Annotated in this window: 49 protein-coding genes and 1 pseudogene (1 of these 50 running past the window's edge); 24 read left to right on the top strand and 26 right to left on the bottom strand. The window is 42.4% G+C overall.

What is annotated here, in order from left to right:
* Nucleotides 1-1,520: the final stretch of a transcription-repair coupling factor gene (gene mfd, locus VEZ01S_RS05360; protein ID WP_021712994.1), read on the top strand. It extends 1,936 nt beyond the left edge of the window; 1,520 of the gene's 3,456 nt are visible here — the last part of the coding sequence; the start codon falls outside the window, past its left edge; it ends in the stop codon at nucleotides 1,518-1,520.
* Nucleotides 1,521-1,671: 151 nt separating this feature from the next.
* Nucleotides 1,672-2,454: a peptidoglycan binding protein CsiV gene (locus tag VEZ01S_RS05355; protein WP_021712993.1), complete on the top strand. Its 783-nt coding sequence runs from the start codon at nucleotides 1,672-1,674 to the stop codon at nucleotides 2,452-2,454.
* 145 nt (nucleotides 2,455-2,599) lie between these two features.
* Here VEZ01S_RS05355 and VEZ01S_RS05350 read toward each other — a convergent pair whose 3' ends face one another.
* The 7 genes from VEZ01S_RS05350 to VEZ01S_RS05320 all read right to left on the bottom strand — a co-directional run bounded on the left by VEZ01S_RS05350 (nucleotide 2,600) and on the right by VEZ01S_RS05320 (nucleotide 8,860).
* Nucleotides 2,600-3,484: an amidohydrolase family protein gene (locus VEZ01S_RS05350; RefSeq protein ID WP_021712992.1), complete on the bottom strand. Its 885-nt coding sequence runs from the start codon at nucleotides 3,482-3,484 to the stop codon at nucleotides 2,600-2,602.
* A 239-nt stretch (nucleotides 3,485-3,723) separates the two neighbouring features.
* Nucleotides 3,724-5,013: an NAD(P)/FAD-dependent oxidoreductase gene (locus VEZ01S_RS05345; protein ID WP_021712991.1), complete on the bottom strand. Its 1,290-nt coding sequence runs from the start codon at nucleotides 5,011-5,013 to the stop codon at nucleotides 3,724-3,726.
* Between the two features lie 317 nt (nucleotides 5,014-5,330).
* On the bottom strand, nucleotides 5,331-5,876 hold the full coding sequence (gene ycfP, locus VEZ01S_RS05340; protein WP_021712990.1) for an alpha/beta hydrolase YcfP: 546 nt from the start codon (nucleotides 5,874-5,876) through the stop codon (nucleotides 5,331-5,333).
* 241 nt (nucleotides 5,877-6,117) lie between these two features.
* On the bottom strand, nucleotides 6,118-6,708 hold the full coding sequence (gene lpoB / locus VEZ01S_RS05335; protein ID WP_021712989.1) for a penicillin-binding protein activator LpoB: 591 nt from the start codon (nucleotides 6,706-6,708) through the stop codon (nucleotides 6,118-6,120).
* A gap of 9 nt (nucleotides 6,709-6,717) precedes the next feature.
* A complete protein-coding gene (locus VEZ01S_RS05330; RefSeq protein WP_021712988.1) occupies nucleotides 6,718-7,107 on the bottom strand; it encodes a YcfL family putative periplasmic lipoprotein in 390 nt (129 codons plus the stop codon).
* Nucleotides 7,107-8,435 (bottom strand): COG3014 family protein, encoded by a 1,329-nt coding sequence (locus VEZ01S_RS05325; protein ID WP_235868500.1) that lies wholly within the window; start codon nucleotides 8,433-8,435, stop codon nucleotides 7,107-7,109. The genes VEZ01S_RS05330 and VEZ01S_RS05325 overlap by 1 nt, the downstream gene beginning before the upstream one ends.
* Before the next feature lie 74 nt (nucleotides 8,436-8,509).
* Nucleotides 8,510-8,860: an HIT domain-containing protein gene (locus VEZ01S_RS05320; RefSeq protein ID WP_021712986.1), complete on the bottom strand. Its 351-nt coding sequence runs from the start codon at nucleotides 8,858-8,860 to the stop codon at nucleotides 8,510-8,512.
* A gap of 220 nt (nucleotides 8,861-9,080) precedes the next feature.
* Here VEZ01S_RS05320 and VEZ01S_RS05315 point away from each other — a divergent pair, with 220 nt between their 5' ends.
* A complete protein-coding gene (locus VEZ01S_RS05315; protein ID WP_021712985.1) occupies nucleotides 9,081-10,241 on the top strand; it encodes a Card1-like endonuclease domain-containing protein in 1,161 nt (386 codons plus the stop codon).
* Nucleotides 10,242-10,332: 91 nt separating this feature from the next.
* Here VEZ01S_RS05315 and udp read toward each other — a convergent pair whose 3' ends face one another.
* Both udp and VEZ01S_RS05305 read right to left on the bottom strand, forming a co-directional pair.
* The gene (udp, locus tag VEZ01S_RS05310; protein ID WP_021712984.1) at nucleotides 10,333-11,103 is read right to left on the bottom strand and encodes a uridine phosphorylase; all 771 of its coding nucleotides are present in this window, start codon (nucleotides 11,101-11,103) and stop codon (nucleotides 10,333-10,335) included.
* 305 nt (nucleotides 11,104-11,408) lie between these two features.
* Nucleotides 11,409-11,825 carry a CBS domain-containing protein gene (locus tag VEZ01S_RS05305; protein ID WP_021712983.1) on the bottom strand — a complete coding sequence of 139 codons (417 nt, stop codon included), beginning with the start codon at nucleotides 11,823-11,825 and terminating at the stop codon, nucleotides 11,409-11,411.
* 288 nt (nucleotides 11,826-12,113) lie between these two features.
* Here VEZ01S_RS05305 and VEZ01S_RS05300 point away from each other — a divergent pair, with 288 nt between their 5' ends.
* The 3 genes from VEZ01S_RS05300 (at nucleotide 12,114) to VEZ01S_RS05290 (ending at nucleotide 15,618) form a co-directional block, all read left to right on the top strand.
* Nucleotides 12,114-13,343 carry a DUF481 domain-containing protein gene (locus VEZ01S_RS05300; protein WP_235868497.1) on the top strand — a complete coding sequence of 410 codons (1,230 nt, stop codon included), beginning with the start codon at nucleotides 12,114-12,116 and terminating at the stop codon, nucleotides 13,341-13,343.
* Nucleotides 13,344-13,421: 78 nt separating this feature from the next.
* Nucleotides 13,422-14,600, top strand: a complete 1,179-nt coding sequence (locus tag VEZ01S_RS05295; protein ID WP_021712981.1) for an HlyD family secretion protein — start codon at nucleotides 13,422-13,424, stop codon at nucleotides 14,598-14,600.
* Nucleotides 14,590-15,618 carry a DUF2955 domain-containing protein gene (locus VEZ01S_RS05290; RefSeq protein WP_021712980.1) on the top strand — a complete coding sequence of 343 codons (1,029 nt, stop codon included), beginning with the start codon at nucleotides 14,590-14,592 and terminating at the stop codon, nucleotides 15,616-15,618. The genes VEZ01S_RS05295 and VEZ01S_RS05290 overlap by 11 nt, the downstream gene beginning before the upstream one ends.
* Before the next feature lie 90 nt (nucleotides 15,619-15,708).
* On the opposite strand, the gene VEZ01S_RS05285 is transcribed toward VEZ01S_RS05290, so the two are convergent.
* Nucleotides 15,709-17,142: a M48 family metalloprotease gene (locus tag VEZ01S_RS05285; protein ID WP_021712979.1), complete on the bottom strand. Its 1,434-nt coding sequence runs from the start codon at nucleotides 17,140-17,142 to the stop codon at nucleotides 15,709-15,711.
* Nucleotides 17,143-17,349: 207 nt separating this feature from the next.
* Between VEZ01S_RS05285 and VEZ01S_RS05280 the strand changes: the two genes are divergently transcribed.
* The 5 genes from VEZ01S_RS05280 to VEZ01S_RS05260 all read left to right on the top strand — a co-directional run bounded on the left by VEZ01S_RS05280 (nucleotide 17,350) and on the right by VEZ01S_RS05260 (nucleotide 22,478).
* The gene (locus VEZ01S_RS05280) at nucleotides 17,350-18,264 is read left to right on the top strand and encodes a 1,4-dihydroxy-2-naphthoyl-CoA synthase (RefSeq protein WP_205528898.1); all 915 of its coding nucleotides are present in this window, start codon (nucleotides 17,350-17,352) and stop codon (nucleotides 18,262-18,264) included.
* Nucleotides 18,265-18,380: 116 nt separating this feature from the next.
* Nucleotides 18,381-18,959: a hypothetical protein gene (locus tag VEZ01S_RS05275; protein ID WP_021712977.1), complete on the top strand. Its 579-nt coding sequence runs from the start codon at nucleotides 18,381-18,383 to the stop codon at nucleotides 18,957-18,959.
* 16 nt (nucleotides 18,960-18,975) lie between these two features.
* Nucleotides 18,976-19,662 (top strand): response regulator transcription factor, encoded by a 687-nt coding sequence (locus VEZ01S_RS05270; protein WP_021712976.1) that lies wholly within the window; start codon nucleotides 18,976-18,978, stop codon nucleotides 19,660-19,662.
* Complete coding sequence (locus tag VEZ01S_RS05265) at nucleotides 19,659-21,047, top strand: sensor histidine kinase (protein ID WP_021712975.1); 1,389 nt, start codon at nucleotides 19,659-19,661, stop codon at nucleotides 21,045-21,047. Before VEZ01S_RS05270 ends, VEZ01S_RS05265 begins: the two co-directional genes overlap by 4 nt.
* Before the next feature lie 249 nt (nucleotides 21,048-21,296).
* Complete coding sequence (locus tag VEZ01S_RS05260; RefSeq protein ID WP_021712974.1) at nucleotides 21,297-22,478, top strand: multidrug effflux MFS transporter; 1,182 nt, start codon at nucleotides 21,297-21,299, stop codon at nucleotides 22,476-22,478.
* A gap of 22 nt (nucleotides 22,479-22,500) precedes the next feature.
* Here the strand turns inward: VEZ01S_RS05260 and VEZ01S_RS05255 are convergent, their stop codons facing one another.
* The 3 genes from VEZ01S_RS05255 to VEZ01S_RS05245 form a co-directional block, all read right to left on the bottom strand.
* Complete coding sequence (locus VEZ01S_RS05255) at nucleotides 22,501-23,100, bottom strand: LysE family translocator (RefSeq protein WP_021712973.1); 600 nt, start codon at nucleotides 23,098-23,100, stop codon at nucleotides 22,501-22,503.
* 25 nt (nucleotides 23,101-23,125) lie between these two features.
* A complete protein-coding gene (gene yihG, locus VEZ01S_RS05250) occupies nucleotides 23,126-24,025 on the bottom strand; it encodes a 1-acylglycerol-3-phosphate O-acyltransferase, YihG family (protein ID WP_021712972.1) in 900 nt (299 codons plus the stop codon).
* A 171-nt stretch (nucleotides 24,026-24,196) separates the two neighbouring features.
* Nucleotides 24,197-25,081 carry a LysR substrate-binding domain-containing protein gene (locus VEZ01S_RS05245; protein ID WP_021712971.1) on the bottom strand — a complete coding sequence of 295 codons (885 nt, stop codon included), beginning with the start codon at nucleotides 25,079-25,081 and terminating at the stop codon, nucleotides 24,197-24,199.
* Nucleotides 25,082-26,003: 922 nt separating this feature from the next.
* On the opposite strand from VEZ01S_RS05245, the gene VEZ01S_RS05240 reads away from it, so the two are divergent.
* From VEZ01S_RS05240 to VEZ01S_RS05225, 4 genes are all read left to right on the top strand, one after another.
* Nucleotides 26,004-26,489 (top strand): TadE/TadG family type IV pilus assembly protein, encoded by a 486-nt coding sequence (locus VEZ01S_RS05240; RefSeq protein WP_021712969.1) that lies wholly within the window; start codon nucleotides 26,004-26,006, stop codon nucleotides 26,487-26,489.
* Entirely contained in the window at nucleotides 26,489-27,070 is a 582-nt protein-coding gene (locus VEZ01S_RS05235; protein ID WP_021712968.1) for a TadE/TadG family type IV pilus assembly protein, read from the top strand. Before VEZ01S_RS05240 ends, VEZ01S_RS05235 begins: the two co-directional genes overlap by 1 nt.
* A 9-nt stretch (nucleotides 27,071-27,079) precedes the next feature.
* Complete coding sequence (locus VEZ01S_RS05230) at nucleotides 27,080-28,477, top strand: vWA domain-containing protein (protein ID WP_021712967.1); 1,398 nt, start codon at nucleotides 27,080-27,082, stop codon at nucleotides 28,475-28,477.
* Between the two features lie 238 nt (nucleotides 28,478-28,715).
* Entirely contained in the window at nucleotides 28,716-29,555 is an 840-nt protein-coding gene (locus VEZ01S_RS05225; RefSeq protein ID WP_021712966.1) for an FTR1 family protein, read from the top strand.
* A 167-nt stretch (nucleotides 29,556-29,722) separates the two neighbouring features.
* Here the strand turns inward: VEZ01S_RS05225 and VEZ01S_RS05220 are convergent, their stop codons facing one another.
* From VEZ01S_RS05220 to VEZ01S_RS05200, 5 genes are all read right to left on the bottom strand, one after another.
* Entirely contained in the window at nucleotides 29,723-31,288 is a 1,566-nt protein-coding gene (locus tag VEZ01S_RS05220) for a polysaccharide lyase 6 family protein (RefSeq protein WP_021712965.1), read from the bottom strand.
* Nucleotides 31,289-31,588: 300 nt separating this feature from the next.
* Nucleotides 31,589-33,109, bottom strand: coding sequence for a PTS transporter subunit EIIC (locus VEZ01S_RS05215; RefSeq protein ID WP_021712964.1), 1,521 nt, complete (start codon nucleotides 33,107-33,109; stop codon nucleotides 31,589-31,591).
* A gap of 148 nt (nucleotides 33,110-33,257) precedes the next feature.
* Nucleotides 33,258-34,493 carry an ABC transporter substrate-binding protein gene (locus VEZ01S_RS05210; RefSeq protein WP_021712963.1) on the bottom strand — a complete coding sequence of 412 codons (1,236 nt, stop codon included), beginning with the start codon at nucleotides 34,491-34,493 and terminating at the stop codon, nucleotides 33,258-33,260.
* A gap of 2 nt (nucleotides 34,494-34,495) precedes the next feature.
* A complete protein-coding gene (locus VEZ01S_RS05205) occupies nucleotides 34,496-35,788 on the bottom strand; it encodes an ATP-binding protein (RefSeq protein WP_255209329.1) in 1,293 nt (430 codons plus the stop codon).
* Nucleotides 35,789-35,939: 151 nt separating this feature from the next.
* Entirely contained in the window at nucleotides 35,940-36,638 is a 699-nt protein-coding gene (locus VEZ01S_RS05200) for a response regulator transcription factor (protein WP_021712961.1), read from the bottom strand.
* 291 nt (nucleotides 36,639-36,929) lie between these two features.
* Here VEZ01S_RS05200 and VEZ01S_RS05195 point away from each other — a divergent pair, with 291 nt between their 5' ends.
* Complete coding sequence (locus VEZ01S_RS05195; RefSeq protein WP_021712960.1) at nucleotides 36,930-37,832, top strand: PIG-L family deacetylase; 903 nt, start codon at nucleotides 36,930-36,932, stop codon at nucleotides 37,830-37,832.
* Between the two features lie 1,099 nt (nucleotides 37,833-38,931).
* Here VEZ01S_RS05195 and VEZ01S_RS05190 read toward each other — a convergent pair.
* Nucleotides 38,932-39,621 (bottom strand): DUF3047 domain-containing protein, encoded by a 690-nt coding sequence (locus VEZ01S_RS05190; protein WP_021712959.1) that lies wholly within the window; start codon nucleotides 39,619-39,621, stop codon nucleotides 38,932-38,934.
* Nucleotides 39,622-39,877: 256 nt separating this feature from the next.
* Here VEZ01S_RS05190 and kdgR point away from each other — a divergent pair, with 256 nt between their 5' ends.
* Nucleotides 39,878-40,672: a DNA-binding transcriptional regulator KdgR gene (gene kdgR / locus VEZ01S_RS05185; RefSeq protein WP_021712958.1), complete on the top strand. Its 795-nt coding sequence runs from the start codon at nucleotides 39,878-39,880 to the stop codon at nucleotides 40,670-40,672.
* A gap of 81 nt (nucleotides 40,673-40,753) precedes the next feature.
* Here kdgR and fdhF read toward each other — a convergent pair whose 3' ends face one another.
* Nucleotides 40,754-44,956 carry a formate dehydrogenase subunit alpha gene (fdhF, locus tag VEZ01S_RS05180; protein WP_021712957.1) on the bottom strand — a complete coding sequence of 1,401 codons (4,203 nt, stop codon included), beginning with the start codon at nucleotides 44,954-44,956 and terminating at the stop codon, nucleotides 40,754-40,756.
* 227 nt (nucleotides 44,957-45,183) lie between these two features.
* Complete coding sequence (gene metE, locus VEZ01S_RS05175; RefSeq protein WP_040890235.1) at nucleotides 45,184-47,466, bottom strand: 5-methyltetrahydropteroyltriglutamate--homocysteine S-methyltransferase; 2,283 nt, start codon at nucleotides 47,464-47,466, stop codon at nucleotides 45,184-45,186.
* 334 nt (nucleotides 47,467-47,800) lie between these two features.
* Here metE and VEZ01S_RS05170 point away from each other — a divergent pair, with 334 nt between their 5' ends.
* From VEZ01S_RS05170 to VEZ01S_RS16820, 3 genes are all read left to right on the top strand, one after another.
* Nucleotides 47,801-48,151, top strand: coding sequence for a winged helix-turn-helix transcriptional regulator (locus VEZ01S_RS05170; RefSeq protein WP_021712955.1), 351 nt, complete (start codon nucleotides 47,801-47,803; stop codon nucleotides 48,149-48,151).
* Between the two features lie 82 nt (nucleotides 48,152-48,233).
* Nucleotides 48,234-48,521, top strand: coding sequence for a YciI family protein (locus VEZ01S_RS05165; protein ID WP_021712954.1), 288 nt, complete (start codon nucleotides 48,234-48,236; stop codon nucleotides 48,519-48,521).
* A gap of 129 nt (nucleotides 48,522-48,650) precedes the next feature.
* Nucleotides 48,651-48,812: a hypothetical protein gene (locus VEZ01S_RS16820; protein ID WP_021712953.1), complete on the top strand. Its 162-nt coding sequence runs from the start codon at nucleotides 48,651-48,653 to the stop codon at nucleotides 48,810-48,812.
* A 130-nt stretch (nucleotides 48,813-48,942) separates the two neighbouring features.
* On the opposite strand, the gene VEZ01S_RS05160 is transcribed toward VEZ01S_RS16820, so the two are convergent.
* Both VEZ01S_RS05160 and manD read right to left on the bottom strand, forming a co-directional pair.
* Nucleotides 48,943-50,076, bottom strand: coding sequence for a Gfo/Idh/MocA family protein (locus VEZ01S_RS05160; protein WP_021712952.1), 1,134 nt, complete (start codon nucleotides 50,074-50,076; stop codon nucleotides 48,943-48,945).
* 83 nt (nucleotides 50,077-50,159) lie between these two features.
* On the bottom strand, nucleotides 50,160-51,377 hold the full coding sequence (gene manD, locus VEZ01S_RS05155; RefSeq protein WP_021712951.1) for a D-mannonate dehydratase ManD: 1,218 nt from the start codon (nucleotides 51,375-51,377) through the stop codon (nucleotides 50,160-50,162).
* Nucleotides 51,378-51,546: 169 nt separating this feature from the next.
* Between manD and VEZ01S_RS05150 the strand changes: the two genes are divergently transcribed.
* From VEZ01S_RS05150 to yjeH, 3 genes are all read left to right on the top strand, one after another.
* The gene (locus tag VEZ01S_RS05150) at nucleotides 51,547-52,560 is read left to right on the top strand and encodes a LacI family DNA-binding transcriptional regulator (RefSeq protein WP_021712950.1); all 1,014 of its coding nucleotides are present in this window, start codon (nucleotides 51,547-51,549) and stop codon (nucleotides 52,558-52,560) included.
* Nucleotides 52,561-52,819: 259 nt separating this feature from the next.
* Nucleotides 52,820-53,071 (top strand): hypothetical protein, encoded by a 252-nt coding sequence (locus VEZ01S_RS05145; RefSeq protein ID WP_021712949.1) that lies wholly within the window; start codon nucleotides 52,820-52,822, stop codon nucleotides 53,069-53,071.
* 59 nt (nucleotides 53,072-53,130) lie between these two features.
* Nucleotides 53,131-54,378, top strand: coding sequence for an L-methionine/branched-chain amino acid transporter (gene yjeH, locus VEZ01S_RS05140; protein ID WP_021712948.1), 1,248 nt, complete (start codon nucleotides 53,131-53,133; stop codon nucleotides 54,376-54,378).
* 30 nt (nucleotides 54,379-54,408) lie between these two features.
* On the opposite strand, the gene VEZ01S_RS05135 is transcribed toward yjeH, so the two are convergent.
* Complete coding sequence (locus VEZ01S_RS05135) at nucleotides 54,409-55,473, bottom strand: Shedu anti-phage system protein SduA domain-containing protein (protein WP_021712947.1); 1,065 nt, start codon at nucleotides 55,471-55,473, stop codon at nucleotides 54,409-54,411.
* 103 nt (nucleotides 55,474-55,576) lie between these two features.
* Entirely contained in the window at nucleotides 55,577-56,506 is a 930-nt protein-coding gene (locus VEZ01S_RS05130; protein WP_235868498.1) for a hypothetical protein, read from the bottom strand.
* Between the two features lie 115 nt (nucleotides 56,507-56,621).
* Between VEZ01S_RS05130 and VEZ01S_RS05125 the strand changes: the two are divergent.
* Nucleotides 56,622-56,970 (top strand): annotated as a pseudogene (locus VEZ01S_RS05125) (IS110 family transposase); the annotation flags it as partial.
* A 124-nt stretch (nucleotides 56,971-57,094) separates the two neighbouring features.
* Here the strand turns inward: VEZ01S_RS05125 and VEZ01S_RS05120 are convergent.
* Entirely contained in the window at nucleotides 57,095-57,568 is a 474-nt protein-coding gene (locus VEZ01S_RS05120; RefSeq protein ID WP_021712944.1) for an SHOCT domain-containing protein, read from the bottom strand.
* Nucleotides 57,569-57,671: the final 103 nt, after the last annotated feature.

The following is a 57,671-nucleotide window of genomic DNA, read 5'->3' as shown; positions in this document are numbered from 1 at the left end:
TTGTGTGTACTGATAATGCAAAGCAAGTAGCGGTGTTAGTACCGACTACTCTTCTTGCTCAGCAACACTTTGAAAACTTTAGAGACCGTTTTGCCAACTTGCCTATTCGCGTTGAAGTGCTCTCGCGTTTTAAAAGCGCCAAAGAGCAAAAACAAATTTTGGCGGATGTGGCCGACGGGAAAGTCGATATTATCGTGGGTACACATAAGCTATTACAAGACGACATCAAATTTGCCGATCTTGGGCTATTAATTGTCGATGAAGAACACAGGTTCGGCGTCCGACAAAAAGAGAAAATGAAAGCGATGCGTGCTGATGTTGATATTTTGACGCTCACTGCAACGCCGATACCTCGCACGTTAAATATGGCAATGAGTGGGATGCGAGATTTATCCATCATTGCCACCCCTCCTGCGCGACGCTTAGCGATAAAAACCTTTGTGCGTCAAAGTGATGATGCCATTGTTCGTGAAGCGATCTTACGTGAGATCATGCGTGGTGGTCAGGTGTACTTCCTGCATAATCAGGTGGATACCATACACAAAGTAGCGGAAGATTTAGCCAAGCTGGTCCCTGAAGCACGTGTAACGACCGCACACGGTCAAATGCGTGAACGTGAACTAGAATCAGTAATGAACGATTTCTATCACCAACGCTTTAATCTGTTGGTATGTACGACCATTATCGAAACAGGTATCGATGTCCCAACAGCCAATACCATCATAATGAATCGCGCGGACAACCTAGGCTTAGCTCAGCTACACCAATTGCGAGGACGTGTGGGACGCTCTCACCATCAAGCGTATGCCTATTTGCTCACCCCTCACCCTAAAGCCATCAGTAAAGATGCAGCGAAGCGTTTAGAGGCGATTGCCTCCCTTGAAGATCTTGGCGCTGGCTTTACCCTCGCTACACACGACCTTGAAATTCGTGGCGCGGGTGAGTTGCTCGGTGACGAACAAAGCGGACAAATCCACACTATCGGCTTTACTTTGTATATGGAAATGCTAGAGCAAGCGGTCGAAGCACTTAAAGAGGGGAAAGAACCCTCCCTTGATGACCTGTTGCGTGAGCAAACCGAAGTGGAACTGCGTCTTCCTGCGCTGTTGCCTGATGACTATATTCCCGATATCAGCACTCGTTTATCACTGTATAAACGCATCGCCAGTGTTGCCAACAACAATCAACTGACCGAAATGAAAGTGGAACTCATCGACCGTTTTGGCCCATTACCTGACGCAACAAAAAACCTATTGCAGGTAGCGCAAATTAGACTGGCGGCGGCGGCAATCAAAGTCGATAAAGTGGAAGCGCACGATAAAGGAGGATACATTGAGTTTTATCCTGACGCAGACATTAACCCGATGTATTTGGTTAAACTGCTGCAAAGCCAGCCCAATAAATTTGCGATGGAAGGACCAACTAAAATTAAATTCATGCAGAACTTAGTTGATCGCCGTGAACGAGTCTCTTACGTCAACCAGTTAATTGAAGAGTTTTCGAAAAATAGAGTCTCATAAACAGCATTAAAATGATATCTGCTATACTGCGTAAATCTAAGGAATATTGCTCTTTCATGATAGTTTTACTCATAGTAACCTTGTCATATATACAGCAATAACCTTTATGTATTCATAAAGATAAACGGCCTTTGACAGCCATGGAGCCAGAATGAAAAAAATTATTCCTCTATTGATGATGCTTTTGCTGATTCCTAACTTAGCACAAGCTCAAAAGAGAGAATTTGATGTTGAAGTCTTGATTTTCAAGCGTTCAATTGACCCAGAAACCACGACAGAATCATGGCCAAATGAGCTACCTAAGATTGATCTACAAAGTAGTCAACCTTTTAGTAATGCTACCTACAGACATAAGAAAGGCGTGCAAATGCTCTCTTATTCTCACTACAAATTGCTCAAAGAGCGTGATATTTTGAAAAGTCACGCCGGATTTGAAGTGCTGTTTCATAAAGCATGGCGTCAAGGGGATCACGGAAAAGCAAGTGCTCCAGAGTTTCACGTTCAGGCGGGTAAAAACTACGCCAATACTTTTAATGCCGATGGTTCAAAGATCAGTGCAGATAATCCACGACAAAACAAAACTGCCCCACTCTATGAGTTAGATGGCAAATTACAAGTGTATGTCCAACACTATTTGTTCCTAGAAACTCAATTGGATCTGCATGCACCGAGTGTTCGTAGCGTTACCTTTACAGAAAAAACGCCGGATGAACTCAAAGACAGCGCTAACTTCTCAGTACTCGCAGATACCGAAACGGACGATGCCAATGTTCAAGCTGGAAACCTCGAACAAGTATCACCAAAGAAAGAGGAAGAGACCTTCTTGAAAAGCTACCGCATGGATCAAAAACGTCGTATGCGCAGTGGCGAAACTCATTATCTTGATAACCCACTGATGGGGATGATCATTCAAGTAAGACGCGTCGCGCAATAGCCCTAACAAAGGCGTAGAACTGATAGCAAAATGGCTTCCTCAAGAGGAAGCCATTTTTAATTGTACGCTCAATATCTCAATCACAGAGCTAGGTCAGCCATCGAAGCTATGTGTCAACCCTATCTATCAACGCTACGAATCAATGCTATGTATCAAAGCCATACAACTTAGCGGGGTTAGCCACCAATATTTGCTCAACTAATTCTGTGGTAGGCGCTTGCTCGGCAAGTAAATCAAGCACACTGACATCATTCGGCATTTCTCGCTTATTGATATATTCACTTGGATGTGGCCAATCTGAGCCCCATAATATGCGACTTGCACACGCCTCAACGAAAGCGCGGCCAATAGCAATATTGTCACTATAGTGAGGCGCACCGATGATAGAGTCTTGATAAGCTGAAGAGATTTTTACCCATGCTCTATGTTGCTGCATTAGAGTGCTCATAATGTCAAAAGCAGGGTGTGTTATGCCTTTATCGGCTGGCAGTTGCCCCCGATGATCGAACACAATTTGACACTCTAAGCTCTCAAGTACAGATTGAAACTGCACAATCAGATCGGCTTTAATCCAAAAGCAAATATGCCACCCCAACAAAGACAAAGCTTTTGCGCAGCGACGAATGAAACCTTCATTAAAATCCTCATCAGAGGAAATCGCAAAACGTATTCCACGTACCCCTAATCGGTGCATGAATTGCAACTCTTCGCGACTCGGCAGCTCACAGATTGCAATCACCGCTCTGGCGCTACTTCCCATATGAGTCAATGCATCTAACGTACAGCGATTGTCATAACCATAGGCAGACGGTGTAACAATCACATTTCGATCAAAGCCAAAGCGCTTTTTAAGCATCCTATAACACGCCACTGTCGCCGGAGGAATATTGCTGGTGTCTCCTTTACGATATTCAAACTTTACCGGATCAAAAATATGGTGGTGAGCATCACACGCCCCCGCAGGAATCGTTAACTGCGGAAGATTTCTCCCCGTTGAGAAAGGCACTTGCGCAGGGATAGTATGCGTCATTACGTCGTTCACTCCTTTTGTTTAACAAGCAAAGTTAAAGCTATCAATATACAGTTTAGTGTTAAACGATAAGTTGTAAACCACTGATTATATTAATTATCCACCACCAATACTGTGCACGTTTCTGGTAACAAACCCTTTGATGTAAAGCGACTACTTGGCACTTCAAACACAAAAAAAGAGGAGCATTATAATGCTCCTCTCTGTCAATGATTATAGGTATTAACAATCATGCACACTTAGTGCAGTTTTAAATTTGGACGTAACGCTCGGTTAATACGACCCACCAACATCATCAATGCGGTTTTAAACATGCCGTGTAGCGCCATTTGATGCATGCGGTATAAAGAGATATACACCACACGAGCAATGCGCCCTTCAACCATCATAGAGCCTTTGGTTAAGTTCCCCATCAAACTACCCACTGTGGAGAAGTTACTTAAGGAAACCAAAGAGCCGTGGTCTTTGTATTCATAAGCCGATAAAGATTTGTTGTTCATCATCGCTAAGATGTTCTTGAAAGCATGGCTCGACATTTGATGCGCCGCTTGCGCGCGAGGCGGTACAAACTTACCGTCTTTTTGCGTACATTGCGCTAAATCACCGATCACAAAGATATGATCATCACGTGTTGTTTGCAGCGTATCTTTAACCACCAACTGGTTAATACGGTTCGTTTCTAAACCTGCGATATCTTTAATAAAATCAGGAGCTTTAATACCCGCAGCCCAAACCATGATTTGCGCCGGGATTTTTTCGCCATCTTTCGTTGTTAAGCCCGTTTCGTCCGCTAACGTCACCATAGTCGCGGTACGCACATTCACACCCAGCTTAGTCAGTTCCTGATGCGCTGATTGAGAAATACGTGGCGGTAACGCCGGTAAAATGCGCTCACCTGCTTCAACAAGGCTAACGTTTAATTTACTTGAATCTAAATCACCAAAACCGTAGTTACGCAGCTCTTTAATGGCGTTATGCAGCTCAGCTGAAAGCTCAACCCCTGTCGCCCCTGCGCCAACAATCGCAATATCAACCTGACCTTCACCTGACTGAGCATGCAACTTGAGGAACTGATTGTTCATCTCTTCGCGAAAGCGGTGCGCTTGCTCTGGACTATCAAGGAAAATACAGTTGTCACGAACACCAGGAGTATTAAAGTCGTTTGAAGTAGAACCAATTGCCATAACAAGGTAGTCGTATTCTAACTCACGCTGAGGAATTAATAATTCACCCGACGCATCTCTAAGCTCTTCTAAAATGATGACCTTACGTTCCCGATCAATATCGCTCAAACTGCCCATCTGGAATTCAAAGCCATGGTTTTTAGCATGAGCACGGTAACTTAATGCATCCACACCTGCGTCTAACGAACCCGTTGCGACTTCATGCAACAAGGGTTTCCATAAGTGACTCGCTTTACGATCCACTAAGGTCACGCTTGTCTCTTGGTTGCGTCTAAACTTACGCCCCATTTTAGTTGCTAGCTCTAATCCACCGGCGCCGCCGCCAACAATAATAATTCGTGCCATTTCAACACTCCTTGATTCTAATAATAATTTTTGCTTAAGGCGGCTACGCCACCTTATAAGAATTTGCTGAGTATCGAAAAACTCTTTGTATTCACGTTAAAGATTTGTTGGGGCGATTATGTTTCGCCTCTCATTTATTGATCTAAATCAATTTATTCATCGCATTATATCCAAATCGCCTTGCTGAGCAACCGAGAATGACGAAATAACCTTAATTAAATTGCTGTTATTGCAAAAAGAGCTTAGTACAGATAAAAAAAAACCTGCAAGGTGCAGGTTTTTATGAGACTTATTGCTTAGAGAATTTTGTCAATGCATCACTGTTCAGCGTTTTTAAATGCCTTAATATTTTGTAAATGCTGAGAGATTTTCTTAAATTTATGCGGTTCGTGCTCGTCCCACACCACTTGGTAATAATCCTCAAGTGCTTGTGCGGTAACATTGTTATCGTGAATATCGTCGTTTCTCGACAATATCACCATGCAACGTCCTTTATTTTTAATGCGGTATTGTTCAACGCATTTTGACGCAATATCCACATACTCTTCTGGTCGATCAATACGATTTTGCATGGTCGATTCAGGGTGAAGATTTGGGTTGAATATCACCTGTTTAATGCCACAGAGAAATCCGATGCGCTCTGACCAAAATCCACCAAGACCTACCCCACATATAATAGGATTTGGATCTTCTGAAGACTCAATAGCTTTATGGACTTCCTTTAACAGATGCGCCATATCATGCTTAGGGTGTAAAGTACTGTAGTTAATAAAACGCACGTCATCATCAATGAATTGAAGTTGCATCACCTTCTCGTGGTTACCCGGGCTAGTGGAATCAAAGCCGTGAAGATAGATAATCATGAAGCTTTCCTTGTAAATACTGGCAGCCAGTAGTTGAGACCTTGTATTGCTGCCTAGAATCGTTGCTACTCATTTAAATTTAACACGTATTCGAGTAATAAGAAGTTATCCCGCTATATTTGTTGCGCGCTTTTGTTGAGCCACTTCAAGTAATGAATAAAATGTTGATTCTTATCCAAACCTCTTTGTGCTCAATCAAAAAAGGCCAGTAAATACTGGCCTTTATAGTTATAGACTAAAGTTACAGCCCTAGCAGACTTTTCGACTGTTGCTTACGAATCTCTGTTTCATCAGCCCACTCAAGTAGACCGGTTTTCAGATCCATAAGGCGCATGGTCATTTTGTAGTATACGTCTTTGTCACTACCGTCTTCTTTAACAATGCTAGATAAGTTGCCGTACAACATGTATTGCGCACCAACCATGTTACCAAATTGAATCGCGCTACTTTGGTCAACGAGCTCATCATTGTTTTGGAAGTTAAGTTGTTTACGTACCGATTCAACACGGTCCATATCAACAAAACGGAACTTACCTGAATTTAGCATCTTAGTGCTCACAGAATCAGTAATAGACTCCGTATCAATGTGTTCACTGGTTTTGTTTTTAATACGCTCAACAAAAACAATCGGACGCTGATTTTGAGTGATTGCACCCACAGAGCCAGAGCTAAGCATGCTATCTACCATCTCAGCGGCAATTTTTTGCAGATCCGTCGAACCGAAATCAACCGTTGTTGTTTCTACAGCTTGCGCATCACCGTAGTTCACTTTATTTGAACAGCCACCGAGAATGACAGCTAAGCCCAATAACGCAATTACACTTTTTTTCATTTTATTTCCTTAGTTGTCCGACTCGCGGATTTGAACTCTAAATTGAGTACCTTCTGGATTAATTGAAACTTCTGAGAATGTTCTCGTTTCAAGACCACGAACGACATCTTGTCGCCATGCGGACGGTTTTGCATTCACCTCTAGTCCGCTATCATCGTACCAATAAAATCGATATTGAATACGTAGATCACCTTTGTAATGACTGCTTACTGTCACAACGCCTCGGGTTCGGCCCTCTTTTTCGACCGTTGCAATATCATCAACAATCAAACGGCTTCCCAATACATTGTCACCAAAAAATACCTTTTGGCTTTTTCCGTCTATCCCCAAACCTGCTGTATTTTGAGAACAACCGGCTATCGCCATCAATGCGACTAGGAGTAACACTCGTTTTTTCATTATTCAATCGCTCCCAATTGTTTGTGCCATATTGTTACATTGCTTCCTTGCCTAGAGAGCCATACCAAGGTTGTTTGCCCTTCTCGGACCTCAAATTGATAAGGCTTTCCACTGGCAACCAATTCATGCGTTCCTGCCTCTAGTGTAGCACCTGAGCTGTAAACCTTTTCCGGAAGCGACTGCCAACTGCGCGTATCTGCCTGCTCGGTTAATGTATTAAAGACACTAAATAATATGCTGCCTACATCATTACCGTTGGTGGTTTCTCTACGCACGAGATCTTTTGTTACGACCCGTAAAACTTGTCGCAATAAAATACTGGGCATTTTCTCGGTGAGTTGATTACTTGCCATTAAATTGACATCCACCAGCTCATCACCACTGATACCTCGACCGTCTAGCTGCAATGAGCCAAAGCGCTGTGCCTCGTTATCGTGATAATAAGGAAGTGATACGGAATACAAGGCTAAGTTACCACGGCTGTCATTCACTGGAATGGTTAATTGCCAGTCATCCATCGCTTTTACAACGCCTCGTTCATCAATAATAATCACCCGACCTTCACCTTTCGGCAGAGGCTGATACGGACCATACTGTTTTGTTAGCAACGCCAAATCTTGACGCATGCCAAGTAAGGTCGCCACACGCAATGTACCGTCAATGACTTGCTTATTATCAGGGGCAACGGCTAACGCACGACGATAATCTACATACGCACTATTAGGGTCGCCTTGTGTTTCATAAAGCAACGCGGATAAATACAATAGATAGCCATTTTGTACCGCTTTAAGCTTATCGCCAGCATCAGGATAACGAGATAACACACTGCCTAAGTTTGGGCTTAGACCGCTTTTTTTCATATCGCTCTCTGCTGACCTTAGCTCCGCTTCTCTGGCTTTTCGAGCACGCTCTTGCACTTGATTGGCACGGCGCATTTCAACTAATGCCCCTTCCAAACTATTAATTTTAATGTAGTTCAAGCCAAGATAGAGATGCAAAAAGCCCAGCTCATAATCAGCAGGTTGATAGGAGGTTAGGTTATCATTCACCGCCAGTGCGCCTGCGCTTGTAGCCGTTTCACTGAGGGAAATAAGCGGCTGATCTTGCCACTCTCGCACGGCTTTATCACTGAGTTCAAAAGAAGTTTTACTGGCGGGGTATGCCGAAGCAAGAAAGTTTACTCGCCCTTTTTCCATGTTATCGAGTATATCGCCAGCTCGATAATCCGGTAGCTCTTGCTGAGCATCAACATAATTTCCTTGCTGAACCGCTTGATATACCGGCTTATTTTGCGCGCTGTAATTGCTGAATAAATTACCTGCAGACATCGATGAGCAGGCTGTCACCAGCACGCCACTCATCGCGATCAGCACCACACGGCACATTTTATTAACGAATAACATTAATCGACCAGCATTGGACCTAATGGCTTACCGCCAACAAGGTGCATGTGAATATGGTAAACCTCTTGCCCACCATAAGAATTGCAGTTCACAATCAGTCGATAGCCATCTTCGGCAATACCTTCTGCTTTCGCCAGCTTAGCCGCAACAGTAAACAAACGTCCTAGCGCACGCTCATCCGCTTCGGTGGCGTCATTCACCGTCGCAATAACATGATTAGGAATAATCAGAATGTGCGATGGCGCACGAGGGTTGATATCACGAAATGCCGTCACAAGATCGTCTTGATAAAGAAGGTCCGTTTCTATCTCTTGACGTATGATTTTACTAAAAATTGTTTCTTCAGCCATGGTTTACTCTGGTCTGTTTTATAGATAGTTAAAGATTGCATCATGACCTGCACAAATGCAATGTTCCTATTACCGAAAAATAAAGAATGTAATTTTAAAAATGAAAACTAATATTAGTTCAAACACCCATAATTTTTAGACGCCCACCTCATCTTTAAGAGATAAGATATCTAGCGCATTCGTATCTACGAACTCTAAAAGTGAACAAGAAGGACACTGTATGCCAATTCAACTTGGTATTATCGATAAAGATCCAATCAGACTCGTGACCCCTTTACTCGATGATAGAGCTTCATGTCGCCACAGCATATTTATCGGCGATTCAACACAAAAACCTATGTTTGACAAACTCAGCATAGTACTCGATATGCGAGGCATCAAAAGTGAATTTTTTGAAATCTCAAATGTTTCAGATACCGCGATAATCAAAAGAGAAATCACTCAATTAGCTGAGCGCCTTGTGGTGACCGGCGAAGAAATCAAACTTAACGCCAGCTGTGGACTTCGCCACCGTTTACTCTCAGTTTATGAAGTTGTACGCAGTTACAAATGGCCTATTTTTGTGGTTGAACCAAATAGCGACCGTTTAAGTTGGTTATATCCAAATACGCTGCAAGACGTTCAAGTTCAAGACCGCATTACGATTGCGGACTATCTGACTATTTTTGGTGCTCAGGCGCAATTCCCTGATCCTAACGAAGCAATTAAAATCGACAGCTCGTTACTGAAAATTTGTGAAAAGTGGGCTAGCCACGCACTAGAATTAGGCCCAGGCCTTGCGACATTAAACTTCCTAGCGACTACCTGCCGTAAAGAACAAAAACTCGATGTGGCTCTGTCTGAGAAACAGCAAGGCTATCGCGAGTTAAATATTTTGCTGCAAGACTTAGTCGATGCAGAGCTTGCAGCTTACGCCGATGGCGTATTGGTGTTCCGATCTGAACAAGCACGTCGTTTCTCAAATGGCGAATGGCTAGAGTCGTACGTACACACCCAAATAAAGTCTGTGGAAAAAGAGCTTAGCACCATCCAAGATTGTTCATTAAACGTCCAAGTCACCCGTAAAATCGGTGAGAAAGAAGTGCGCAATGAACTCGATGTTGCTACGGTCGTCAACAATAAGCTTCATATCATTGAGTGTAAAACCAAGGGTATGCGTGACGATGGCGATGATACTCTCTACAAATTAGAGTCTCTTCGTGACTTATTAGGCGGTTTACAGGCCAGAGCCATGTTGGTCAGCTTCCGACCACTGCGTTACAACGACATTACCCGCGCAATGGATTTAGGGCTTGGATTAATAGGTCCAGAAGAGCTTAAAGATTTGAAACGTCACTTGAAAGAATGGTTAATTCAAGCAGGCGGTATCGACGTTATTTAATTGATATCGATATTAATAAAAACCCCAGTTCAACTGTTGAACTGGGGTTTTTTAATCAGTAAAGCGCGATAGCCAATAGGGTCATGCGTGACTAGTCACTTAACACGCGTCGCGCCGCTTCAATAACGGTGCGAATAGACAGAGCTTCAATTTCTTTCATTTTACTTTGATCTGGGATCTCTTGCTGAGTGCGATTAATAATCACCCCTGCAACACAGCCCGCTCGTAAGCCTGAGCAGGCACACATGGTGAGCAGAGTTGCCGATTCCATTTCAAAATTGAGCACACCCATCTCTTGCCACTCTTGCATAGAACCTTGGAATCGTTTCACAACGCGACCACTGAACGTATCGTAACGCTCTTGTCCCGGATAAAATGTGTCGCTGGATGCTGTCACGCCAGTATGCACTGTCGCCTTTTCACTGATGGCTGCGTCTTTCATCGCCAACGCAATATTAAAATCAGAGACCGCAGGAAACTCCATGGGTGCAAAGTGTAGGCTCGCCCCGTCTAAACGTACCGATGCAGTGGTAACAATCATGTCTCCCACATTCACATCCGGCTGAATCGCCCCTGTCGTCCCCACTCGTAAAAAAGTATCGACGCCCAATTGCGCTAATTCTTCCACAGCAATAGAAGTCGAAGGACCACCGATCCCTGTTGAACAAACCACGACTTTTTTCCCTGCTAACTCTGACAAATACACAGTGTATTCACGATGGCTAGCAAGAAATTGAGGATTTTGCATACCTTCAGCAATACGCTTCACGCGATCAGGGTCACCAGGGATAATAGCCAGAGTTGCGCCCTGTAAATCGCTCTTATTTACGCCAAGGTGAAATACGTTTTGTTCAGTTGCCATGAAAATATCCTTCTAATTGCCGTCACAGTATAGGTTCATTTCACTGTAAATAAACTCACTCCTTACTATCGTGAGTCAATTCACAGGTTTTAGTCTGAAATATCAGTTGATTTCAAGGTTAAACGATTGCCATCACATTATATCGTCATCAACTGAGTTTATCCTCATCACGATAATGAAGTCAGTAGAAATGATCTAGGTAACGTGTTTGAGAACAAGACGTTCTTTTCAAGCAGTAAACTCTTTGTAAATAAAAGCCCCGAACACGTCGAGGCTAACAGGCATTACAGGGTCGTCAACACAGGCTAAATGGGATTCTTAAAACACGCATCGATAGAGGCCCCAACGGCCCGCAAAATATCACTTCGTGAAATAATGCCCACCAGCTTCCCATTATCAATAACAGGATATACTTTCGGTTTTCCCACCTTCATCATATCAGCCAGCGCAATGATGGATGTATCTGGACTCACTGACAGCACGTCTTTATACATACAATCACTCACAATATGAGTATCTTGACAGTGATAACTGACCTTAATCAGCTTTTCTAATAAATCCTGCTCCGATAAAAAGCCAACAACTTGCTCATTCTCATCAATAACTGGCCCCCCCAAGTGTGGAGAGTTTAATACTTTTTTCAATGCCACAGACAACGACATATCGGGGGTAAAGGTCACCGATTGATGGTCCATGTAATCTCTAACTTTTAATGGTTGCATACTGTACTCCTTAACAGTGAAATGCCACGCTATGCTCTAAGTGTCGACCATATTTATAAAATTACTAAATTGTTTTTCTCTATTTCATTAATCGGCAACTCCAATCGCCATACCAATCACTTTGCATAACTGACCTTTTTCGTTCAGTTGTCTCCCCTAATGCACATTCGTCTAACGCCGGCCCCATATCTGAGTTATGTCGTCATTATTTTTACAAATTTATCTCAAAGCCACTGTTTTTTAACGAAAAACAGACTACTTTTTAATGGAGCAAAAGGATTTGTTTGGATGATGATAAAAACTTCACATTGGATATTGGTTTTCATGATGAGTGCTGTTTTGGCTTTACCTGGTCAAGCTGAGACGCGACGGGCTATGCCATCGTTACCCGCACACGAATTGCCTGTGACCCTTTCAGTAGCGCCCCACTCAGAGGTCGATATAAGCCCGACAAATCTAGACACTGCTTCTAACTCGAACACAAGTCGCGCTCGGTGGTCAGTCGAGATCCCCATCGATTCGACAAATTTTGATTGGATTATCGTGCACAAAGGTGAAGTCCTTGGCGGTGACATCATTGCCATGTATGACGAACGCGTGGAATTTGATAGCGATGAAGTTGGCATTCATAAAATCAAGATGTCGGATATAAAAGAATTACGCACTAAAGACATTATGCAAGTGCGCTTTCTCAACGGCTCTATTATCGAAGGGCATATCATTATTGATGAAAAATACGTTTATGTTAGAGAACAAACCGCCATCACTTACCCTAGAGAGCACATTCTCTCTATTACGCCTTCACTAAAAAGTGGCCGCAGCCTTTGGACAGGTGAAATCAGCGCCGGGCTCAATTTTAAATCGGGAAACACTGAAAGCTTTGATTACTACGCAAGTACTGACCTTCGTTATTTAATCACCACAGGGCGTTTTCATGTGACCTATCGTGGGATCTATGAAGAGGTCCGGGATGGCAATACCGATCAAACTATCACGACCGAAGATAATCATAGGTTTACCGCTAAATACGACTATTTTTATTCGCATAAACTCTACTTTACCTTGCCGAGCTACGATTTGGTGTTAGACGAATTTCGCAACATCAAATATCAAACCTCGCTTGGGGTTGCAGCAGGCTATGAGGTTATCGACATTAAAGGTATGGATCTTAATGTGTACATGGGGCCAAGCATTCAAAGAACACAATTTATCAACGTGGAACCTGGAGAAGAACAAAATGTCCTCTCTCCTGCCTTAGCCTTTGGCTTGGATTTTGAATACGACATCACCTCCGATATCGAATACGTATTTATCTACGATGCAAAAGTGGTCAATAAACAAAGTGGGCAATTTATCCAACGTATTGAATCGGGCTTTGATATTGAACTTATCAACGACTTTGACCTTGCTCTCATCACCGTCATCAACAACACCGCCAACCCCATCGCTAACGAAGATGGCATTCAGCCACAAAGCACCGATGTGTTATTTACCGTTGGCATTGAATATGAATTTTAACTTACGTGATTTGCCTTGTGAATCAACGGCGCAAATTGACATTAATTAATCGACCTAAAATGGATTAATGAGGTAGACATGACTGAGCAAAAAACGGATACAGACAACGCAGACCAAACCGACATCAGTGTTGAGTCAGCAGACAACAACGCTGACGAAAACCAAAAGGATTCGGGGAGGCCCACCAATAGCGAGCCTGCCGATCCTGTCAAAAAACTCACTCGCAATGTTTTTATTGTTGTTGCTGTACTCTTCACTTGGTATTTGTTTGCCGATAGACATACGCCATGGACAGATCAAGCTCGGGTACAAGCGTATGTGGTTCCAATCGCGCCGCAAGTCTCTGGCAGAATATTAGAAGTAAACGTCACTCAAGACCAAATTGTTCAAAGAGGCACTCCATTATTTAAAATCGACCCTTCTGACTTTGAACTCAACGTAGAACTGGCTCAATCTGAGGTAGAAATAGCTGGACAAGAAATTGGCGCAGGTATGGCAAATGTGGTGACCGCTCAAGCCAGTTTAGTCGAAGCTCAGACTAACCTAGAGCATGTGAATGTCCAAAGTGCCCGCGTATTTGAGTTAGAGCAGCGCAAACTCTATTCAAAATCCGATGGCGATAAAGCACGCGCGGCCATCAAACAAGCAAAAGCACAATTACGCATTGCAGAAGCGAATCTTGAAAAAGCCAAGCAATCACTGGGGGCTGAAGGAGAAGCAAACCCAAGAGTGAGAACGGCGATGGCTAAATTAAGGCAAGCTCAGCTTGATCTCAGCCGCACCGAAGTGTTTGCTCCCACAACAGGTGGCATTACCAATTTACAAGTCGATGTTGGGCACTATGCCAATACTGGCTCCCCCATCATGACCTTTGTTGATGCTGACGACATCTGGATTGAAGCGAACTTAAAAGAGAACAACCTCGCCAATTTACGCATTGGCGACCCTGTCGATATCTCGCTCGATATCACCCCAGGAAAGATCTACAAAGGCAGTGTGCGCAGTATCGGATTTGCCGTCGCCAGTGGTTCAAGTGATGCCATCGGTGGATTAGTCTCCGTAAAGTCCACTTCTGGTTGGCTTAGAGATCCACAACGTTTCCCTGTGACTGTCTCCTTTGATGAAGAAATCCCTCAGGGATTACGACGCATCGGTGGGCAAGCCGATGTGCAGTTTTATACCAGTGATAACCTGTTATTAAACGCGATCGCCAAAGGCTATATCAACCTGATCAGTTGGCTGTCTTATGTTTACTAGCCGCGCATTAATGACCTTAAAACAAAACCCAGCGATGGTGCGGCAATTGCGCTTTGCTATAGGGGTTGCCGCTTCAGCGACCATCGCTTATACATTTAACTGGCCGTTGGCATTTTTATTCCCGATATTTACGACTCTATTGCTGTCTATGCCTCTACCGCAAATGACACCGAGCGCGCTTTTCACAGCTTTATTGAATACTTTAAAAGGGTTTTGTTTTGGCTTAATTTTTTCAGTGCTATTAATCAATTTTCCGCTGATTTTCTTACTACTGCTGTTTGTGGCACTGTTTTATATTTATTACTACCTCAATCGTGGTGGCTCATTTTGGCTCACGTTAATGATGATGTTGTCCATGTTGATACTGCCGATGCTTAGCAATATGTCAGAGGGACTCGCCATTGGATTTTCTCTGGGTTTTGTTGCTTCGGCTTGGGCGGCAATTTTATTTACCTTCGCCATGTATTATTTAGTGCCCGACACACAAAAAGCCCCCTTCCCTCCTGCGGCAGTTTTTCATAATACCTATGTGCCCATTGCGGCTACATTGGCATTAAAAAGCACCTTAGTAGCATTTCCCATTGTGGCTTTTTGCATCTCTTTTGCTCGCACGGATCTACTGTTAACTATGGTATTTGCAGCCTTGTTCACCATGAAGCCAGAGCTCAGTGCGGGAAAAGAGGCAGGAAGAAATTCTTTAATTTCAACAGTGTTAGGTGGGCTCGTCGCCTTAGGGTTTTATTGGGCGCTAGTCGGAGTACCGCTGTTTGTCTTTTTCATATTATTGATGTTTGGGATTGCGTTGTTTATGGGAATGAATATTTTCTCATCAAACCCGAATGGTCAATATTATGGCTCAGCGATGACCTGCATTATTGTATTGATCAACGGTAACATGGGCGCCGATTCCGATTTCATGAGTGCATTGGTGTCGAGAATTTTATTCATCTCTCTGGCCATCTTATATATCGTGGTGGCGCTGCGAATGTTAGACAATTTGGGCGTAGGCAAAAAGTAATCAATATCCGCCTGAGCGCCGCCACACACTTCACTGGATTGTGTGGCGGCGCTCTGCATAAGATTTTACTGCAAAGCTAAAAGGTCACGGTTAATAAGGCGCTTCGACCACCACTTTGACTTTTTCATTATTCGTTAAACGCTGATTTTCATCCAGAGCGTTCATTACTGCGAGTAACTCCAAAGATCGCTGGCTGTGATTATCAGCCAGTAATGCAGCTAAAGTTTCACCTTCTGTGGCTTGAACAACTTTGAGCTCCAGTTGCGTGATGGACGAACGTTCTTGCTCAGTCATTGGGCGAAACGAGTGTGCACTGGCGTCAGCCACTGCTTTCTTTTCCTCGCTGGCAATCGTGACTATCTGATAGGTATCAACACCTAAATTGATCCAACCTCTCGTCATATAACTTTTCTGATCTTTCTTTTCATTACTCAACGTAATGCTATAGATGGATTTCCCCCAGCCTAAAGGTTGCTCATCAAGGCTAAGGTCCATTTTATAGCGTCGCTGTAACTCATTTTGAAAACGTATCGCATGTTCTTTCGCGCTAAACTCATTCGAGGCAAGACTTAATACCACCGCAGCATCTTGCGTCTTGTCCACTGCTGCGACAACGGATGCTTGATTTAACGTTACCCACTGCTCTGGAAAATCAATCGCAAACTTGAGTTCTGGTTGTAAGAAAAGTTGCTCGCGGAATATTCCTTTGCTGGGGTTTTGCCCTACCAACAATCCATCAACTTGCGACACAAAATCTTTATGAATCGGCGGAATTTGCGCCACGGTGAGCTTTTTCGCTTCTTTATTCACATCAGCCACTCGATCTGGCGTATATGGATGAGAGTCAAAGTAACTGCGCTCGGATTCCTTCTTAGTTTGTATCTCTACGGTACGATTTAAGCGTTGTAAAATACTGTTCATCGCCAGCGGTTCATAGCCCGCTTTAGCAGCTAAATCGATCCCTAATCGATCGGCGTCACTTTCATGGCTGCGACTATAGCCTGCCATTAATAAATGATTCCCTGCCGAAATAGGCGCATTAATTAAGTTGCCAAGGTCTTCATTGATCACTCCGCCCACGATGTTTCCGGGGATCTCAACAATCCCAGGTAAAATTCCTGAACGCATCTGCTTCACTGAATGACGTTCAGTGACATGGATAATTTCGTGCGCCATTACACACGCCAACTCATCTTCGTTGTTCACCAAGCTAAGCAGACCACGAGACACAAAAATATAGCCTCCGGGTAAAGCAAATGCGTTAGGCGTGGCGTCATCAATAATTTTAAAATGAAACTCAAACTCTGGATTATCGATATGACTCACTAAGCGAGCCCCTACTTGTTGAACATAGGCTTCCATCTTGTGCTTATCATAAATACCGATTTGCGCTTCAACCAAAGCGGCATTTTCAGCGCCTATTTGTTTGTCGTAATCGGTGCTCACACTACAGGCACTCACACCTAATGTGACGGCAGATAAAATACAGATTCTAGGTGGAATATTGGCTAAATAACGGTTCATATCATCCTTGATTAAACTTATTGCATATACAGTGATAGTAACAAAACTATCGGGAACAAAGAGTTAATCAACGCACTTTTTCTTAAAGTTCGCTTTAAATGCCAGCATATCGCACAAATAAACGACCTTATTGATAAAAAGATCGAACAAATCATAGCTGTATATTGACTCGCACTGCGCAAATTCCTAGCCTAAAAGAAACATCTAATGAGAGTTACCATGACCGACACGAATCAAGATATCTTTAATGCTGAATTGTGGGACCTAGTACCGGGCTTTGATTTTGAAGATATTACCTATCACAGAAGCAAAACTCAGGGCACAGTACGTATTGCTTTTGATCGCCCTGACTGCCTAAACGCCTTTCGTCCACGTACTGTTGATGAGCTGTACACTGCTTTAGATCATGCTCGACAATGGTCTGATGTAGGTTGTGTGTTATTGACTGGCAACGGGCCTTCTAAGAAAGGGCAATGGTCATTTTCATCAGGTGGCGACCAACGCATTCGCGGTAAAGATGGCTATAAATACGAAGGCGATGGTGAGCACGTTGCTGATGTGGCTCGTATGGGACGTTTGCATATTCTTGAAGTGCAACGTTTAATCCGCTTTATGCCTAAAGTGGTCATCGCCGTTGTCCCTGGTTGGGCTGTGGGCGGCGGGCACAGCTTGCACGTTGTATGCGACTTAACCCTAGCGTCAAAAGAGCACGCGGTCTTTAAACAAACAGACCCTGATGTGGCCTCTTTTGACTCTGGCTATGGCTCTGCCTACTTAGCCAAGATGATTGGTCAAAAACGCGCTCGCGAAATTTTCTTCTGTGGCTTTGATTACACCGCACAAGAAGCCTTCGAAATGGGGATGGTCAACAAAGTTATCGAACATGCTGATTTAGAAAACGAAGCACTGCGCTGGGCAAAAGAAATCAACAGTAAATCCCCTACCGCAATGCGCATGCTGAAATATGGCTTCAACCTACCTGACGATGGTTTAGTCGGACAGCAACTGTTTGCGGGCGAAGCGACGCGCTTAGCTTATGGCACCGATGAAGCACAAGAAGGTCGAGATGCATTCTTAGAGAAGCGTGCCAAAGATTTTTCTAAGTTCCCTTGGCACTACTGATTCCCTATTCATCATAAGTACTCAGGGAAGATTAACTATATTTAATCTTCCCTCCATCTTGAGTTTACTTCAGCACGTTATAGTGATGACATATTGATAAACATGGAAATCACCTAATGAAACGAACACTGCCTATTATCGGATTATCTAGCCTACTTTTGGCAACAATGCCACTGGCACACGCCAACGATCAACAAGATGCGGCCATTGCGTTAATGGCGCTAAATTCTGCCTCAGCCACACTTTCAACCTTAGCGCCTAAAGTGCGAGCGGTCTCAACTGGAGTCATCACAGAAATAGAGTTGGATGACTACAAAGACACACAAGTGGTGTATAAATTTAAAGTGGTTGATACGAAAGCGGGCAACAAACATAAACTTAGCTACGCCATTGATGACGGTAGCTTACTCAAGCAAAAATCAGAAAGCCTCTCTACTTTTGGCTTTAGTGACTTAGACAAAGAAGAAAGGCTTGCTATCGAGCAAGTTGAAAAATCACAGTTTGATATTGTGACAAAACTACAAGAGCTTGAAGGAAAATATGCAGCGAAAACCTTGGAAGCAGAACTCGAAAGCAAGAAAGGCATTGTCTTTTATGAGGTCGAACTGGCAAGCGCTAAACACGGCATGCAAAAACTGCTGATCAACGTTGCGTCAGGGGAAGAAATTCCAGTCATGCGCTCAAAACATCATTAATAAGGGCATACGCTACGTGAAAGTACTGGTCATTGAAGACGACAAAGATACCCGTGAGTATCTGTGTCAGTCACTAAAACAACAAGGTTGGGAAACCGATAGCGCTGATAATGGTCAAGAAGGGCTGTTTTTAGCGCTAGAGGGAAATTATCAGGTCATTATTTTAGACCGAATGTTACCCACCCTTGATGGACTTACGGTACTTTCAACCCTTCGAGCGGCAAACAACCCCGCTAGAGTGTTAATACTGAGCGCGCTAGATAGCGTTGACGAACGCGTCAAAGGTCTAAAGCACGGTGGTGATGACTACCTCACCAAGCCATTTGCACTTGCCGAGTTAATGGCTCGCGTGGAGATATTGGCCAGTCGCACCTCCTCTAGCAGTACACAAGCACTGCAAAGCCAACTGCGAAATGGACATATTCAACTCGATCTGTTGTCACAAGAAGTACGGGTCGACTCGAAAAAAGTACTGCTGCAAGCCAAAGAGTTTAAACTGCTGCGGTATCTGATTGAGCATGCCGGACAAGTCGTGACTCGGTCGCTGTTATTTGAAGCTGTGTGGGACTATCACTTTGATCCTCAAACCAATGTTATTGATGTGCATATTGCAAGATTAAGAAAGAAACTCGAAGCGGAAGGCCAGCCCAACTTAATTGAAACAGTGCGTGGCGCTGGTTATAAAATGGTCAAGGCACCATGAGTTCACTACTGGCAAGAGGCAAACAACAGCTAATTATCTTATGGCGTCGTCACTCATTGTGGCGTCTTTCTCTTTCCATTGCATTAATGCTTTGGCTTGCCGTCGCTGTCGCTCTGTTTAGCATCTACCAGTTAAGTATCCAGCCTTTAATTCAATCTCGTCAGCAAATTTTATTGCAACACGCGCAGCAATTACAAAGTGCCAGTGAAACAAACTCAATTGATACACTGCCCCATATTCTTGATGACACCTTATACAACCCGCAAGGTATTATTACCGTGTTACGCAGTGACGACGGGCAATTATATGGTTCACTGAATTATTTCCCCCGTACCCTACCGTCGTGCCCGACGCTTAAACCGTTTCCTGTCATTGCAGGTCACGGAGATAATATCGTCCTACTAGAAGGTTGTCAGTTTCATATCAAGGGCTATTCGGTACTCGTTGCCACCGACAGTGAGTACCTATGGCAAGTAAGAGACAATTTTGAAAATGCCGCGATTGTGGTACTGATTTTTACCTTTTTTATTGCATTAATTCCCAGCGGGTTTATTCGTTATAAAATGAAACGACAATTATCTGAAATACACACTGTCGTATCACAAATTGAAAAGGGCCACTTTAATGGGCGTATTCGCACCAATAACTCACATGATGAGTGGGACAACATCGCGCATTACATCAATGCCATGTTGGATAAAATTGAATCATCAATAACACAAATACAAAGTGTGACTGACGCCATCGCTCACGACTTACGAACCCCTTTAACCCGAATTAAAAATCGTATTACTACCTTACAAGCACTCTCACAAACTCAACCAATATCCAATGTACAACATCAGCAGATTCAAGATGACTTTGATGGCTTGCTTCAAACCTTTAATGCCATGCTTGAATTGAGTAAATTGGAATCAAGTAATGATAGGAGTCGCTTCGTTGACGTGGATCTCGCACAAATTATTATCGATGCCGTCGATTTAGTTGAGCCTCAATTTGAAGACAAGCAGCAACAGATCACGACAGACCTTGAAAAAGTACACTATCAAGGTGAACCTTCATTATTATTTCGTATGGTGTATAACTTATTAGACAATGCTCATAAATATTGCCCTAATCAAACATCCGTTCGTATAAAGCTGACACAAAGCACCTTGGTTATTGAAGATGACGGCCCCGGAGTAAATGAAGCTCAGCAACAAAAGATATTTCAACGTCTTTATCGAGTCGATAAATCACGAACGACCCCAGGTTTTGGACTAGGCTTACCCTTAGTCGCAGTGGTCGCACAGTTACACGACATGAACATAGAGGTGCAGTTCACTCACCCTCAACAACAAAGCGGACTGAAAATCGTCTTTCACTTTGCCAACATAAAAGCATGAATGTAACGCCACCCATGCGTGGCATCCTATGTGCCGTGATGCATAATTATCCTAACAAATCCCGGGACTTCTTCTTTCAAAGTAAATAGATGTTCAAAAATAGCGCAAAAAAATGCGCGAGAACAAAACGTGAAGTTAAACAAACTATTATTCTACTCTTCATAAGCATAAGTCTGTCATCATGGCATTTGTACATGCTAGGATAACCCGCGATTTACGTACGTTGCTCTCTCATCACACCGGACATTCATGACTCAAGCATTTCAAAAAAAACCTATCTTACTGGCATGCGCCATTATTAGCATCGGTCAGTTAAGCATGGGGCTGGTCTATCCATCTCTGCCTTGGATTGCCAAAGATTTTTCTATCTCTTTAGATCAAGCTCAGCTGTTAGTCAGCGTATATTTACTCGGATTTGGCCCCTCTCAATTTGTGTACGGCCCACTGTCCGATGCACTAGGAAGAAAAAAGATTCTGCTTTCTGGCTTACTTATTGCCATGCTAGGTCTAATGTCGATCATTTTCTTATCTCACTCCTTTCATGCCATGGTACTAGGGCGCTTTTTGCAAGGCTTAGGGACAGGATGTTGTGCCGTATTGGCCCGCGCTTCTACCAGAGACAGTTACAGCGGAAGCCAACTGCCTACAGCTCTGTCTTACATTGCGATGGTGGCATCATTGACGCCTCTGGTCGCTCCTATTATCGGTGGTTTTATTAACCATTATTTAGGTTGGGGAATGGTGTTTGTCTCCTTGCTTGGCTACGTGGCGCTTGCGTGGCTGATGTTATTAGTTGGCTTTAAAGAGACCATGCACAATAAAAAAGCCATCCCATCCCCTAAATTCATGTTTCATCAGTACAAAGAGCTTCTTAAATCACGCTACTTTGTCAGCTTTGCCAGTGTCTCTTGGCTCAACTTTAGTTTAACGGTCACCACCACCTCTTTAATGCCTTTCATCCTGCAAAATCAAATTGGTATGACGTCCGACCGATACGCATTGTGGGCCATTATTCCAACGATAGGTTTATTAATAGGCTCTACTGTTAGCAACAAACTTCGCCCTGTCATTGGCATTCACAGAACCTTAAAAATGGCACCCTTTATCCAACTCATTGGCGCCACTTGGCTAATTTTGTGCCCAGTAGAACCACTGTGGTTGATGCTAGGGCAATTCTTTATGGTGTTGGGGAATGGGTTTGCTATGCCTTGTGCACAGGCAATGGTAATGCAGCCCTACAGCAAACAAGCCGGGGCGGCGGCGGCAATGCAAGGAGGCGGACAAATGATAGTGTCTTCTCTTATCAGTATGAGCTTAATGAGTATGGGGCTTCGTCACGCATGGCAACTGGGATGTGTCATCGCAGTATTTGCCACGCTCACCTATATCAGCATTTATAGAGGGTTTAAAACAGAAGTGCCAAGTCACTGACTTGGCACAAAAAGAGGGAGGGTTAAAGGTATTCGGCAATGACTGGCACAATAGACAGTACTAATAGTATCGCCATACATACATTGAATAATTTCTGATGCTTAGGTTCGGACAATATCAATCTGACTTTTGTTCCAAAAACTAACCATACCCCCACGCAAGGAAATGCCACTAAGAAAAATAAGCCAGCGATGAGTCCTACCTGGCTGTAGATATTCATCCCATTGCTGGTGTAGGTTGCCACCGCTCCAGTGGCCATGATCCACGCTTTAGGGTTTACCCATTGAAACAATGCCCCTTGGAAAAAAGTAAATGGCTTAGCTTCTTCACAAGACAAGGAATCGGTTTCAGCTGAGGCTATTTTCCAAGAAAGATACAGTAAATAGACAATACCTAGAATTTTTATCACATCGTGTAGGCTCGGTATCCACTGGAAAAGAGATCCCAGCCCTAACCCAATAGCCACCACCATAGTCGGAAAACCAATGCAGATCCCCATAAAGTGAGGCAAGCTACGCTTTACACCATAGTTCATCCCAGAAGTCATCATCATGATGTTGTTTGGGCCCGGTGTGATTGTACTGGAAAACGCGAACAATAAAATTGCGGAAAAAAGTTCCATTTAGATACCTAAGTTAAACAGACTATTACTGTGATTCGTCGGAGGTAGACGAGTAAACACCTTTAAGGAAGTCGTCTTTATCTTGCCACACACCGTTTAACCAACGATGAAAACCTCTTTTAAAGGTTTTGTCATTAAAGTAATCACCACTTAGGTTCTCATCAATTTCATGAAGTTTGATGTTCACAACCACTTTGGTCATGCGCCCTTTCAACAAGTCATCAAACGGATTTTCACGGTTTTCAGGGTAAGCGAGGGTGACGTCCACTACACCATTGAGCAATTCGTTCATGGCATTTAAAGTAAATGCCACCCCACCCGTTTTAGGCTTGAGTAAATGCTGATAAGGCGTCTTGGCTGTGGCCATTTTTTCTTGGCTAGCACGCGTTCCTTCGGCAAAGCTGATCATAGTTGTCGGTACACGTCGAAATTTCTCACAAGCCTTGTTGATGGCATCAAAATCGTCATTGCGACGCTCAGGGTGGCGAACCAAATACTCATGCGAATGGCGACGCATAAAGGGCATATCCAATCCCCAACAGGCTAAACCAACAAAGGGAACATACAATAGGCTGTGCTTTAACAAAAATTTACCCATTGGCATTTTGTCTTTCATTACCGAAGACAAAATCACAATATCAGCCCAACTTAAATGGTTGGAGATCAATAGATACCATTGATCTTTAGACAGATTTTCACCGCCTTCTATCTGCCAATCAATTTTGTTATTCACATTCAGCAACCACAAATTGATCGTGGCCCACAACCACATTTGTTTGTTCGCCAATTTACTCATGGCGACTTTCACTCCTAGAAATGGCAAAACAAATTTGATAATTGCCAAAATACTAACTACAAATGAAGTGAAGGCCGTATTCAACATGACCAGAAAAACATTCATGATCATCTGTATATTTTTAAGCATTTACTAAGTCCCTTGCTTGTGAAGGCGTAATCATATCTCAGAATCGTAAACAGATTAATCGCAAAAGTGTATTTTCTCCAACGAATAGACGCTACTGCACACTTAGCGAACAAAGATTGATCAGAAAACTACATTGATTGACAAAATGAGAGGGATGGGTTCATCGAATCTCTAATGACTGGCATTCATTTCCCTTGTCATATCTACAAAGGCTTGTATGTAGTCATTCTCTTTATCCGCAACACGTACGCAGGCATAAAGATGGCGACGAATTCCATCACCTAAAGGACGGGTTGCGATCAAATCTTGGTTTTCAAAAGTGCGAACCGCCCATTCAGGTAGGGCTGCAACCCCAAAGCTTCCTGATACCATTTGCAATAAGGTGGATGTGTTGTCCACGGTTTTCCATTTTAATGGCTCACAACCACTGGGCTTTAAAAATAAGTTATAAACGTCCATACGGCGCTTATCCACCGGATAAGTTAAAAGAGCATGTGCGGCCAGATCGCTCGCTTGAATGCTTTTTTTGCTCACTAACGGGTGATCATTGCTCATCACCAACTGCAACTCATAACCAAACAATGGGATAAAATATAAATCTCCTCTAGACTCGACATCCGAGGTGATCATGACATCGATTTCTCCGGCTAATAATCGCTCTAATGGGTGCTGATGAAAACCAGACTCAAGATCCACATCCAAGCAAGAAAAAGTGTTTTGAAACTGTTTAATTGTCGGCAATAACCATTGAAAACAACTATGACAATCTATCGCGAGTGTAAAACGAGAATTTAAGTCTGAATGTGTTAGTTGCTTTTCTGCCGCTGCGATTTGAGGGAGCACATTATCGGCTAATGCAATCACCACTTGCCCTTGAGAGGTAAACTTTATGGGCTTGGTTTTACGATAGAACAGCTGTGCACCAATACGTACTTCAAGCTCTTTAAGTTGATGAGAAATAGCAGATTGAGTGATATGTAAATTTTCCGCACAAGCGGCAATAGAGCCAAACTTGGCTAGCCCTTGAATCGTCCTTAAATGCTTTAGCTCTAACATCATCTGTCCTAGTGATCTTTAACGCTACTAACATACAGGGCTGATTTGAACATGTAAACGTCTAGAAGGCTAAAATTAACATTACATAATCGTCAGAATAAAACGAGTGAACGTAACATCGAAAGAATATAAGAGAAGCTATTTCAACAAGTTGCGCCAGAAAGTGCATTGAAATAGACGTTTGAAGAAAGTGACAGTACTAAAAAGAGGCGGTGCCTCTTTTTAGTCTATTGATGATACTCACACACTAAGTGTTAAATACACCACCATCGAACACCACCCAACCAAAGCACCCAAGAACAATAGAAACCTAGGTAGCGTCCTTGCGCTTTCCTTACGCTGCTCTTCTGTGATATTTGCATTTTTACCTGTCATAAAACGCTTTGCCAATTTCATCGTACCACTCCCTATCCGAAATAGACTCTATTCACTCTTAATACCATACCGTCACCACCATGAAACCACACGCATAAAATGGTCATTCAGTGAGTCATATCAGATTCTGTTGCGCTAAAACTCGAGGAATGAACGGCCCTGAGTGGCAGTCCAATATAGGCTCATATGGAAGTAGCGCAAAATAATATTCCTTTGTCATAAAATCTTCATTATTTGTAAGCATTTGTAATGGCAAAGGAAATAAAAAACGACCAACAGCAAGGTTAAACCTACGACTTTTTTCATACTTGAATAAGTATTCTGGTTGAACTATTCATTATATTGAGTGTTTTTTGTACACCATTAAGGTCATCGGTCTCATTTAGGGGATATTGTTAATAGAAATAATGCTAAGACTTAAACGAATCTCGACATTTAATCCTTTTTGTACAGAAGTCAGGTAAGAAGAAAGCAGTGGAAACAGAAAATTGCCTCTCACAGCGAGTAACCTTTAATAATAGTGGGAGCACATCATGGAGAATCAATCGTGTCCCTTTCTCAAGGAGTAAAAACACACCTTAAACAATCTGGTATAGCGCTTATAGAGTTCTCTATCGTTGCTACCCTTCTGTTTGCCTTACTGTTTACTATTGTCGACTTTGCCCTCTATGGATACGTAAAACTCACTATGCAACACGCCGTGCGCGAAGGGGCTAGATATGCAATAACGGGTCGTACTGATTTAGACCCCGACGAAGACGAAGACGGCAATCAAGAACGTGGCAAAGCCATTTTACAAAAAATTGACCTCTCCTCTAACGGCCTTATGTCTAAGGTTGTGACCAATAACGGTATAAAAGTCAGCTCCAACGGCAGCTACATTAATGATGGAACGTTTGGCGCTTCAGGCGAGGCCATTGTTCTAGAAATTGCCTGCGAATGGCCTACCTTCAGCCCTATTATTTATCCCTTGCTAAGTGATGGTAAATACAAGTTTGTGGTTAAAACAGCAATGAAGAATGAGGCATTTTGATGAAGAGGATTCAATTGGATAACGTCTATTCTCGAACAAAAACAGCCGGGCTTGCATCGGTAGAGATGACCTTCATCGTGCCTATCCTACTCATTATTATGATGGGGATTTTCGAATTGACCCAAGTCATACAAGCGAACAACATCATCATCAGTATCAGCCGTGAGGGAGCAAACCTCATCTCTCGCAACAGCTCTCAAACACCTGAACAAGTCATGGACACCATTGCCTCCACATCCGATCCCTTAGATTTAAATCAAGATGGCATTATTTACATTAACCTAGTGGTCGGAAGAGAGGATGACGGGGGTAACCCAATAGATCCGGTATTAAGTCAGCAATATCGCTGGGGTGACTTTGGCTATACCGCCAGCAGTTCCACATGGAGTGGCTGTTCAGAATGGACGGGGGACGATAACGGGATATGCAATATGGATTCAGATCCAGTACTCACGGATTTTCCCTTACAGCTAGACAGTGGTGAGTCTGTTTACGTTGTCGAGGTCATGTACCGCTATTCTCCGATTTCGACACTGATCTTTGATAGTGACTTTACCATCAAAGAAATTACCTACCTTTAAGGAGTCGTTATGGATAAGACTCGAACTACACAACATTCAAAACGTCAATATGGATTAGCAGTATTACTGACGGTTGTCGCCTTACCCTTTCTGTTGATCATGGCAGGATTAGCCATTGATTCCGGCCGAGCCTATAGCATGCAGGCAAAATTGTTCGCCGCCATTGACGCCGCAGGCATTGCGGCTGCAAGAGCCGTCTCGTCAGGCAGCAGTCAAACCTTACGCGAAGCTAATGCTACCGCCGCCGCACAGAAGTATTTCAACGTTAATATTTCTCAAGCACTTCAAAGTAGTCATCCGTCGTTATCCACTCCGGTATTTAACTATGATAGCGAAGGGAATATCTCTATCTCTCTTACCGCAAACGCTAATATGCCGACCTCTTTTATCCGGCTTTTAGGCTTTGATACTTGGGCAATAGGCGTTGAGGCAGAAACCATTCGTCGCCCTGTAGATATATCACTGGTGATTGATAACTCCGGTTCATTAAGAGATGTGTTCGATGTGGTTCAGCAACGATCTAAAGACTTTTTAAGTAACTTTAATCCCGAGTTTGATCGAGTCGCGGTGACCCAATACGGTTATGGTGCAAATGCAGTTGTGCCTTTTAACTTAGTTCAGCGCAGCTATAGTAGCAGCGATGTAGAACAAAAGATTGATACGATGACCTACAGGACGGGAGGTAGCAACCACTACACTAATACTGCTGAGGGCTTCTATCAAGGCTATGCCGAGTTTGACACTAACGATAGCTTATCCGCTAATTTGAAAGTCATTGTCGTGTTTACCGATGGCGCACCAAATACCTTCACCTCTAACTTTGTTGTCGATAACAACAACACTTATCTTGCCTCGATATCCACCACCGACAGTGAAGCTAGGGGGCTATGGGACCCAACTAAAATGCGCGATCGAATGTCCTATGTATTACAAAATGGCAACACGGTCAGTTCAAATAATGACAGTCAAGGCAGTGAAATCTACAAATACGTCAGCATCTCTAATAACGACAGCTATCATGGGTTTTCATTACTCGGAGGTCCTAGAGCGGGCAATACCACTTATTCCTACTCTGGTGGTTCAGGCGATAAAACCGACTTTAAGAATGTAATACGGAGTATTTCTCGAGATCTTCCAGAAAAAATGGCCTACCAAGCCAGAGAAGACGGCGTATACGTATTTACTCTTGGGTTGGGTGATGCTCTATTGGATGACATGGGGCACGGCACGGGAGAAGATATGTTATATCGGATGGCAAATGACCCAAGTATGCAAAGTAGAGCAGCGACCGCTGGCGAGTTTCAAGCGGATCAAAAACAAGGCTTATACTGCTTTGCACAAAACGAAGACGACTTAGGGCCCTGTTTTGACAAGATGCTAGACGTCATTATCAGGCTTACCTTGTAACAATACACAAACAACGCAAGGGCTGATTAAAAGCGAGATTAAGCGCAATGCACTGAATTTTGTTCGTTACAAGTTTGTTCGTTACAGTTCAGTGCAAAAACAGTGGTTTAAGAACCCACCAGCCCTCCCCCTCAAATATGACAACTAAGTTCTACTTTATCTATCTGTAACAAGACGCCCATAGTAGTGACAATGCAAACTGAAAATGGAACTTCGGTTAGTATTATCAAGGATTTTTATGTTTGCTAGTATCGCGATTATATCCAAAGAAGGGGTTGATATCGCACTCATTATCGCTCTACTTTTGATCAGCACTAAGGGCATTTTAGATGCGAAAAAATGGCTATTTTATGGCTGTATAATGGGTATTGTCACGGCTGTCGTATTGGCTATTGTCGCCCTGACTAATGCCTGGCTCGCAACGGCATTTAAAGCGAAACTCACTCAAGCTGCCTTTCTTATTTTGTTGAGCTATCTTATTGCTACAACAACTATTTTTATACAATCAAAACCGTTTACCAAAGACAATAGCGAGGCGAATATAAAAACATGGAAGTGCGCCCTTCCTCTATTTATCTTATTGCTCATCGCTGTGTTCATAGTAGTGCGTGACGGATTCAACGTCGCATTCTTTCTCCTGAACTTAGTTCATCAATCTGATATTACCCACTCTTCTATCATCATAGGCAGTCTGATCGGTGTTCTACAAACCATAGTGGTAGGCGCGGTGGCATACGCCGGCTTAATCCTTATCGAAGTCAATATTACACTGAGTGTTTTTCCTACATTGATGGCGCTATTAAGTGCAGGAATGGCTGGACAAGCGGTGATAAAACTATCAAGCATCGGCCTTTTACCCCCCATCATTCCACAACTTTGGAACACAACTCCCTACTTTGATCACCACAGTAATTGGTTGGCACTGATCATGCGCGTAATGGTAGGCTATACCGAAAAACCTAGCCTAATGCAGTTGATCGTTTATATCGCGACATTTATGGCTATATTCATAATAAGTAAAAATGCGAAGCGGAAAAGAGTTAGGGCTATCCCCTTACCACCCTCAGTGATTGATTAAAAAGAGAAACAGGGAAAACTGGAAGGTCTCCACGAGAACATGAGTCTTCTTCGAGGAGTAAGCATTAAATTAACACCCGCCCATAAAAAATGGGGCTGATCTTTCATTATGCGCTTACCTGCCACAATGACGACCAACCCCACCAATAAAGAGTTTATAGAACTCTATTATTTAAATACGATAGAAGAACCCACCATATCTTCAGTCAATACCGTTAGGTTAGATGCACCAACACCGCCTACCGCTTTCACTAAGCCTTGCTCATCTCGCTCCATTGCTGGCTTTTCTGTTGAGATACCTTTTGGCAGAGGGTCCAATCCTTCAATTTGACCGTAGAAGATGTTGTTCTTGAATTTAGAACCTACCATCTTGAATTTCTCGCCTTCAAACTGTCTAAATGCGTTTGTGCCCGGCTCTACAGCAATTGATAAGTTGTTTTCAAATACCGTATCTACCGCAGGGAAAATAGTCTCTGCACGAGTATTGTCCGTCAAGCTGACGCGGTGAATCGCGTTACTACCAAAAATGCCCTGAGTGTTGTTCACTAAGGTGTTGTTTTTCACTACAACATCTTTTGGTGTCCACTGCTTTTGCAGAGTTTTGCCCACTGAATCTTTGCTCAGTACTTCACCATTAGCAACATCAATGATGCCCGTGTTTAGAACAAGACCACCACGGTAAGTGCCCTTACCTAAAGTCCCTTCAATGTAGTTATTCTCGATACGGTGATTTTCATCATAAATTCGGATACCACCAGAGTTTACAGTGCCATCTGGCAGAATAACGTTATTCGTTACAACGTTATTATGACCGTGTCTTAGTGAAATCATCGAGGTACTGTTGCGAATCGTATTGCTATCAAACGTAACGCCACTGGCTTTAATCGAAATCAGTTCAATTTCACCAGAACCGGTTTTACCAACATAACCACTGATATTGTCAAAGTAGTTATTCTTCACCACACTTTGAGAATCAAACAATGAATTATGGCTATCACCCACACGGATAGCTTGACGGTCATTACGGTTTGTTCTCACCATTTTAGGGTTAGAATTTTCAATCAATTCAATATCTAAAGCGGTTAAATCTTTAAAAATATTGCCTTCAATTAACGTTTTCTCAAGCTTCGCTGAGGTTTGAACAACCAACATTGCGCCACGCTTGTACTTGCCTTCAAAAGTATTGTTAGTGATCTTGTTGTTTTCACCACCCACAGTTACCCAACGGATATTTGGGTACTTACCCTTAGAATCTGGCACATAAGCATAATCGTTGAACTTGTAAATAACCGAGTTATTTAGCGTGTTATTTTTACCAAAGATACCGAATACACCCATGATGTTTGCATCGTGGCTTACCGTGCTCAATGTCGCGCCGCCATCAGTAAAGACCAAGCTTTCAATTAAGTTGTTATCGCCTTTGATGATGAACTGAGTTGAACCATTAAAAATAACGCTTCCCGCAACTTCAGGTTTAATCGTCACATTATTGGCTGTTAGGGTTACGCTGCCTAAATCTCGGTAATGACCGGCTTTGATGCTAATCACATCACCGTCTTTCGCATTCACAATGCTTTCACGAAGCTCAAGAACTTGTTGCATTGAAGCAATGCTAACGCCTTGATCTACCATCACTAAAGTGGGTTTAGTTACTAGCTCGGTTTTACCTTGGTTTGATGCACAACCAGCTAATAGTAAAGAACCTGCGATTAATAAAATGGGTGCCTTTTTCATGACCGTCTCTTTTGTAGGGATTTATTCTGAAACGCACATTAGCAACAATAATCACACTCAAGCAATTGCATAGATTCAGGTTTGCTATCAAACACCTGTCTTTTTCATCAATTTGTCGACCATGTCATGTATTTAAATACTACAAGTAACACTATCAAGGTTTAGGGTTGAAAAATGAAGTCAGTACAAGTATTAGAGCAGTCGATAGGAGGGAAAAAACCGGGAAAACGTACTGGATAGATTGTCTACTAATAGATATCGAGTTTGGCTATAGCCTTTGCTATAGCCAAACTCATTTACTTATGAATAAACAACTGCTTGAGCAGAGTTCGTATCATTGGATTCGGAAATAATATCCGCAACAAATTGAGCTTTTGAACCAAGGATTATTTGTAATCCATTCGAGCCGACACGTATGACACCCATAGCTCCAAAAGATTTGATGGCCTCATCATCAACAATTGTTAAGTCTTTCAACTCTAAACGTAGTCTTGTAATGCATGCACCAATATTGGTGATATTTGACTTTCCGCCAATTAAAGGAATGAGCTCTCGAGCTAATTCTTCGTTTGTAATATTAACGGCTTGCACTTCATTGTCATCTCTACCGACAGTTTTGAAGTTAAATTTGCGAATGGCAAAACGGAAAACGCTATAGTATATCGTCGCCATCACCGCTCCCCAAGCAATGACATAAATCCAGTTTGTATTAAACCCATCCATTGATGGCAATATTCCAAATGAAATAAAGTCAATCACTCCTGCTGAGAACGTCTTACCAATATGCACTTCTAACGCATATGTAACCGCATAAGATACACCTGCCATAATCGCTGAAAATACGTAAAGTAACGGAGCCACAAAAATGAAAGCAAATTCAACCGGTTCAGTAATCCCTGTTACAAATGATGTTAGAGCAGCTGATCCTAAAATACCGGCTGCAATCTTCTTATTTTTATCATTGGCTTCGTGATACATTGCCAAACAAGCAGCAGGAAAAGCGAACATATAAATAGCAAAGTTACCAGATAGAAACTTCCCAGCAGATTGATACTCATCAGTAGAGAAGTTTCGAACACCGTCCTCAAGCATCTTGAACCAAATAGTATGGTCACCATTTACGATAGCACCTGATGCAGAAGTATATTCACCAAAAGAGAACCAATAAGGGCTATAGAAGATATGATGGAGGCCAACAGGAATCAATGCTCTCTCCATAAAGCCATAAATGAAAGTAGAGACATACATATTACCGCCATTAGCCATATGAGAAAGAGCGTCAATTCCCGACTGTATGTACGACCAAATATGAGGTAAAACAAGACCTATTAAGAACGCAGCAAAAGCCGTAACGATAGGAACAAAACGCTTACCAGCAAAAAATCCAAGGAAATCTGGTAGCTTAGTATTGAAGAACTTTTGATACATTACTGCCGCAAGAACACCCGCAATCAGGCCACCGAATACTCCCGTTTGCAGAGATGGAATCCCCATTACCATCGCATATTTACCACCAGCAATAGCCATTTCCGGGGTAATCCCCAAAAATGTCCCCATTGTTGCATTCATTACCAACATAGCAACAATAGCGGCTAGTGCTGCAATTCCAGATTCTTTTGTTAAACCAACGGCAGCACCTACAGCAAATAATAACGATAAATTATCAAATATAATTCCCCCTGCTCTCATCATAAGGGGTAGATCAAACTTGGCACCAAACGCTAGCAATAAACCAGCGGCTGGAAGTATTGATATTGGGAGCATCAAAGCTTTCCCAATAGAAGAGAGGCGAGATAATGCACTCTTAAGGTTGTTGAACATAGTTATAATCCTTTTTAGTTTCACGTTTCATCAAAGGTAAAATAGCACTACAAATTATGTTCAAGGTTACATATAGCTATCAGTTTGTAAGTTATTCACTTACAAACTGATAGTTGATAAAAGTATTATCTAAAGTAAGAATTATGACCTAGTTTAGTCTCTTCACTCGAATGCTTAATAAGCGATGAATGACCTTTTGAGTGTCGATTGATTCGTCAAGAAAGTATCGATATACCTCATTAGCGACTGCATTTTGAATGACGGGATCAACCGCCATTGAATCTACAATACTAGGCACAATAGCATTATCTCTTTTTGCTTGATGGTAATCTAAATAGGATTTTTTCTGGCATTCAGAGAAATCATCAATCGATATATTATGCTGAGCAGGAATACTACCCTTTCTTTTATTCATTTCTTTTATAAATAAAGGAGAAGATATGTTCTCTAAAATACTCTCTGGAAACTGTTCTTTTTCTGAAAACTTCTTAAAGAAAACTAAGCTATCGGAGTTATAAATAAAACCTGGTTTTATCGAAGGAAATGGCACGCACAAAATATGTTCTGGAATATCACCTTTATTATTTAACATTTCACCCAGAGCCCAGTCTCCCGTAAACTGAAAAGCTCTATCACCACGAATTAAAGCTGCTACACCTTCGTCCCATGTCATAGTAGGTAATAAGGAGGCATTAATTTTGCTAATTTCCCTAAAACGTTTAAATACAAGTTCTGTTGTTTCGCTTCCAAGAGAATTCTCATCAAGATCTACAAATGCTTTCATATAATAATCTGGACCACCAACACCAAATGCGATATTTTCGAACAATTGAACTATTTGCCATTGATCATTACCTAAAGCAATTGGTTCTACTCCTGAACTTTTTAAGGTCTTTAAGATATTAATTAATGAATCCCAATTATGCGGAACGTCTAGATCAAATTTGGTTAATACTTCATTATTAATCCACATCCAATTTAATCGATGAATATTTAATGGGATTGCAACATACTTACCATTATATTTATTTATACTTTTTATATCATCATATAGAAATTTATCCCATGTATTTATTTCCGAAATATCATCTAATTCCAATAGAAAGCCTAAAGCAGCCCAAGAAGAAATAGCAGGGCCCTCCATCAAAGCCATGTTAGGGGGGTTACCCGCAATAGTTCTAAATTGCAGTGTACTTTTCGCTACTTTCCCACCTCCGCCGACTATCGGGTCACTTTTAATAACGTATTGAGAATCATAAAATCTACCTTCGATTACAGATAGTGCTGATAATTCACCTTTTGAGGTCCACCAATGTAAAAACTCAATTTCTTCTGAAAAAGCACTACTTGATAAAAACAATAGAAGTCCAACTAATTTATTCATCGTTATTTCACACTTTCCAATGTAATTTGAACAACCAGTCCTTCATCTTTTGCGTTAGACAACATAATGTCTCCACCATGGTTACGCGCTATATTTCTAGCAATGGAAAGACCCAAACCACTAACATCAACAGACAATGGCTCTAAGCGACTATAGGGTTTAAATACTTCTTCAAACTTATCTGTTGGTATTCCTTCTCCATAGTCGCGTATAGCAATCGAAGTAAGTTTGCCCTTCATTACAACTGAAATATCCACTTTATTTCCATATTTAACACCATTTTCAATTACATTTGATATGCACCGCTTTATTGCCAATGGTTTCCCGAAAATTTCGACATCACTATTGTATTCTATGTAAACCTTACGCCCATTTTGATTATGTATTTCAGAACATAAAGTAATAACATCGATTATATCAACCCACTCTAACTCTTCATGTATACCTTCGTCTTTTAAACACTGTAATGCTCCATTCAGCATAAGCTCCATATCTTTGAGTAACTTTTCGAATCGTACGCGAGTTTTTTCATCTGGTAGCATTTCAGTTCTGAGTTTTAAACAGGCTAATGGTGTTTTAATATCATGAGATACAGCGTTAAAGAATAGCTCTCTATCTCTCAAATAAGATTTAATTCTGTAGTTCATCTTGTTGAATGCATGAATCGCTGCTCGTGTTTCAGCGCTTCCCTCCTCCTTGATCTGATCAACTTCTAATTGCGCACTCATCAAAGATGCCGATTTGGCTAAAGAACGAAAAGGACGAACTTCTTTTTGCGTTACAATATAAGAAACAAATGACAAAAGGATCGTAACTATCAAGAAAAACAACAACTGCTTACTTTCAATAATAACATTTGTGATCGAACTAAAAGATAAAGGCAAAACAGTAGCCATGTATAACCAGTGGCCATCATCTAATTTTTTTTGGATTACAACTATAGGTAAATCAAGTTCACCTAAAACTAAAGTATAATCTCTCCACAGCGCAGGAAGATCATCTATTTTTATTTTTGAATCAAAAACAACTAAATCTTCTCGTTTGGTGATAACTACCGATGTATCACTTTGGTAATTCAGTTTGTCATATAAAAGAGCGGTTGAGTTAAATTCAATGTCTTGAACTATTGGATAGTTTTCTAGTGGTTTGATATCGATGTAGTGATTATTTACAGATATAAAAAATCGCGTCCCTCCGATATTTCTCAATTGTTCAAGAACCAAGTGTCTATAGTTTAATGGTAAATCTACAAAGTAATTTATTGTATCGGCGGCTGATAGGGTTATTGCAGACATGGCACTCCATGCTGATTCCTTTTTGGAATTAGAAGTACTTGTATACCAAATAGTGCCCACAAAAAATTCTGCCAATAGGATAACAGTAAGCATGGAAAAGGTAATACGGGACACCATAGATTGGAAATGAAATTTAGCAAACATTGAAGCACTAATACTCCATCTCTTCAGAAACAAACATATAGCCCTGATTTCGCAAACTCATAATGACACTTCTATCGTGATCACCTATCTGTTTTCTTAGGCGACTGATCTGAACATCAATACCTCGCTCAAGTGGTTCTGCATTACGACCCCATAAAGCCTGTGCTATGTCATCCCGAGTGAGAAGTTTGTTCGGAGAGCTCAACATTAAAGTTAAAAGATTAAAATCAGAACCAGAAAGAACAACAATTTCATCATTAGTACCGACTAGATTTCGTTTTAAAGTATCAAACTTCCACCCCATAAATTGAATATAACGTGAGGTTTGTTTACTAGTGTAACTTGAGCGCCTAAGTAGCGCTTTTATTCTCGCTAGTAACTCTCTGGGGTTAAATGACTTCGTAATGTAATCATCCGCACCTATCTCTAACCCTGCAATACGGTCAGCATCATCGGTAACCGCGGTTAGCATAATGATTGGAACTTGCGATGAACGTCTTAATTTCTGACAAAGAGTTAGGCCGTCATCGCCGGGTAACATGATATCGAGAATAATAAGATCAGGAGATACCGTCTCTAAGATTTGCCACATCTGGCCACCATGAAGTGCAGTCAAAACATTAAAATTGGCAATTTCTAGATATTCACTCAGTGCATCAAGAACTTCTTGACTATCATCAACGATTAAAACAGTTCGCTTGTCCAAGTAAGTACCTCATCTCATAGTATCTATCTGATACTTAAGATTTTACCTTTTCGGATCTGTCCCGTATTAAGCAACAGCTTGAATTGTGATACTGAACTTAAAAACTGACAATTTCTAAGATGTGACCATTCCCTAAAATATGTGTTTACAACTTGACCAACGAATAGACCTTACAAATTACTTACAAATCACCTACAAATTACTTACAAATATCAAGGTTGTTTTTTGTACAATTGTACCTGCTATATGACACCAATTAAAAAGTAATACTTCAAAACTCAGGAGAATGTAATGAATAAAAAGACACTAATGCTTGGTATTAGCTCAATCTTGTTTTCAAGCACTATTTATGCTGAGCAATATAGGATTATAAGTCCCCATCCAGATGATGCATTACTCGTTTTTGGTGGGTACCTATCGAGCCTGAATTTAAATAATGATTCCGATGAAAGAATCGTTGATGTAATGTTCAGTACATCAAATTACTCCACAAATCATTTGGACGTATTAACTAACAAAAGAATTTCAACCGTTAGCCACCTAAGGTATATCGAAGACTATGATGCACTAACAGATTTATTCGAAAGCTGGGATAATTTTAAATATAGAAACTATGGATATTACGATGCACCTCTTAGGTTATATGAAGGTGACCTTACGGCCGGTGGAGGGCCTGCTGGTACTTTTAAAAACTTTAGACAAGTCGAAATAGATACATTTAACATGATGGTGCATAGCTTTGAATCAATTCTAAAAAATGAGAACTGTACTCTTTTAGTACCAATAGCAAATGGCCTTCATATAGACCACTTTATGACAAAGGAAGCTGTTATTACAGCAGCTTATAGGCTTGCAGAACAGGCAAAATGCAAAATAATTTTTGGACAAGATCAGCCATATACAAATGCAAACCCAAACAACACAGATACTGAAATAGATGCGCTACGCTCACGTTTACCAGCCAACGCTATTTCTGAAATGACATATGATGTGCCGATCGAATCAGGCACAACTGAAAATATTAAACTTTACAAATTTAAACGATACTATTTTACTCAGTATGATGATGGCTATCTAGAGCCACTAAAATCTAATTTAACCGAGGTTGTATATATTTGGGATCCATCTACATATGGAACAATAAAATCTCATGCAGATTGTGACGGATCTGACTACTGTAGACTAGCGTTATAAATATACCTATATAGACGCTACTTAAGCAGTAGTCCAATCCTAGTTTGTATATTGTGGTCAAGTAAAATTGGCCACAATTTTATAAGTTTCTCAGCAAAGCCTCTTTGATTCGCCCTGTGTGAGATCACCATTGTATTGGTACAGCCTGATTTGGCTGTAGTATTTAATGATATACCCAACTATGATTTTCTAAGCTTCTGAAGAACTACTCCATTGGGCTATTGACGCTCCTATGTCAAGATAGACTCGCCAGATCTTTCAATATCAGTGGGAATAGTTTTCTCACAATATAGTGCTTTAGGATGCAAGTTATTTCCTTAGTTGATAAACCCTCTGCTATTCGTCGTGCAACATAGCCTTTTGCTCTAGGATCACTACGCATTCTAACCACAGCTACACAGTCCAGAGGGCACTATTCGCTCTGCGGCAACCACCTCGACTCAACCTATGACGGGTAATTTATCCCGATGAAGCAAGAATTGGATAACCCCACATAATGCTACAAAGCACGCTTAGAAAGTTTCTTATTGGTGTTTACCCTTGCACTCACCATGTCGGGAGCTACCTTGGCGAGCAAAGGCACAATGAAATCACCCTAATAATGACTTTCGCAAGCAAATTATTGGTTCTTTACAACCTTGCTATGGCTTTAGTATTGCTTGTAAACGCTTCTTGAATCACTCTACTGCTAAGTAGCGACTCCTTGCTCCAACACTGGTTATCACTAGCGATGTGGGTACTCCCATTTAGCTACGCACCACTTGAGTTGTGTATGTTGGTTGGCTTCTGCATTTAACGCTATAGGTAAGCCTAAACAAGCATTGAAAGTGTCAATTGCGAGATTATTCTTATTTTATGTACCTACTGCTTGGCTTGGCTCTGCAACAGGCTATATTATCAATGCAGTTTACGCAGCCTTTGTAGCTAACGCTTTGGCGAGTACTTATGCGTGGATAAAATTGAAGGAGGGCCATTTCCATCCCCATTGTCGCGACAGAACTTATTGATGTATAAGTTATTTTATTAAGAGAGGTTCGAGTAAGATTGAACCACAAAGAATTTCACCTAATATAAAGCCCCTTGGTTAAATTCTCCCACATCACCGAGAAGAAAAAATAATATCCCCATAATAGGCTTCGGCATGCCCGCCACTATTATCCGTATCCGTCATAATCGCCACTATATCGATATAACGGTAGCTTTTTTGATTGGCACTTTTGCGGCCTTTGTCACCAAATACAGCGATTAAATCTTGATAGATATTTTGCTTCTGCTGATACCACTCGCCTATCTTTGAGCTTTTGTCTTGCAATGACCACATTTTTACATTGCTGCCTGCGAAGGGATTGTCCCAAATCTGACCTTTTTCTTGGGCGCTTGACCATACGTAGCTGATGGATTTAGTGCTCCAAAACATCATTCCGCCGTCAATTACGATATATATTCTGGCAGCAAAGTCATCGCCCTCTTTTTGGGTTTCATCCACCTCATCTAAAGGGGTTTTGATTGCCCAAGACCAATTCATAAAAGGGGTAGCTAATAGATCAATTCGTTTTTTTATTATTAACCCAGAGGCGGAATGATGACTATTGGCGAAAATGGCGGGCTGCGCTAGATACTCGGTGACATCGTAACGCGTGTTATCAGACAGTGTCTTGCTCTGCCAGTTTTTCATTCCGTTGTGGGCAATATCGGTAAGGTGAATCGAATCATCAGCTCGCACATCAGTGCCATTGAGAATAAGTCCAAGTAATAATGCAGGCTTAATGTAACCTTGGTATCCGTTCATCCAATAACCCTTGGTGATCTCAATAGGCTGGGCAAAATCAGCATTTCTGCGTTGCCTCAAGCTCGTGCATGATATTCATCTGCGCGAAATGGTGTCTATTTAAGATAGCACTCTATTTACGCTAACCCTTGGTATCTATTGATAAATTGAGGGCTGTGCGCTGTTTAAAAAAATTGAAAGGTGTTTTTGAAAAAACTGACTCACCCATAATTTGCCTGTATACTTTAGCTAAAATTATATCAATACAAGGACTAGGATGGACAAATCCACTCGACCTGAAGCCGTATCATCGGTTCTAAAGGTGTTTAGCATTTTACAAGCATTGGCCGAGCAAAAAGACATTAGTGTTTCTGAATTATCTCAACGTTTAATGATGTCCAAGGCAACAACCTATCGATTCTTGCAAACGATGAAGACGCTAGGCTTTGTCTCTCAAGAGGATGAAACCGAGAAATACGCCCTAACACTCAAGCTATTTGAGTTGGGTGCAAAAGCACTTGAGTATGTTGATCTTATTGATATTGCAGACAAAGAGATGCATGAAATATCACAACAAACTAATGAGACCGTCCATCTAGGTGCTCTTGATGAAGGTGCGATTATTTATCTGCACAAAATTGATTCTAGTTATAACTTACGCATGCATTCACGAGTAGGTAGACGTAACCCTCTATACAGTACAGCTATTGGCAAAGTATTGCTTGCGGGTAAATCTAATCAAGATGCGATAGCGCTTCTTAAAACCGTAGAGTTTGTTCAACATACTGAAAAAACGCATCAAAACATCCAGCAACTGATGGATGAAGTAGAAGTGGTGAAAACTCAGCACTTTGGCGAAGACAACGAAGAGCAAGAGCCGGGATTACGCTGTATTGCCGCCCCTATTTATGACCGCTTTGGCAATACGATTGCATCGGTCTCTGTGTCGTTTCCTACCGTCCGTTTTGATATTGAGCGCAAGCCACAATATGTCGCTATGTTACAAGCAGCAGGTAAGCGTATTTCGGAGCAGCTGGGCTATCATGATTACCCAAGTATTGAAGCGAATTAAGTCGCGATATGAATAAGACGAAACCAGAGCAATTTATGCTCTGGTTTTTTATGCACCGCTTTCATACACAATAACACCTTTCTACTCGCACACCTCTTGCGCCACTTTCTTCACCACTTTCACCGCAGCGACCTTAAACTCAGGAATTTTTGAATGCGGATCTTTGGCGGTATTGGTCAGCCTATTTACTGGCGATTCTACAAAGTGGAATGGAATAAACACTACCCCTTGTTGCATTCGCTTAGTGACAAATGCGGCAATATCAATTTCACCTCGGCGAGTTGAGACCGTAAGCATATCGCCATTGCCAATACCTAACGCTTCGGCATCCGCGACACTGATCATGGCTCTTGGGCCCGCAAGCTTATCTAAGCCTTTGGTTTTACGAGTCATAGTGCCGGTATGGAACTGCTCTAAGATGCGCCCTGTGGTCAAAATTAACGGATACTCCTCATCAGGAAGCTCCGCTGCATAACGAAACGGAATCGCCTCCATCTGCCCTCGCCCACGAATAAATTGCTCTTTATGCATGATGCGAGTGCCTTGCGGATTATTTTTGTTACTTGGCCAATGTTTGCCATTGGCGGGGATAGCGTCCCAGCCGAGTCCCGCATATTGCGGGGTCACTCGCGTGATCTCATAGGTGATGTCACTGACACTTTGATAGTTCCAACCGCCGCCCATAGCATTGGCGATTTTTTGGATAATCACCCAATCTTCTAATGCTTCACCCGGCGGATTGACCACAGGATTTAATCGCTGTACGCGACGTTCGGTATTGGTGAAATGACCTGATTTTTCGGCAAAAGAACACGATGGTAATACCACATCAGCGTACTCGGCAGTTTCCGTGAGGAAAATATCTTGCACCACTAAGAAGTCTAATGACTCAAGTCCTGCTAATACGTGAGTTTGGTCTGGGTCGCTCAGCGCAGGGTTTTCACCCATAACATACAAACCGCGCACTTCACGTTTGCACGCTGCATCAATGATTTCCGTTAGGGTTAAACCAGCTTCATTGGGTAAATCAGGCGCGTTCCATTCCATCGCAAACTTTTGATGTATCAGTGGGTTATATACCTTTTGATAACCAGGGAAGTTATTTGGCAGCGCTCCCATATCACAAGCCCCCTGCACATTGGACTGACCGCGTAGCGGGTTAATACCGCCACCTTCAATGCCAATGTTGCCACACAGCAATTGCAGATTGGCAATAGAACGAACGTTGTCATGCCCGGTCGTATGTTGGGTAATGCCCATAGCGTAATACACGGCGGTGCGTTTCGCCGTTCCTATCATACGAGCCATGGCATAAATATCGCTGGCTTTAATGCCAGTGACTAACTCCACTTTATCTAGTGCGTAGCTTGGCGACATCACCTCTTGCAACAAGGTATCAAAGCCGTCTACCCGCTCCTCGATATACGCCATGTCATGCCAGCCGTTTTTGATGATCTGTTGCATCACACCGTTTAACAGCATCACATCCGTGCCGGGTCTTTGCGCCAGATACAGCTCAGCATGGTCGGCTAAGCCAATTTTCTTAGGATCAGCCACAATCAAACGCGCGCCTTTATGGCGAATTGCTTGCTTGATATGTGAGGCAATTATTGGGTGAGCGGCCGTAGTATCAGAACCAATCACAAAAATCACATCTGAATGTTTGATACTCGGAATATCATTGGTCATAGCCCCACTGCCGAGTGAAGCTTCCAAACCCGTTACAGTTGAAGCGTGGCATAGGCGAGCACAGTGATCCACATTGTTGGTTCCAAGCTCTCGACGAACAAACTTTTGAAACGCATAGTTATCTTCATTGGTGGTTTTTGCCGAAGAAAATCCCGCTAACGCATTGCCACCATAAGTCTGTTTGATGGTGCTAAATTTATTGGCAATCAGCGCAATGGCTTCTTCCCATGACGCGGGTTGCAATCGGCCATCTTTGCGAATCAACGGGGTGGTTAAACGCGCATCACTGCCGACAAAATCAAAACCAAATCGACCTTTAACGCACAGCATTCCTTCGTTGACCGGAGAATTGCCGCCTTTTACATAGCGAATCTGATTGCTCTGCTCATCGACGTGCATGCTGACTTTGCACCCTACTCCGCAGTAAGTACAAATGGTATCAACCACTTTTAAGGTTTCGATGCGCCCTTGCGCTCTATCACGCGCATCCATAATTGCGCCAGTCGGACACACCTGCACGCACGCACCGCATTGAACGCAATTTGAATCGCCCATCAGAGTTTGGTTATCACCAAAGTTAGGGCGACATTCAGGACGTGAAGCCGGACGGCCGCCCTTGTCGGTCATAAAGCTAAGTACGCCATGCACCGCTTGGTCGCTACAGGCTTGTACACACTGCCCGCAACTGATGCAGCGGTTGGCATCAAAGACAATAAATTCTGAACTGCTATCGACACTGAATTTTTGGCGAGTATCACGAGTGCGAACCGCTTGCCAATCTGCATCGGATTTGATTTCTATCGCATCCTCAAATGATTGCAACGCGCCATATTCGGTGGAGTAATCACGAAGGTCGCATTCTGTATTTGCCTGACAACCACACTCTAAACAGCGCGCCGCCTCTGCCATTGCTTCGCGATTATCAAAGCCTAATTCAACTTCAGCAAAGCTTTGCTCGCGCTGCTCACTGGTGAGCTCAGGCATTATTGAGCGCGCTACTTTTTGAATATTTTGAAAATGCAGTGAATCCACTTGGCGCAAGTTTTTGCCTTTACGCGAGTTAAATGGCGTCACTGGAATGTTGTGCATATCTCCGTCAAAAAAGCGGTCAATGGCTTGCGCTACAATGCGACCATCGGCCACCGCTTCCACCGCGGTTGCAGGGCCGCGACGAAAATCACCAATACTGAAAATGTTGCCCGTGCCGCTATGTAAGGTTTTAGGATCAACCTCTGCGGTATTCCAGCGGGTAAGCGGAAGCTCTAGGCTTTCATCGTCCATAAAACTGAGGTCAGGTTTTTGCGATACCGCAGCAATCACAGTATCAAACGCTTCGGTAAAAAACTCCCCCGTTGACTGTGGAGAGCGGCGACCGGATGCATCCGCAGGCCCAAGCACCATTTTTTCCAGTACGATGGCATTTACATGCCCCGCTTCATCGGCAAGGTTTTGCGACGGATTAGTCAAGAAATGAAACTTAACCCCTTCGTGCTCCGCCTCTTCAATTTCATAATCTTCCGCTGGCATTTCAGCGCGAGTACGGCGGTAAATCAAAGTAGTGTCTGCGCCATCGCGAACCGCTGTGCGCGCGCAATCAATAGCAGTATTGCCTCCGCCAATCACCGCCACTTTTTTACCGGTCACATACTGCTTGTCAGTCACATAATCTTTTAGGTAATCAACGCCCAAGTAACAACCGTTTAGATCGCTACCGCTATAATTCATTTCTACTGCTTTAGATGCGCCAACAGCCAAACACACGGCATCAAAATCGGCGCTAAGTGAAGACAAGGTAAAATCTCGACCGAGCTTTTTATCACACTCTATCGACATTCCATTGCGACACATCAGCTCAATTTCTTTGTCTAAAATATCTTTAGGTAAGCGATATTCAGGAATGCCGTAACGTAACCAGCCACCCGCGTGAGGCATAGATTCAAATACGCTGACCTGATAACCTTCATTAGAGAGATAATATCCTGCGGTCAATCCCCCCGGACCGGCACCGACAATCGCGATATGCTTATTACGATCTGGTTTTTTCGGTGCAATGTACGCTTGCTGGGCTTCAAGGTCGGCATCTGCGGCATGGCGTTTTAATTGACGAATGGCAATAGAATCATCCACTAAGCCACGGCGACATTCCGTTTCACAAAAAGCAGGACACACACGACCAATCGACAAAGGCATTGGCAACGTACGCTTGATCACTTCAATGGCTTTTTGATGATCGTTTTGCGCGATGTGATACAGATAAGATTGAATATCCACCCCTGCCGGGCAAGCGGTTTTACAAGGCGCTTCACAATCAGCATAGTGATCGGTCATGATGCGATTGAGCGCATGACGACGATGCTCGGTCAGCTCCTTAGATTGAGTAATCACGTTCATGCCACTGTAAACTTCCAGTTCACATGAGCGCTTCATACCGCTACTTTCCACTTCCACAACACAGAGATCGCAAGGAACTTTCTCGCCATGTTTATTCGCGCCACAAAGTGAAGGAATGTCAACGCCACACACCTGTGCCGCTTCAAGCAGGGTCAACCCGTCTTCAACAACTCGATATTTCCCATCTATGACAATTTGCACCATGCCAAACTCCTTCACTCAAGGCTCGCTGGCAAGCCCTTGCAATTAACACACACATAACCTTATACCGCGCAAGGTTACTTAATTCCACAATATTACTACGGAAATTAACCAAATGGTGATTTGTACGACAAATAACACACTGGTTGGAGGATCTCGATAAGCGTTGCTAAAAAAAGAGCCAGCAAAATTGCTGGCTCTTGATTCGATTTGGTGGTGCTTAGTAAAGATTACGCAAGCTTGGTACGTAAGCGTTGAGTGGCTTCCACTAAGTGTTTAAGTGACTCTTCCGTTTCGCTCCAGTTACGTGTTTTTAGTCCGCAATCTGGGTTTACCCATAAGCGTTCTACTGGGATACGTGTAGCTGCTTTTTCAATCAACTGCTCAATCCACTCCACTTCTGGCACGTTTGGTGAGTGAATATCATACACGCCTGGGCCAATTTCATTGGGATAGTTGAACTCTTCAAATGCGTTCAATAGCTCCATATTTGAACGAGAAGTTTCGATGGTGATGACGTCTGCATCAAGGGCTGCCACTGAATCAATTATCTCATTAAACTCGCTGTAACACATGTGCGTGTGGATCTGAGTTTCTGGTTTGGCGCTAGCAGCGGACACTTTAAATGCGTTCACGGCCCACTCCAAATAATGCTGATGATCGCGCGCTTTTAATGGCAACCCTTCACGAATTGCTGGCTCATCAATTTGAATAATATTGATACCTGCTGCTTCCAAATCAGACACTTCATCTTGCAAAGCGAAGGCCAATTGATTAGTGATGGTTTCTCTTGAAATATCTTCACGAGGGAAAGTCCAGCACAAGATAGTGACAGGGCCTGTTAGCATGCCTTTCATTGGTTTGTCAGTTAGCGACTGTGCGTATGTCGTCCAATCAACAGTAATTGGATGTTCACGTTCAATATCCGCCACAACGATAGCAGGCTTAACACAGCGTGAGCCGTAGCTTTGTACCCAACCAAATTGCGTAGTTTGGAAACCCGCTAGGTTCTCAGCAAAGTATTCCACCATGTCGTTACGTTCAGCTTCGCCGTGCACTAGCACATCTAGACCAATTTTTTCTTGGCGTTCAACCGTATCTTTAATAAAGCCTTGGATAATTTCAGTGTATTGCGCAGTAGAAATGTCACCACGTTTATAAGCGGCGCGTGTTTTTCTCACATCACTGGTTTGTGGGAACGAACCAATGGTGGTGGTTGGCAATAACGGCAGTTTTAACACTTCTTTTTGATGGTGAGCACGCTCAGGATAAGCCGCGCTACGCTCAGCATCTTTCGCAGTAAGACCGGCAATGCGGCGCTGTACAGATTCTTTATTTACTGACGTTGATTTGCTGCGCTCGATAATCGGTTGGCTGTATTGCTCACAATAGGCAATCGCTTGTGCGTCACCGTCTAGTGCTTTGGCAAGCCAGTTCACTTCCGCCACTTTTTGTTTAGCAAACGCAAACCAATCTTTAGTTTCGGTAGACAATTTAGTTTCGAGATCCAAATCAACCGGGCTGTGTAGCAGTGAACAAGAAGTTGCCACCCATAGGCGATCGCCTAATTTTGCTTTTGCATCTTGCAGCGCCGCCAGTTTTTCAACCAAATTCGCGCGCCATACGTTACGGCCATTGATCGTACCAGCAGATAACACCCATTGCGCTGGCAGTGCATCAACTACAGTTGACAATTGCTCTGGCGAGCTTGCGATATCGATGTGCAAACCATCCACATTAATCTCAGTGATCGTTGGCAATACATCAGTGATAGAGTCAAAGTACGTGGTCAGTAGTAATTTAAGGTTTGTTTGCAATGTTTGATACGCGCCTTTAAAGCTATCTAACCATTTTGCGTCAAGCTCAAGGGCTAAGATAGGCTCATCAATTTGCACCCACTCTACGTTAAGCTGTTCAAGTTTTGCAAAAATTGCTTGATACGCTTCTAACAGTTTCGGTAATAGTGATAAACGGTCAAAGCCTTCTTCGACTTCTTTACCTAGGTAAAGGTAGCTCAGTGGACCTAATAGTACTGGCTTAACGGTGTGGCCCTGTGCTTGCGCTTCGCTGATTTCATCAAAAAGCTGTGTCCAGCTTAGTTCAAAAGTATCGGCAGAAGAAAACTCTGGTACAAGGTAGTGATAGTTAGTGTTGAACCACTTAGTCATGTCAGAAGCCGCATGACCTGCACAACCACAGGTTGATTGAGATTGACCGCGACCGATACGAAATAGCGTATCAAGATCCGGCGTGCCATTTTGATGACGTTTTGGCACATGGCCCAGTAGAAGGCTGGTTCCTAGCACATGGTCATACCATGCAAAATCACCTGCTGTAGCAAATGACAGTTGATTGTCTTGTTGAAGCGTCCAGTTTTTTTGTCGAATCTCAGAAGCAACGTGGCGAAGTTCGTTGACGTCTGATTCGCCTTTCCAATATTTCTCTAGCGCAAATTTCAGTTCGCGTTTTTCGCCCACTCGTGGATAACCTAGAATATGTGTCGTTGTCATGATAATGCTCCCTATTAATTCGTTAAGATGTCCAGACGTCTAAAATATCTCTTGAATAAGGTTTTGATACAACATCGATTTACTCATATAGAGCATGAGGAAATTTCAGTATGGTTTATTGGGTTGGTGCAATAGATTGGTGTTTATGTACGGAAAGTGAGTTGTGTTTTCTTAATTGCTTAAGGAGTAATTCCTGATTTACACCTCCACCATTATTTAATAGCCACGAAAAATGAACACCTCTCCGAATACACAAGGCCTTTGCTATTAAAACCATAGCAACCAAGCGTTTATTCAACTATACTCCACGCTATGTTTTTAATAGCAGGTAATTCAAATGACTCACTTTAGTTATCCGGGTAAACCAGTTCGTGGTTCCGAATCCGGTAATCCAATCATGGCATTATTTGATTTACTTGGGCGTCGTTGGGCTATGGGCGTTCTATGGCAGTTATGTTCAGGGGGCCCCTGCACGTTTCGTGAGTTACAGGGTCGTTGCGAATCAATTTCTCCTGCCGTTTTAAATTCAAGAATTAAAGACTTAAGGCAAGCAAAATTGCTCGAACGTGGAGAATATGGTTATCAGGCGACAGATTTAGGAAAGCAAATCATTTCATCACTCTATCCATTAAAAAATCTCGCCGAGCAATGGGCTTGTGAACTCCAAGAAATAGAGCAAGAAAAATAAAAGCTTAACGTGCCTTTTTGTAGGCTAGCTATAACGTTACTTGCACTACAACCACCCACAATACCTTAAACGAGGAGTATTTATGTTTATTGTATCTTTAACTTATATTAGTGAAATGTCTGAAGTTGATAAGCACCTCAAAGCTCATATTGACTACCTAAATAAGTACTACGAGTTAGGTGTTTTCTTAGCTTCTGGTAGAAAAGTTCCTCGTAATGGAGGCGTTATTCTCGCGCATGCTACAAATCGCGCAGAACTAGAGGAAATTCTAAGCAATGACCCTTTTAAAATTCACAATCTAGCCCATTATGAATTAACCGAGTTTGTACTAAGCAAAACAGCACCCGAGCTTGCTTTTTTAATCCAATAATACTAATTAAAAAATCACGGTGGCTTGTTGATGAAAGATGATGACGGCGACTGTAGTAGCCTAAAACCTTATCTTAAACCGAATTATACTGTAGAAATTATAACTATTTAGAGGTCGATAGGAGACTTTATGTTTAATGCTAGCAGCAAAAAAGCGACTTCATCACCATTGTCTAATTTTGTGAAGCGTACTTCTTCCAGTGAAAAGAAAAAAGTTTATAAGAGAGTGATCGTCGCAGCTTCAGAAGCTCAAAATTCTACCATTGAGAAAGCGAAAGCAATCGATAGTTAAATACACTCTTAATCAGCACTTTTATCAAAAGACAGAGTAAAAGCTCAGATTTTCATAAACTGTATATAGAAAAAGCGCAAACAGCCTATGACCCTTTGCGCTTTTATTCATCTATTATCGTTGATTTTGCTTAAAACAGATTTGTCACATCTACCCAACGATCATTCTTACGAATCAAATCAATAATCAGCTGATAGCGACAGCCGTCTTCGAAGGTTTGGTACGGTTCAACTTCAATGCCGCTGACGTCTTTTACCAATTGCGTGGCTAGGTGTGTCCAGCTTCGCTGAGTTTCACATTCGATATCGGGTAATTGCTGATCAATGGCGCTAGGTAATGCCACTTCTTGCCACTCACCATTTTTAAATAGATATAAAGGGCCACTGCCGTAATGACCTTTGATATAGATAGAACCTTTACTACCATGAAACACAATATGATCTTCATTAAAGCGCGGAGTTAACCCGCCGTGCTTAAACAGTACCGATACTGGATTCGCAGTAGGAATACGGCTTTCCAATTGTGCCAATACTGTATATGACCATTCAACGTCACAATCACGCCATTTTAGCTCTGGGTCGTTGACATCTTTAGGGATGAAGTTACGACGTTCCGTGAAGTTGTGTACGCCTTCAACCACGGGAGCTTTGGGCATGTCGTTACGCACTTCACCACTGATAGACAAAATATTTTCACCTATTACCGAAGTCACAATGGACAATAGATGCGTGAAGTTGTTGTTTAAACGACCACCGCCCGCTTCTGTGCGATGAGACCAGCCAAACGGAATGTGTCTGTCTAGGTTAAAGTGAGAAATACATTCTACTTCGGTCGGTTCGCCAATAGCACCTTCGGCAACTAACTGCTTGGCATGTATGATTTCTGGCATATAACGGAAGCTTGATGCAAAGGCGGTTTTCACGCCTTTGTCTTTCGCTAGCTGATAAATCTCAAGCGCCGTTTCACCACTTTCGGTTAGTGGCTTGTCACAGAAAATATGGCAACCACATTCAATCGCCTGTTTAATGGCGTCGACGTGTGCACCGCCTGGGGTGGCAATGGACACAATATCAGGCTGACACTCTTGCAGAGCTTGCACCCAATTTGTACCAAAATAAGCAATGTCTAAATCTTGCGCCACTTTTGCCACAACATGTTCAGTGCGCCCAACAATACCCACAACCTCTGCACCCGCGTCACGAAACGCTTTTGCATGACCAATACCCGCAAATCCAGTACCAAATACCAATACTTTCTGAGTCATCTTCTTCTCCAATCGTTCTTTTTATTCTGCTAACACTATTATTTTGTAGATAGGTGTTACTTCAATAAGAATTCAGGGTTAGTTTACCAGTGCCACAAAGTGCCATCTTCGAGTCGGCTCACAGGTAAGTAAGAACGTTTGTATTCATATTTGGCTGCTTCTTGCTCATCAAACTCCACACCTAGACCCGGTGCATCGCTGACCAAGATCATGCCATTTTCAAGTTTCATGTCGTGTTTGAAGATGGATTGACACTCTTCATTGCCAAATCCTACAAACTCTTGAATACCAAAGTTATGAGTCGAAATATTCAGATGCATATGCGCAGCAAAACAAATCGGCGAAAGATCTGGCGCGCCATGAGGTGCAGTGCGAACGTTATACACGGCCGCAAAATCGGCAATTTTTTTCATTCCGGTAATACCACCAGCGTGAGTTGCTGCGCTGCGGATATAGTCAATCCATTGATTTTGGATAAGATCTTTACAATCCCAGATAGTGTTGTAAGTTTCACCAAGTGCCAACGGCGTCGTCGTGTGATGGCGAATCAACTTATAGTTTTCTTGGTTTTCGGCAATGGATGCATCTTCTAGGAACATCAAGTTATACGGTTCTAACATTTTGCCTAATTTTGCTGATTCAATTGGAGTCAGGCGGCTGTGCGTATCATGCAAAAATTTAGCTTTGTTACCAAAACGCTCTTTGGCTTTAGCAAATAGTTCAGGGACAAGATCAAAATATTTACTGGTAGACCAATCCTGCTCTGGTGGTAATGGGCGGTTACCTTGCAGCTCAAAATAATCTTTTTTATCTCCCAATACACCGTACGTTTCAGACAACCCAGGAATAGCCGATTGCAGACGAACCGCACTAAAGCCTTGCTCAATACATTGCGCTGCTTTGTCTAACGTATCTTCGATAGTTTCACCATTTGCGTGCGCATACAGGGTGACACCATCACGACATTTGCCCCCTAATAATTGGTATACAGGAAGTCCAGCCACTTTACCTTTAATATCCCACAACGCCATATCGATAGCAGCAATCGCCGCCATGGTAATAGGACCACGACGCCAGTACACACCCATGTAAAGGTATTGCCAGATATCTTCAATTTTGTGAGGGTCACGACCAATCAAACAAGGCTTAACGTGTTCTTCTAGATATGTAGCAACAGCCATTTCTCGACCATTTACCGTCGCATCACCCAATCCATATACGCCTTCATCTGTAATCACTTTTACAGTCACGAAATTTCGACCTGGATTAGTCACAAATACTTTAATGTCTTGGATAATCATCTTAATTCTCTCTTTAATCTTTAATTCAACTTTAAATAAGCAAGTAAACCGATTTAGTAAAACGATTTGGTAAAACGATTTGGTAAATCGGTTTACTTGCTATCATCTAGATCTACGAATAGAATGTCAACTCTCTATTTTGACGTGGTTAACAGTTTAAAAGTCCAATATGAAGAAAATACGAATTATCGATGTCGCCCAACACGCAGGAGTCTCCAAAAGTACAGTCTCTCAGTATCTCAACGGGCGCTTTGGTCATATGTCTGCGCAAACTAAGATCAAAATAGAGTCTGCGGTGAAAGAGCTCAACTATGTGCCCAATCCAATTGCCAGAAGTTTAAAGGTAGAAAAAACCAAGACTATTGGTGTGGTGCTGCGTGATATTACCGGCTTTAATACCAGCCGAGTGATGCGTGGCATTGATGACTATTGTAAAAAGCATAACTATAACGTGATGATTTATAACAGTGATTTCGATGCCAAAGCCGAAGAACGCGCTTTAATGTCCCTAAAACAAATGTGCGTTGACGGCATCATCATGAGTTCATCGGGCCTTAACTCGGCGCTGATTAAGCAATTTATTGATAGCGGCATGCCCGTAGTACAATTTCAGCTAGAATACCCCGACTGCCAAAGCCACATGGTGTTATCGAATTATCAAGAAGCCGCCTTTCAAGCCACTGAGCATTTAATTGAAATGGGTCACAGACGCATTTGCTTTGTGGCGCAAGACTTTTCGGACAACTGTTCTCGCAAAGCACGTTATCAAGGGTATGTGGATGCACTCAAAAAACACGGCTTAAGCACCAATCCTGATTTGATTTTGTATTGGGACAGAGAAAAAGGCTTTGCAGATAGCCCTGTTGAACTATTACAAAGCACTCAAGCACCCAGCGCATTTTTCACCCAGCACCTGGCGATCACAGTAGATCTACTGCAAGCGTTCAATGCTGCGAATATCCAAATCCCACAACAAGCGTCTATTATTGGATTTGATGAAATTCCTATGGTGGAGATGTTCAAAGTACCGGTATCAGTTTTACGTCAAGACGCCTACCAAATTGGTTTAGAAACCGCCAAGTTAAGCATTGAGTCTATCTTAGGCAAGCACTCTCAATTTCAGCGCACCATTGTGCCTTGTACCTTAGTCAAAAGAGATTCGGTACGAAAACTAACACAATAAAGAACGGCTACCGATACAGATTCAGAAAGCTCAGTGTTACTGGGCTTTTTTCTTTATATTTTAAGAAGATACCTCTGCCCTTATTGCATCTATTGTCACAATATTTTTAAATGGGTGCAGTGTTATACCGATCGCACGAAATAACGGGTCATTCTAGCTTGTTAAAATGCTCGTAACGGCATTTTTCCTGCGCTATTTCTGTTCACGGACTGAGTGTGATCGATATTAATTTAAGAACAGACAGTATCAAGGGGTTCACATGTACTTGGTTTTATATTGCCACAATATTGGCATGACGGATTATTCGTTTTTTGAAACTGAAGACTTTGATAAAGATGATGGCTACATCGTGCGTGGCAAATGGCCAAATGAACAAGCATTTCGCGATTACTTACCCAAAGAGTTTCCTGATCTTAGCGACTATCATATTGTAGATTTAATCGCTGAAGGGCCACAAGCTGACGGATATACACAGACCGAACTATTAGAAAAAGCACACGCACCACTATAGCAGTGGTGCGCTTTATATCTCCGTTCGACACTTCATTTACTTTCACTTTTGGAACTTGCATGTCAGAGCTAAAACGCGACATCACATTGATCGGCGGTATAGGACAAATGTCCACAACCTTGCTCGGCACTGGATTATTTATGGTTCCCGCCATTGCCGCAAGCATAGCTGGAGAGAACATTCTGTGGGCGTGGTGGCTACTGATCATTGCCGTATGCCCTATTGCATTTAGCTTTGCTGCTCTTGGCAAGCGTTACCCTAATGCAGGAGGCGCATCTTACTTTGTCAAAAAAGCGTTTGGTTCTCGACTAGAGAAAGTCATAGCTTTGCTGTTTATCAGTGTGATTCCCGTGGGCGTACCAGCGGCTATCACCATTGCTGGAGGGTTTGCACAACAGTTTCTGCCTCAAGCGATCGCCACTCCTATTGTTGCGCAGCTACTTGTCGTCGCACTGCTTATGGCCGTCAACTTCTCTGGCAGTAAAATATCCAGTCAGTTCCAAACCGCTATTGCGATAGGCATCGCACTATTGGTTGGATTATTTTTATGGTTCGGCAATATTGCTCTTTCAGATGTCACGCCCAGTGTTGCCCCGAATACCAACCATATAAGCCACCTTGGTAACGCCATCGCAGTGATGTTTTGGTGCTTTGTCGGCATTGAAGCGTTTGCGCATATGGGCGAAGAATTTAAACGACCAGAGCGAGATTACCCACTCGCCATTTTAATTGGCTGTTTAATTGCAGGCGCGGTGTATTACTTGTTCTCGACCGTAGTATTGAAGTATCACGCCTATGGTACAGAGGCGCTCAATACCACCTCCGTCCCCTACCTATCAAACTTGCTGTTTGGGCCTAAAGTCAGTTGGATAATCAGCTTAACAGGCTTTTTAGCCTGCTTTGCCACCATTAACCTTTATACACAAAGCCTGTCACGCATGTTGTGGTCTTTAGCGCGTGAGTATCGCCCTGCTAGTGCAATGACACGCCTCTCACCAAAGGGCGTACCAACAAAAGCCACAGCCATTGTCGGCATCACGCTAGCCCTATCTTGCGTGCTGGGTGATTTATCCAATATTGATGTCGAAGTATTCCTAACACTAGCAAACGGCATTTTTGTGGTGATTTACCTGTTTGCCATGCTAAGCGCAATTAAATTATTGACCGGACGAGGTCGCTATCTAGCCATACTTTCCACGGGACTGTGCGTACTGGTTTTATTCTCTATCGGAATCGCAATGAGTTACGCTCTTGGGCTATTGGTGCTTCTGTGGTTGTTTATGCCAGAGAGTAAGCTGAGAAATTAGCTAGTGATGTCATACTCGTTTGTTAGCTTTCTAAAACTCGAAATCTAACCAATCATCATTGTCTATAGAATTGCTTTCATTTTTAGTACATTGACTGGGTTCAAGTAGATTTACAAGCCTTTCACCTTGGTTCAAAAGGTGATCGTAAGTCATTATTGATAAACTCGTTAACCTTGAATTCAAGCCATGTAGCGCTTTGTGTTTTTCAGGAGACCAATCGTAAGAACGACCAATAACAATTGTTGCTCTTGGATGATATGCAACAATTTCGGGGTGATCCGCTAACCCTTTGGATGCAACATCATTAAAGACATCCATATACCTATGGCATTGACCAATTGCCTTAGAGACTTCAGAAGAAAAATAGAAATTCCGGTGAGAACTATCGTAGTTTAAAACTTCCATATTTGGGCGCTTCAACTCGATGATATCCCGAAAACCACCAATGACATTGGATAACATCAAATCTAAATGATCATGAGGGGAGATAGCTCTAACATCGTCGTTAACAACGTATGCATTACCAAATGCCCAAGGATATTCCTCACACCATTTTTGGTATATCTTTTCATCGTTTTCTTGGTTGTATAGATGGTTACGCAATTGATTAACTGCTGACTTCATGTCTTTTAGGCGGATAGAGCCTTTTAATGCATTTGCTAATTCATCAGATAGGTCTGTATTTTCCAGATGCTTAACGATTTCAGTTTGAGATAACACTGCTGTTAACGCATTTGCAACGGATTGAGGGTCATGCTCTGCTAATTGAGCTGTACCGTCATTGACACGAATTAGAAGAAAGTCGCCCTCTGTTTCATCTTTAACCGCAACGTGAGATTTAATTGCTTCATATAGTTTGAGCAACGATCCTGCTTGTAATGACACAGACTTCTCATCTACGGGGAGCCACCCAAAAGAAGTTTTGTCTTTCTTGTACGTGATGATCTTTCCAGCAAGCTCTACGCCTTGAGATTTAGTTATATAGAATGGAACAAAGTCTATTCTTGAACGCGTGGTCTCATGGATCGTTACTGGATCACTGTACCCAACGTTTCCTGACTTTGCTTGCTTTTTACCAATTGAGCCTACTGCCAAATTTACCTCCAAGCTCAAAAAAGTTAACGGGCGAAAACGCATTGCATTAAACTTAGCTTCAAGTTAATAATGCCAAGCGTTTTAGTCCCTGTTTAACACTTTGTTATGCGCCTGTACCACCAAACATATCAATGATTTCTAGCTGTTGCTTTTCTTTTGCTCGTTTTTCAAGGTATTCTTGCCTTTCTTTCTCAAGCCTTTCTTTCTCAATTTCAGCGCATTCTTTGATGCTAGCTTTATCTAGATTTAGTAAACACTTTTCAAATGCTTCGATTGTCTCCACAGAGGATATAACATCTTCCGTCGTCGGCTCGAGGCGACCATGCGCAGCCATATTTCTTAATCGACGAGCTTCGTTAAAACGTTCACTAAGTGAGTTTGGTACGACGACCCCAAACTTTTCCCAACGCCCATTGACTAAGTCTATTGTTGAAGGACGATGACGGAGGAAATTTAAGCTTGTTTTCTCTACAAATTCTTCGATTTCTTTTTCAATGTAAGTCCAAGCAGAAAGTAATGCACCCAATGGGTGTATTTTTGCTAAGTCTTTAAGTTTATCTAACTCTTGATCATTAGTTGGGTCATTTAGCTTATATTCAAGCAAATCCGATTCGTCAGCGAATTGATTGATAACTTCATCGTATTCCTGATCGTAATGAGTTTTCAGCACCTCTCGAAAAAAGCTCTCCGCGATATTCATATAGAAAATGCTAGTCAATTCGTTTGGTGAACCGAAGCGATGCTGTAGAGCATTTCTTTCATCTATCAAGAGCTCTATTTTATTCAGCAAAGGTAAGTGTATCGATTTATCTTGCAAGATCTTAAGGCAACCTTGAATAGTAATTGTTTCTTTGGGTCCTTTGTATATTGATTCACCAGCGTCAAGCACTAAGTCTTTTAAGACTAGTTCTACAGCATTTGCTAAATGCAAAATTAGTAATTTTCGGTCTAGTTCTTTCTTACCATTGTAGTGGGTTATAGAGTGACCAAGTAACTCCATAGCGCTCTGAAATAAAGGTGATTCTATCGCCAAATCCTATTCCTCATAAATTACCATCTACCCTCTTAGGGCGCATAATGAATGACATGGATTCCCCCTACCGAGAATCTGCCACACTTATGTGGTGCTTAAATACATCGGAGGCACCATGTCTGATTATTCTTATTTCTGCGGCATCGACCTAGCTAAAAACCACTTTAGTCTTCATGCGGTAGACCAAAATGGTAAAGTCATACTTAATAAGTCGGCAACCCGCTCTAAACTACTGACTACAATAGCAAATATGGCACTCATGCGTATAGACGTTAAAGCGTGTGGTGGTGCACATTATTGGGTAAGAACACTCAATAAACTGGGACACGATACCCACATTATGGCCGTTAAATATATGGTCCCTTATCGAACTAAAGGAAAGAACGACCTGAATGATACCGTTACTAAAAGAAGCAGTTCAGTGCTCTTCAACTCGCTTAATGCCCGTTAAATCTCCTGAGCAATAAGCTATATTATCAATGCATAGCATGAGAGAACATTGGTTGCACAGATAGCTCTACAGATATCGTCAGGATAGTTGAATAGGGGCTGTTTATAATGCCAAGCGTTAGGAATCAGCTTAAGGTTTTAGTTTTCTAGCAGGTTTGATTTTGCTTTCGTAAACTCAGAGTCAGTCAATAAACCACGTTCATACAAGTCAGCTAGCGATTTTAAATCAGTGACTTTAGTTTTAGGATCAGCAGGTTTTGCATATTGGTATGTGTATTCACAATTTACGTTCATAACTGCCGTAATTATATCCCGACCATGATCTACGATCGTAACGTCTTCCCAGCTTGGCTGACGCACTGATTGTCCAGTTTTAGCTACATAGTCTTGTGCTGCATCGTTAATTAGTTTCGTACACCCAATAAAGCCATCACGGCTACTTCTTACAAATTGATATTCGCTATAATGACCAGCTACAGTAAAGCCAGTATCTGTTTGTCGAATACTGAACTCATCACCATCTTTAGTGTGTACAGGTTCACCGACATGACTAGGTTTCAACGAACAACCAACCAACAAACCAGCTAAAGAAAAACTTAACAAGTTACGCATGAAATACCTCCATTTAAATCATCTGATATACTTTACCATAGCCAATATTTAGAGCAGAGCTGATAGAAAAATTAACTCTGTATAAAAATGCCAAGCGTTGTAG

Origin of the sequence: Vibrio ezurae NBRC 102218 (assembly GCF_000467185.1) — a bacterium.
Taxonomy (GTDB): Bacteria; Pseudomonadota; Gammaproteobacteria; order Enterobacterales; family Vibrionaceae; genus Vibrio; species Vibrio ezurae.
This window is presented reverse-complemented; position numbering and strand designations above follow the sequence as displayed.

What these genes read in the sequence shown, in the direction of transcription:
- VEZ01S_RS05295 (WP_021712981.1), top strand. Translation starts at nt 13,422, where the DNA reads ATGACTGAGCAAAAAACGGATACAGACAACGCAGACCAAACCGACATC.
- VEZ01S_RS05345 (WP_021712991.1), bottom strand. Translation starts at nt 5,013, where the DNA reads ATGGCACGAATTATTATTGTTGGCGGCGGCGCCGGTGGATTAGAGCTA.
- VEZ01S_RS05265 (WP_021712975.1), top strand. Translation starts at nt 19,659, where the DNA reads ATGAGTTCACTACTGGCAAGAGGCAAACAACAGCTAATTATCTTATGG.
- VEZ01S_RS05290 (WP_021712980.1), top strand. Translation starts at nt 14,590, where the DNA reads ATGTTTACTAGCCGCGCATTAATGACCTTAAAACAAAACCCAGCGATG.
- VEZ01S_RS05305 (WP_021712983.1), bottom strand. Translation starts at nt 11,825, where the DNA reads ATGCAACCATTAAAAGTTAGAGATTACATGGACCATCAATCGGTGACC.
- VEZ01S_RS05355 (WP_021712993.1), top strand. Translation starts at nt 1,672, where the DNA reads ATGAAAAAAATTATTCCTCTATTGATGATGCTTTTGCTGATTCCTAAC.
- VEZ01S_RS05320 (WP_021712986.1), bottom strand. Translation starts at nt 8,860, where the DNA reads ATGGCTGAAGAAACAATTTTTAGTAAAATCATACGTCAAGAGATAGAA.
- VEZ01S_RS05285 (WP_021712979.1), bottom strand. Translation starts at nt 17,142, where the DNA reads ATGAACCGTTATTTAGCCAATATTCCACCTAGAATCTGTATTTTATCT.
- VEZ01S_RS05255 (WP_021712973.1), bottom strand. Translation starts at nt 23,100, where the DNA reads ATGGAACTTTTTTCCGCAATTTTATTGTTCGCGTTTTCCAGTACAATC.
- VEZ01S_RS05165 (WP_021712954.1), top strand. Translation starts at nt 48,234, where the DNA reads ATGTTTATTGTATCTTTAACTTATATTAGTGAAATGTCTGAAGTTGAT.
- VEZ01S_RS05170 (WP_021712955.1), top strand. Translation starts at nt 47,801, where the DNA reads ATGACTCACTTTAGTTATCCGGGTAAACCAGTTCGTGGTTCCGAATCC.
- VEZ01S_RS05350 (WP_021712992.1), bottom strand. Translation starts at nt 3,484, where the DNA reads ATGACGCATACTATCCCTGCGCAAGTGCCTTTCTCAACGGGGAGAAAT.
- VEZ01S_RS05160 (WP_021712952.1), bottom strand. Translation starts at nt 50,076, where the DNA reads ATGACTCAGAAAGTATTGGTATTTGGTACTGGATTTGCGGGTATTGGT.
- VEZ01S_RS05195 (WP_021712960.1), top strand. Translation starts at nt 36,930, where the DNA reads ATGAATAAAAAGACACTAATGCTTGGTATTAGCTCAATCTTGTTTTCA.
- VEZ01S_RS05235 (WP_021712968.1), top strand. Translation starts at nt 26,489, where the DNA reads ATGAAGAGGATTCAATTGGATAACGTCTATTCTCGAACAAAAACAGCC.
- VEZ01S_RS05205 (WP_255209329.1), bottom strand. Translation starts at nt 35,788, where the DNA reads ATGTCTGCAATAACCCTATCAGCCGCCGATACAATAAATTACTTTGTA.
- lpoB (WP_021712989.1), bottom strand. Translation starts at nt 6,708, where the DNA reads ATGAAAAAAAGTGTAATTGCGTTATTGGGCTTAGCTGTCATTCTCGGT.
- VEZ01S_RS05325 (WP_235868500.1), bottom strand. Translation starts at nt 8,435, where the DNA reads ATGTCTGCAGGTAATTTATTCAGCAATTACAGCGCGCAAAATAAGCCG.
- VEZ01S_RS05275 (WP_021712977.1), top strand. Translation starts at nt 18,381, where the DNA reads ATGAAACGAACACTGCCTATTATCGGATTATCTAGCCTACTTTTGGCA.
- VEZ01S_RS05150 (WP_021712950.1), top strand. Translation starts at nt 51,547, where the DNA reads ATGAAGAAAATACGAATTATCGATGTCGCCCAACACGCAGGAGTCTCC.
- VEZ01S_RS16820 (WP_021712953.1), top strand. Translation starts at nt 48,651, where the DNA reads ATGTTTAATGCTAGCAGCAAAAAAGCGACTTCATCACCATTGTCTAAT.
- VEZ01S_RS05260 (WP_021712974.1), top strand. Translation starts at nt 21,297, where the DNA reads ATGACTCAAGCATTTCAAAAAAAACCTATCTTACTGGCATGCGCCATT.
- VEZ01S_RS05315 (WP_021712985.1), top strand. Translation starts at nt 9,081, where the DNA reads ATGCCAATTCAACTTGGTATTATCGATAAAGATCCAATCAGACTCGTG.
- VEZ01S_RS05280 (WP_205528898.1), top strand. Translation starts at nt 17,350, where the DNA reads ATGAGAGTTACCATGACCGACACGAATCAAGATATCTTTAATGCTGAA.
- VEZ01S_RS05220 (WP_021712965.1), bottom strand. Translation starts at nt 31,288, where the DNA reads ATGAAAAAGGCACCCATTTTATTAATCGCAGGTTCTTTACTATTAGCT.
- yjeH (WP_021712948.1), top strand. Translation starts at nt 53,131, where the DNA reads ATGTCAGAGCTAAAACGCGACATCACATTGATCGGCGGTATAGGACAA.
- VEZ01S_RS05120 (WP_021712944.1), bottom strand. Translation starts at nt 57,568, where the DNA reads ATGCGTAACTTGTTAAGTTTTTCTTTAGCTGGTTTGTTGGTTGGTTGT.
- VEZ01S_RS05210 (WP_021712963.1), bottom strand. Translation starts at nt 34,493, where the DNA reads ATGAATAAATTAGTTGGACTTCTATTGTTTTTATCAAGTAGTGCTTTT.
- manD (WP_021712951.1), bottom strand. Translation starts at nt 51,377, where the DNA reads ATGATTATCCAAGACATTAAAGTATTTGTGACTAATCCAGGTCGAAAT.
- ycfP (WP_021712990.1), bottom strand. Translation starts at nt 5,876, where the DNA reads ATGATTATCTATCTTCACGGCTTTGATTCCACTAGCCCGGGTAACCAC.
- udp (WP_021712984.1), bottom strand. Translation starts at nt 11,103, where the DNA reads ATGGCAACTGAACAAAACGTATTTCACCTTGGCGTAAATAAGAGCGAT.
- kdgR (WP_021712958.1), top strand. Translation starts at nt 39,878, where the DNA reads ATGGACAAATCCACTCGACCTGAAGCCGTATCATCGGTTCTAAAGGTG.
- VEZ01S_RS05300 (WP_235868497.1), top strand. Translation starts at nt 12,114, where the DNA reads ATGATGATAAAAACTTCACATTGGATATTGGTTTTCATGATGAGTGCT.
- VEZ01S_RS05225 (WP_021712966.1), top strand. Translation starts at nt 28,716, where the DNA reads ATGTTTGCTAGTATCGCGATTATATCCAAAGAAGGGGTTGATATCGCA.
- VEZ01S_RS05230 (WP_021712967.1), top strand. Translation starts at nt 27,080, where the DNA reads ATGGATAAGACTCGAACTACACAACATTCAAAACGTCAATATGGATTA.
- VEZ01S_RS05245 (WP_021712971.1), bottom strand. Translation starts at nt 25,081, where the DNA reads ATGTTAGAGCTAAAGCATTTAAGGACGATTCAAGGGCTAGCCAAGTTT.
- VEZ01S_RS05190 (WP_021712959.1), bottom strand. Translation starts at nt 39,621, where the DNA reads ATGAACGGATACCAAGGTTACATTAAGCCTGCATTATTACTTGGACTT.
- VEZ01S_RS05330 (WP_021712988.1), bottom strand. Translation starts at nt 7,107, where the DNA reads ATGAAAAAACGAGTGTTACTCCTAGTCGCATTGATGGCGATAGCCGGT.
- fdhF (WP_021712957.1), bottom strand. Translation starts at nt 44,956, where the DNA reads ATGGTGCAAATTGTCATAGATGGGAAATATCGAGTTGTTGAAGACGGG.
- VEZ01S_RS05145 (WP_021712949.1), top strand. Translation starts at nt 52,820, where the DNA reads ATGTACTTGGTTTTATATTGCCACAATATTGGCATGACGGATTATTCG.
- yihG (WP_021712972.1), bottom strand. Translation starts at nt 24,025, where the DNA reads ATGCTTAAAAATATACAGATGATCATGAATGTTTTTCTGGTCATGTTG.
- VEZ01S_RS05215 (WP_021712964.1), bottom strand. Translation starts at nt 33,109, where the DNA reads ATGTTCAACAACCTTAAGAGTGCATTATCTCGCCTCTCTTCTATTGGG.